This window comes from Granulosicoccus sp. 3-233 (genome assembly GCF_052681095.1).
On record NZ_JBQYLE010000007.1, the window covers coordinates 57,672 to 115,342 of the forward strand.

At 57.2% G+C, this 57,671-nt stretch carries 57 protein-coding genes (2 of these 57 cut by a window edge); 37 read left to right on the forward strand and 20 right to left on the reverse strand.

Annotated features, from left to right (window positions below; all coding sequences use genetic code 11):
* The 4 genes from rhmD to ACUNV4_RS18195 form a co-directional block, all read left to right on the forward strand.
* Positions 1-576, forward strand: the final stretch of a protein-coding gene (gene rhmD / locus ACUNV4_RS18180) for an L-rhamnonate dehydratase (protein ID WP_430880017.1). It extends 612 nt beyond the left edge of the window; 576 of the gene's 1,188 nt are visible here — the last part of the coding sequence; its start codon lies off the left edge, out of view; its stop codon occupies positions 574-576.
* 213 nt (positions 577-789) lie between these two features.
* Entirely contained in the window at positions 790-2,028 is a 1,239-nt protein-coding gene (locus tag ACUNV4_RS18185) for a threonine/serine exporter family protein (RefSeq protein WP_430880018.1), read from the forward strand.
* Between the two features lie 193 nt (positions 2,029-2,221).
* Complete coding sequence (locus tag ACUNV4_RS18190) at positions 2,222-2,845, forward strand: sulfotransferase family protein (protein WP_430880019.1); 624 nt, start codon at positions 2,222-2,224, stop codon at positions 2,843-2,845.
* A gap of 71 nt (positions 2,846-2,916) precedes the next feature.
* Positions 2,917-4,689: an adenylate/guanylate cyclase domain-containing protein gene (locus ACUNV4_RS18195; protein WP_430880020.1), complete on the forward strand. Its 1,773-nt coding sequence runs from the start codon at positions 2,917-2,919 to the stop codon at positions 4,687-4,689.
* A 41-nt stretch (positions 4,690-4,730) separates the two neighbouring features.
* Here ACUNV4_RS18195 and ACUNV4_RS18200 read toward each other — a convergent pair whose 3' ends face one another.
* Together ACUNV4_RS18200 and ACUNV4_RS18205 are read right to left on the reverse strand one after the other, a co-directional pair.
* Positions 4,731-5,075 (reverse strand): RidA family protein, encoded by a 345-nt coding sequence (locus tag ACUNV4_RS18200; protein WP_430880021.1) that lies wholly within the window; start codon positions 5,073-5,075, stop codon positions 4,731-4,733.
* A 101-nt stretch (positions 5,076-5,176) separates the two neighbouring features.
* Positions 5,177-5,743 (reverse strand): carboxymuconolactone decarboxylase family protein, encoded by a 567-nt coding sequence (locus ACUNV4_RS18205; protein ID WP_430880022.1) that lies wholly within the window; start codon positions 5,741-5,743, stop codon positions 5,177-5,179.
* A gap of 232 nt (positions 5,744-5,975) precedes the next feature.
* Between ACUNV4_RS18205 and ACUNV4_RS18210 the strand changes: the two genes are divergently transcribed.
* Positions 5,976-6,578, forward strand: coding sequence for a TetR/AcrR family transcriptional regulator (locus ACUNV4_RS18210; protein WP_430880023.1), 603 nt, complete (start codon positions 5,976-5,978; stop codon positions 6,576-6,578).
* A 146-nt stretch (positions 6,579-6,724) separates the two neighbouring features.
* On the opposite strand, the gene ACUNV4_RS18215 is transcribed toward ACUNV4_RS18210, so the two are convergent.
* Positions 6,725-7,213, reverse strand: coding sequence for a hypothetical protein (locus tag ACUNV4_RS18215; protein WP_430880024.1), 489 nt, complete (start codon positions 7,211-7,213; stop codon positions 6,725-6,727).
* A gap of 206 nt (positions 7,214-7,419) precedes the next feature.
* Positions 7,420-7,743, reverse strand: coding sequence for a YrhK family protein (locus ACUNV4_RS18220; protein ID WP_430880025.1), 324 nt, complete (start codon positions 7,741-7,743; stop codon positions 7,420-7,422).
* 174 nt (positions 7,744-7,917) lie between these two features.
* Here ACUNV4_RS18220 and ACUNV4_RS18225 point away from each other — a divergent pair, with 174 nt between their 5' ends.
* The 3 genes from ACUNV4_RS18225 (at position 7,918) to ACUNV4_RS18235 (ending at position 9,530) form a co-directional block, all read left to right on the forward strand.
* Positions 7,918-8,325 (forward strand): universal stress protein, encoded by a 408-nt coding sequence (locus tag ACUNV4_RS18225; protein WP_430880026.1) that lies wholly within the window; start codon positions 7,918-7,920, stop codon positions 8,323-8,325.
* Between the two features lie 93 nt (positions 8,326-8,418).
* On the forward strand, positions 8,419-9,072 hold the full coding sequence (locus ACUNV4_RS18230) for a DUF421 domain-containing protein (RefSeq protein WP_430880027.1): 654 nt from the start codon (positions 8,419-8,421) through the stop codon (positions 9,070-9,072).
* Positions 9,073-9,104: 32 nt separating this feature from the next.
* Positions 9,105-9,530, forward strand: a complete 426-nt coding sequence (locus ACUNV4_RS18235) for an MgtC/SapB family protein (RefSeq protein ID WP_430880028.1) — start codon at positions 9,105-9,107, stop codon at positions 9,528-9,530.
* A gap of 313 nt (positions 9,531-9,843) precedes the next feature.
* On the opposite strand, the gene ACUNV4_RS18240 is transcribed toward ACUNV4_RS18235, so the two are convergent.
* From ACUNV4_RS18240 to ACUNV4_RS18260, 5 genes are all read right to left on the reverse strand, one after another.
* Positions 9,844-10,830: a DNA topoisomerase IB gene (locus ACUNV4_RS18240; protein ID WP_430880029.1), complete on the reverse strand. Its 987-nt coding sequence runs from the start codon at positions 10,828-10,830 to the stop codon at positions 9,844-9,846.
* Positions 10,831-10,877: 47 nt separating this feature from the next.
* Positions 10,878-11,420, reverse strand: coding sequence for a metallophosphoesterase family protein (locus ACUNV4_RS18245; protein ID WP_430880030.1), 543 nt, complete (start codon positions 11,418-11,420; stop codon positions 10,878-10,880).
* 146 nt (positions 11,421-11,566) lie between these two features.
* Positions 11,567-12,376 (reverse strand): sulfotransferase family protein, encoded by an 810-nt coding sequence (locus ACUNV4_RS18250; protein ID WP_430880031.1) that lies wholly within the window; start codon positions 12,374-12,376, stop codon positions 11,567-11,569.
* A 180-nt stretch (positions 12,377-12,556) separates the two neighbouring features.
* Complete coding sequence (locus ACUNV4_RS18255) at positions 12,557-13,039, reverse strand: hypothetical protein (RefSeq protein WP_430880032.1); 483 nt, start codon at positions 13,037-13,039, stop codon at positions 12,557-12,559.
* A 186-nt stretch (positions 13,040-13,225) separates the two neighbouring features.
* On the reverse strand, positions 13,226-14,170 hold the full coding sequence (locus ACUNV4_RS18260; protein WP_430880033.1) for an L-lactate dehydrogenase: 945 nt from the start codon (positions 14,168-14,170) through the stop codon (positions 13,226-13,228).
* A gap of 107 nt (positions 14,171-14,277) precedes the next feature.
* Here ACUNV4_RS18260 and ACUNV4_RS18265 point away from each other — a divergent pair, with 107 nt between their 5' ends.
* Together ACUNV4_RS18265 and ACUNV4_RS18270 are read left to right on the forward strand one after the other, a co-directional pair.
* Positions 14,278-14,502: a hypothetical protein gene (locus ACUNV4_RS18265; RefSeq protein WP_430880034.1), complete on the forward strand. Its 225-nt coding sequence runs from the start codon at positions 14,278-14,280 to the stop codon at positions 14,500-14,502.
* 40 nt (positions 14,503-14,542) lie between these two features.
* The gene (locus ACUNV4_RS18270; RefSeq protein WP_430880035.1) at positions 14,543-15,541 is read left to right on the forward strand and encodes an extracellular catalytic domain type 1 short-chain-length polyhydroxyalkanoate depolymerase; all 999 of its coding nucleotides are present in this window, start codon (positions 14,543-14,545) and stop codon (positions 15,539-15,541) included.
* A gap of 28 nt (positions 15,542-15,569) precedes the next feature.
* Here ACUNV4_RS18270 and ACUNV4_RS18275 read toward each other — a convergent pair whose 3' ends face one another.
* Positions 15,570-16,718: a YHYH protein gene (locus tag ACUNV4_RS18275; RefSeq protein ID WP_430880036.1), complete on the reverse strand. Its 1,149-nt coding sequence runs from the start codon at positions 16,716-16,718 to the stop codon at positions 15,570-15,572.
* Positions 16,719-16,930: 212 nt separating this feature from the next.
* Here ACUNV4_RS18275 and ACUNV4_RS18280 point away from each other — a divergent pair, with 212 nt between their 5' ends.
* Both ACUNV4_RS18280 and ACUNV4_RS18285 read left to right on the forward strand, forming a co-directional pair.
* A complete protein-coding gene (locus ACUNV4_RS18280) occupies positions 16,931-18,514 on the forward strand; it encodes an SLC13 family permease (RefSeq protein ID WP_430880037.1) in 1,584 nt (527 codons plus the stop codon).
* Between the two features lie 331 nt (positions 18,515-18,845).
* On the forward strand, positions 18,846-20,225 hold the full coding sequence (locus ACUNV4_RS18285; RefSeq protein WP_430880038.1) for a hypothetical protein: 1,380 nt from the start codon (positions 18,846-18,848) through the stop codon (positions 20,223-20,225).
* Positions 20,226-20,436: 211 nt separating this feature from the next.
* Here ACUNV4_RS18285 and ACUNV4_RS18290 read toward each other — a convergent pair whose 3' ends face one another.
* Positions 20,437-21,111 (reverse strand): GntR family transcriptional regulator, encoded by a 675-nt coding sequence (locus tag ACUNV4_RS18290; protein WP_430880039.1) that lies wholly within the window; start codon positions 21,109-21,111, stop codon positions 20,437-20,439.
* 45 nt (positions 21,112-21,156) lie between these two features.
* Positions 21,157-24,129 (reverse strand): FAD-binding and (Fe-S)-binding domain-containing protein, encoded by a 2,973-nt coding sequence (locus ACUNV4_RS18295; protein ID WP_430880040.1) that lies wholly within the window; start codon positions 24,127-24,129, stop codon positions 21,157-21,159.
* A gap of 74 nt (positions 24,130-24,203) precedes the next feature.
* On the opposite strand from ACUNV4_RS18295, the gene ACUNV4_RS18300 reads away from it, so the two are divergent.
* The 22 genes from ACUNV4_RS18300 (at position 24,204) to ACUNV4_RS18405 (ending at position 46,027) form a co-directional block, all read left to right on the forward strand.
* Positions 24,204-25,370: a pyridoxal-phosphate-dependent aminotransferase family protein gene (locus ACUNV4_RS18300; RefSeq protein WP_430880041.1), complete on the forward strand. Its 1,167-nt coding sequence runs from the start codon at positions 24,204-24,206 to the stop codon at positions 25,368-25,370.
* Positions 25,371-25,452: 82 nt separating this feature from the next.
* Entirely contained in the window at positions 25,453-26,433 is a 981-nt protein-coding gene (locus ACUNV4_RS18305) for a TRAP transporter substrate-binding protein (protein ID WP_430880042.1), read from the forward strand.
* Between the two features lie 98 nt (positions 26,434-26,531).
* Positions 26,532-27,062: a TRAP transporter small permease gene (locus ACUNV4_RS18310; RefSeq protein ID WP_430880043.1), complete on the forward strand. Its 531-nt coding sequence runs from the start codon at positions 26,532-26,534 to the stop codon at positions 27,060-27,062.
* Positions 27,059-28,339 (forward strand): TRAP transporter large permease, encoded by a 1,281-nt coding sequence (locus ACUNV4_RS18315; protein WP_430880044.1) that lies wholly within the window; start codon positions 27,059-27,061, stop codon positions 28,337-28,339. Before ACUNV4_RS18310 ends, ACUNV4_RS18315 begins: the two co-directional genes overlap by 4 nt.
* A 67-nt stretch (positions 28,340-28,406) precedes the next feature.
* The gene (locus tag ACUNV4_RS18320) at positions 28,407-29,186 is read left to right on the forward strand and encodes an enoyl-CoA hydratase/isomerase family protein (RefSeq protein WP_430880045.1); all 780 of its coding nucleotides are present in this window, start codon (positions 28,407-28,409) and stop codon (positions 29,184-29,186) included.
* On the forward strand, positions 29,187-30,416 hold the full coding sequence (locus ACUNV4_RS18325) for a CaiB/BaiF CoA transferase family protein (RefSeq protein WP_430880046.1): 1,230 nt from the start codon (positions 29,187-29,189) through the stop codon (positions 30,414-30,416).
* A 351-nt stretch (positions 30,417-30,767) separates the two neighbouring features.
* Entirely contained in the window at positions 30,768-31,118 is a 351-nt protein-coding gene (locus tag ACUNV4_RS18330) for a phasin family protein (protein ID WP_430880047.1), read from the forward strand.
* Between the two features lie 271 nt (positions 31,119-31,389).
* Complete coding sequence (locus tag ACUNV4_RS18335) at positions 31,390-31,722, forward strand: ArsR/SmtB family transcription factor (protein WP_430880048.1); 333 nt, start codon at positions 31,390-31,392, stop codon at positions 31,720-31,722.
* Positions 31,723-31,742: 20 nt separating this feature from the next.
* Positions 31,743-32,453 carry an arsenical resistance protein ArsH gene (gene arsH, locus ACUNV4_RS18340; protein WP_430880049.1) on the forward strand — a complete coding sequence of 237 codons (711 nt, stop codon included), beginning with the start codon at positions 31,743-31,745 and terminating at the stop codon, positions 32,451-32,453.
* 21 nt (positions 32,454-32,474) lie between these two features.
* A complete protein-coding gene (gene arsB / locus ACUNV4_RS18345; protein ID WP_430880050.1) occupies positions 32,475-33,503 on the forward strand; it encodes an ACR3 family arsenite efflux transporter in 1,029 nt (342 codons plus the stop codon).
* Between the two features lie 435 nt (positions 33,504-33,938).
* Entirely contained in the window at positions 33,939-34,949 is a 1,011-nt protein-coding gene (locus ACUNV4_RS18350) for an extracellular catalytic domain type 1 short-chain-length polyhydroxyalkanoate depolymerase (protein ID WP_430880051.1), read from the forward strand.
* A gap of 137 nt (positions 34,950-35,086) precedes the next feature.
* Positions 35,087-35,224 carry a hypothetical protein gene (locus tag ACUNV4_RS18355; protein WP_430880052.1) on the forward strand — a complete coding sequence of 46 codons (138 nt, stop codon included), beginning with the start codon at positions 35,087-35,089 and terminating at the stop codon, positions 35,222-35,224.
* A 133-nt stretch (positions 35,225-35,357) separates the two neighbouring features.
* Positions 35,358-36,533 (forward strand): efflux RND transporter periplasmic adaptor subunit, encoded by a 1,176-nt coding sequence (locus ACUNV4_RS18360; protein ID WP_430880053.1) that lies wholly within the window; start codon positions 35,358-35,360, stop codon positions 36,531-36,533.
* 1 nt (position 36,534) lies between these two features.
* The gene (locus tag ACUNV4_RS18365; protein WP_430880054.1) at positions 36,535-38,571 is read left to right on the forward strand and encodes a MacB family efflux pump subunit; all 2,037 of its coding nucleotides are present in this window, start codon (positions 36,535-36,537) and stop codon (positions 38,569-38,571) included.
* Between the two features lie 291 nt (positions 38,572-38,862).
* Entirely contained in the window at positions 38,863-39,447 is a 585-nt protein-coding gene (locus ACUNV4_RS18370; RefSeq protein WP_430880055.1) for a YceI family protein, read from the forward strand.
* Between the two features lie 627 nt (positions 39,448-40,074).
* The gene (locus tag ACUNV4_RS18375; protein ID WP_430880056.1) at positions 40,075-40,248 is read left to right on the forward strand and encodes a ribbon-helix-helix protein, CopG family; all 174 of its coding nucleotides are present in this window, start codon (positions 40,075-40,077) and stop codon (positions 40,246-40,248) included.
* A complete protein-coding gene (locus ACUNV4_RS18380; protein ID WP_430880057.1) occupies positions 40,245-41,765 on the forward strand; it encodes a CHAD domain-containing protein in 1,521 nt (506 codons plus the stop codon). Before ACUNV4_RS18375 ends, ACUNV4_RS18380 begins: the two co-directional genes overlap by 4 nt.
* Positions 41,762-42,505 carry a ParA family protein gene (locus ACUNV4_RS18385; protein WP_430880058.1) on the forward strand — a complete coding sequence of 248 codons (744 nt, stop codon included), beginning with the start codon at positions 41,762-41,764 and terminating at the stop codon, positions 42,503-42,505. Before ACUNV4_RS18380 ends, ACUNV4_RS18385 begins: the two co-directional genes overlap by 4 nt.
* Positions 42,506-42,527: 22 nt before the next feature.
* The gene (locus ACUNV4_RS18390) at positions 42,528-43,001 is read left to right on the forward strand and encodes a CYTH domain-containing protein (protein ID WP_430880059.1); all 474 of its coding nucleotides are present in this window, start codon (positions 42,528-42,530) and stop codon (positions 42,999-43,001) included.
* Positions 42,994-43,425 carry a hypothetical protein gene (locus tag ACUNV4_RS18395; protein ID WP_430880060.1) on the forward strand — a complete coding sequence of 144 codons (432 nt, stop codon included), beginning with the start codon at positions 42,994-42,996 and terminating at the stop codon, positions 43,423-43,425. Before ACUNV4_RS18390 ends, ACUNV4_RS18395 begins: the two co-directional genes overlap by 8 nt.
* A 172-nt stretch (positions 43,426-43,597) precedes the next feature.
* On the forward strand, positions 43,598-45,628 hold the full coding sequence (locus ACUNV4_RS18400) for a putative bifunctional diguanylate cyclase/phosphodiesterase (RefSeq protein ID WP_430880061.1): 2,031 nt from the start codon (positions 43,598-43,600) through the stop codon (positions 45,626-45,628).
* 108 nt (positions 45,629-45,736) lie between these two features.
* Positions 45,737-46,027, forward strand: a complete 291-nt coding sequence (locus tag ACUNV4_RS18405) for a Dabb family protein (RefSeq protein ID WP_430880062.1) — start codon at positions 45,737-45,739, stop codon at positions 46,025-46,027.
* Positions 46,028-46,189: 162 nt separating this feature from the next.
* On the opposite strand, the gene ACUNV4_RS18410 is transcribed toward ACUNV4_RS18405, so the two are convergent.
* The 8 genes from ACUNV4_RS18410 to ACUNV4_RS18445 form a co-directional block, all read right to left on the reverse strand.
* Positions 46,190-47,758, reverse strand: coding sequence for a GMC family oxidoreductase (locus ACUNV4_RS18410; RefSeq protein WP_430880063.1), 1,569 nt, complete (start codon positions 47,756-47,758; stop codon positions 46,190-46,192).
* Between the two features lie 94 nt (positions 47,759-47,852).
* On the reverse strand, positions 47,853-48,431 hold the full coding sequence (locus ACUNV4_RS18415) for a hypothetical protein (RefSeq protein WP_430880064.1): 579 nt from the start codon (positions 48,429-48,431) through the stop codon (positions 47,853-47,855).
* A gap of 33 nt (positions 48,432-48,464) precedes the next feature.
* Positions 48,465-48,860 (reverse strand): VOC family protein, encoded by a 396-nt coding sequence (locus ACUNV4_RS18420; RefSeq protein ID WP_430880065.1) that lies wholly within the window; start codon positions 48,858-48,860, stop codon positions 48,465-48,467.
* Positions 48,861-48,955: 95 nt separating this feature from the next.
* Positions 48,956-50,593: a molecular chaperone GroEL gene (locus ACUNV4_RS18425; protein WP_430880066.1), complete on the reverse strand. Its 1,638-nt coding sequence runs from the start codon at positions 50,591-50,593 to the stop codon at positions 48,956-48,958.
* Between the two features lie 229 nt (positions 50,594-50,822).
* Entirely contained in the window at positions 50,823-51,194 is a 372-nt protein-coding gene (locus ACUNV4_RS18430) for an MmoB/DmpM family protein (protein ID WP_430880067.1), read from the reverse strand.
* A 17-nt stretch (positions 51,195-51,211) separates the two neighbouring features.
* Positions 51,212-52,276: an aromatic/alkene monooxygenase hydroxylase subunit beta gene (locus ACUNV4_RS18435; protein ID WP_430880068.1), complete on the reverse strand. Its 1,065-nt coding sequence runs from the start codon at positions 52,274-52,276 to the stop codon at positions 51,212-51,214.
* A 168-nt stretch (positions 52,277-52,444) separates the two neighbouring features.
* The gene (locus tag ACUNV4_RS18440) at positions 52,445-53,506 is read right to left on the reverse strand and encodes an NADH:ubiquinone reductase (Na(+)-transporting) subunit F (protein WP_430880069.1); all 1,062 of its coding nucleotides are present in this window, start codon (positions 53,504-53,506) and stop codon (positions 52,445-52,447) included.
* A 112-nt stretch (positions 53,507-53,618) separates the two neighbouring features.
* Positions 53,619-55,283 (reverse strand): aromatic/alkene/methane monooxygenase hydroxylase/oxygenase subunit alpha, encoded by a 1,665-nt coding sequence (locus ACUNV4_RS18445; RefSeq protein ID WP_430880070.1) that lies wholly within the window; start codon positions 55,281-55,283, stop codon positions 53,619-53,621.
* A gap of 918 nt (positions 55,284-56,201) precedes the next feature.
* Between ACUNV4_RS18445 and ACUNV4_RS18450 the strand changes: the two genes are divergently transcribed.
* The 3 genes in view from ACUNV4_RS18450 to ACUNV4_RS18460 are tightly spaced (at most 31 nt apart) and all read left to right on the forward strand, a layout consistent with a single transcriptional unit that may run on beyond the window.
* Positions 56,202-56,480, forward strand: a complete 279-nt coding sequence (locus tag ACUNV4_RS18450) for a hypothetical protein (RefSeq protein ID WP_430880071.1) — start codon at positions 56,202-56,204, stop codon at positions 56,478-56,480.
* 1 nt (position 56,481) lies between these two features.
* Complete coding sequence (locus ACUNV4_RS18455) at positions 56,482-57,612, forward strand: WD40 repeat domain-containing protein (RefSeq protein ID WP_430880072.1); 1,131 nt, start codon at positions 56,482-56,484, stop codon at positions 57,610-57,612.
* A 31-nt stretch (positions 57,613-57,643) separates the two neighbouring features.
* On the forward strand, positions 57,644-57,671 hold the 5' portion of the coding sequence (locus ACUNV4_RS18460; RefSeq protein WP_430880073.1) for a hypothetical protein. 167 nt of this gene lie beyond the right edge of the window; only the first 28 of its 195 coding nucleotides appear in the window; its start codon is at positions 57,644-57,646; the stop codon falls past the right edge of the window.

Genomic DNA, 57,671 nt, shown 5'->3' on the forward strand with positions numbered 1-57,671 from the left:
AAGCATCGCGATCGCGTGGGCCCGGGTTATCCGTTGATGGTCGACTGTTACATGTCCTTGACCGTCAGTTATGCCATCGAACTGGCTGAAGCCTGCAAGGCGCTGGACATCTACTGGTGGGAGGAGGTGCTCTCGCCAGAGGATGTCGAAGGTTATCGCCGCATCCGACAGGCACACCCTGCTGCCAAATGGACCACTGGAGAGCATGAATACACGCGCTACGGGTTCAGACCATTGATCGAGGAACGTCTGATCGATGTGCTTCAACCCGATGTCATGTGGGTAGGCGGGCTGACGGAAACCTTGCGTATAGCGGCCCATGCCAGCACGCTGGATATTCCGGTCATTCCACACGGCAGCGGACCTTATTCCTACCACTTCATTGCCAGCCAGACGGGCTCCGCCCTTTGCGAGTATGTGGCATCCAGTGCAGATGGACGCTCAATACAACCCGTGTTCGGCGACCTGTTCGACGGCGAGGACGTACCGCAGGATGGCAGACTGACGTTGTCCGCGGAACCCGGATTCGGCATGCAGCTGAACGATCGAAGCAAATTGACAGCTCTGCCTGAATAATCGCTTTCGTTTCACTCGGTGCCGCCATTTCACTGGCCCTGATACGCGCCGATCAAGCGGAGGCACTCCGCGCCGAGCAGCTCTCACTCGAGAAGAGAAAGCCGGATGAACGGATTCGTCTCCGGCCTCATCAGCTGAGCTCGCAGGTCGAGGTCGCGCCTTTGTTCGGTGCATCGAACGTCTACAATGGTCAAAACCTTCTGTAGATTGCCCGTGAACGCGATAGACGATTCCGACAAGCGAGACGACCATGATGCAACCGTGCGCATCCTGCTGGCTCAACTGGGCGCTGCGATGATCGCCACGAGCCAGGCGGTCCACGAGATAGAAGCAGAGCTCATCGAGGTCGCTGCGCAGCTGGGGTACCCGAACATTCAAGTGGCCGCCTCCCCGACCGGACTGATCCTGTCGCTGCGTAGTGGTGACCCTGCAACCTACGAATCGGTGAGCGCAGCGGTCCGGTTGGATCAGGCCAGTGAGGTACGCCGCATTCGCCACCAACTGCACAGGGGCGAACTGCAACCCGACATTGCCCTGGAACAATTGTCGACGTTGCGAGCCCGAGCTACCCGTTACCCCCAGTGGCTGGTCCGCCTGGCCTGGGTCATGATGTGTCTGGGGATCACGCTCATCCTGCAACCCGGCTGGGGCAACGCGGTCATCGTCGTGGTCTGTTCGGTCGTGGTCTATACCCTGATGGCCATCGCAAGGCGGGCCAGGGTTCTGTCGAACCTGCTGCCTGTCGTCGCCGCATTCGTGATCACCACCATCGTGTTCGGTGCGGCCGGCGCCGGCTGGATTGAAGGTCCACTGCGTACTCTGTTACCGCCACTGGCACCCCTGTTGCCGGGTGCATTGATCGTGACAGGCATGTCGGAACTCGCCGCTGGCCACATGCAGGCCGGCAGCTCACGCTTGAGCTACGGTTTCGTGCAACTGGGCCTGTTCGCTGTAGGACTGATCGCGGCGACCACTGTGTTGCATGTACCGGTAGACATGCTGAGCAACGTGCGAGTCGACACGATCGGCTGGTGGGCAGCACCGATTGGACTGTTGCTGATCGCGCTGGGCATCTGTCTGATGGAAAGTGTCGAGCTGTCTCTGGCGCCCTGGGTATTGCTGGTATTGCTGGCAGCCTTCGGAGCCCAGATGGGTGGACACGCACTGGGGTCCGCTGCCATTGGCGGTTTTTTCGGCGCTCTTGCAGCGAGCCTCAGCGCAGCCCTCGTCGAAAGGATACGTCCACAAACTGCAAGTCTTGTGCTGTTCCTGCCAGCGTTCTGGCTACTGGTTCCCGGAAGCCTCGGGCTCATCGGCGTCACCACCCTTGTCTCCGACCCCTCTCGCGCCATTGAAACCGGCCTTGAAGTCGCAACCGTGATCTGCACCATTGCTCTGGGATTGCTGGTTGGCTCGTCAGCAAGCCTTGCCTTGCGCGGTCGTCAGGGATGATCCTGTGTGTGGAGACACGTCAGACCTGCTTCCTGAACCAGGCATTGCCGGCCCTCCCCCTGGTGGAAGGTAATGTCCACATCTTTCGGATGATTGAAATCTTTGATTTGACACCATCGGTGTGCGTCTTATATATGTAGCGAAGAAGTCTGACGCCGTGGCACTGCTGCATGGCCAACAAGGGAGTTGGAACATGGCTTTGAAAGTCGTTGGAGCTGGTATTGGCCGGACAGGTACGATGTCGCTGAAGATTGCCCTGGAGCAATTGGGGTTCGGGCCTTGTTACCACATGATAGAAGTTCTGCAGAACATGCCCTCCCAATTGCCTCTATGGCAGGCAGCTGTCGCGGGACAACCCGACTGGGAAAAAATCTACGAGGGTTATCACAGCGCAGTTGACTGGCCTACGGCACGCTTCTACAGCGAACTGCATGCAACCTACCCGGAAGCCAGGTTCATTCTGGGTTATCGCAGTCCGGAGAGCTGGGCCGAGAGTTTTTCGAACACCATCTACATGGCTCTATCGGACATCAGCCAGGCTCCCGAAGAACAGCATGACTGGCTCAATATGGTGACAGAAGTCCTGGTTCAGAATGGCATACCACCGGGCCTGGACGTCGCGGAACTGGAGAAAGCGTTCGCCGCGCATGTGGACGCGGTGAAAGCGTCTATCCCCTCGGAACAACTTCTGGTGTTCGAAGCCCGGGACGGTTGGGAGCCATTGTGCCGATTTCTGGACGTGCCGATTCCTGATGGGCCATATCCCAGAACAAACGACCGGGCAGAGTTCTGGAAGATAATGAAAGGGGAGCAGTAGCAAGAACAGCTGCGTTCTGTGCAATTATCTGCCTGGATGATAGTCTCGTTTCGTCAACGAGCAGCCTGCAGATGACAGAGAACAGAAAACTGGCAGCCATACTGGTTGCCGATATCGTCGGCTTCAGCCGCCTCACGGGCGCTGACGAAGACGGCATGCTGGCGCGTTTGCGTAATCTGCGCAGCGACGTTATCGACCCGACCATTGCCATCAACAGTGGTCGGGTGGTGAAGTGGACTGGCGACGGGGCGCTGGTCGAATTTCGCAGCGTCGTTCTGGCCGTACGCTGCGCCATTGAAATTCAGGACATCATGGCTGAGCGCAATACCGGCGTGCCAGTCGAACAGCGTATCGAATTTCGCATCGGCATTCACCTTGGCGACGTGGTCGAAGAAGACGATGGCGACCTGATGGGCGATGGTGTCAACATTGCAGCACGTCTTGAAGGTATCGCCGAACCCGGCGCGATCTGCATCTCCGAGGACGCCTATCGGCAGGTTCGCTCGCGACTGGATCTGTCGGTCAGGGACATGGGTGAGCAGGCCTTGAAGAACATAGCCGAGCCTCTGAAAGTCTATGCGTTGAACGTTGGCTCTGTGGGCAGGCCACTCAGCCGCCAGCAGGGCGAGCCGGTAAAGCCTGCGTTACAGGATAAACCGTCCATCGCTGTTCTGCCCTTCACCAACATGTCGGGTGATGCCGAACAGGAATATTTTGTCGACGGCATGGCCGAGGACATCATCACTGCGCTATCGAGATTCGAACAGCTTTTCGTGATTGCCCGCAATTCCAGTTTCGTCTACAAGGACCGATCTGTCGATATAAAGCAGGTGGGGCGCGAACTTGGAGTGCGCTATGTGCTGGAAGGCAGTGTGCGCCGCTCGGGCGAACGGGTGCGCATCACTGGTCAGCTCATCAACTCGGAGACGGGCAACCACCTCTGGGCGGACAAGTTCGATGGCCGTCTCGAGGATGTCTTCGACCTTCAGGATCAGATCACTGCCAGCGTCGTTGCTGCCATCGAACCCACCTTGCGCAAGGCAGAGATTGAACGGGCCAGAAGCAAGCACCCCGAGAACATGGGCGCTTATGATCTGTTTCTTCAGGCGCTTCCACACCTCTATCTCGTTCATCCGGAGAACAACCTGAAGGCGCTCGATTTCCTCATGCGAGCGATCGAACTGGACCCGGAGTACGCACCAGCACTGGCGCATGCCGGTTGGGGGCTGGTTCAGCGGATAACCCGCCCGTGGGAAAGATACGGCGAGGACGATGCGGGAGTGGCTGTTTCGCTGGCTCGTCGTGCGCTGGCTGTCGGCAGCGATGATGCACAAGCCGTGGTGTTGGGTGGTTTCACGCTTGTCATGTTGCGTGAAGACTATCTGACCGGTCTGGACGCCGTCCGGCGCGCGGTGGATCTGAATGCCGGATCAGGGTTTGTCAATTCGATGGCAGGCAGCGCCCTGGTTTTCGGCGATGATGTATCGGCAGGACTGCAACTGCTGGACCAAGCCATGTTGCTTGGCCCCAAGGATCCCAGCTTTTTCAGTCACCTGCTGGTTGCAGCCTTCGGGCATCTGGCGTGCGCGCGACCGGAACAGAGCCTTGAACTGGCCTTGCGCTCGATTGCCCTGAATTCGAATTGGGATTCCTCCTACTTGCTGATCATCGCTGCCTACACCTCGCTTGATCGACCCGACGATGCTAGAGCCGCGGCCGAAAAACTGCTGGCAATTCATCCCGAAGCAAGCGCATCTCGGTATGACCGAGTCTTGCCCGTCCGGAACGACGCATTTCGCAACATGATCATTCAAAGCCTCAAGGACGCTGGCATTCCTGATTGACACGGCAAGCCGCCAGGAGAATGCCAACGAGGCTGGACTGACTAGTCGCAAGCGGCAGTCACGATGATCTCTACCTTGAGGATCTCCCTGGCAAGCTTCACTTCGCCACAGGCTCTGGCAGGCGCATGACCGGTAGGCACCCAGGCATTCCAGATTTCGTTGAATTCGGCAAAATACGCCATGTCGGATAGCCAGACGGTCGCCCGCAACATCTGCTCGCGGGACGAGCCGGCCTCCTTGAGCAAGGCATCAACACGTCCCAGACAGTCATGCGCCTGTTCGGCAAGTGTATCGCCGGCCCCTACCTGCCCCGTCAGATAGACCACACCATTGTGCTTGACGATCTTGCTGCTGCGTTCATCGGTATGCTGTCGGTCGATAGTCATGGTCTTCGATTCTCGTGGTGTCGGGTGGTCGCCGAGTCTACCGCAGCTCATCAGCCCGGGCACGATGCGGGGTGGAGAAATTCACCACCCCGCTTGCTCGATCACGCAGCCGCAGTCGACTTCTTCTCCCAGGCAAATTTCTCGAAAACCTGATCGACAGAAGTCTGCGCAAAGTGGTTGGTGTAGTTGGACATCAGCTTCTGAGCGGCACCCAGAATCACCTCCAGAATATTGGTGCGTGTGAATCCCGCATCCAGGAAGGCCTGCGTGTCGGCTTCTGACACGAAACCGCGGTCGCGAATGACCAGCAGCGTGAAATCTCGCAGGGCCTCCAGCTTTGCGCTCGGCAGAGGTGTTTCGTTGCGCAATGCATCGGTAATGGCATCGTCTACCTTCATCATCTTTGCGATACCGGTGTGCGCAGGCACGCAATAGTGGCAGTCCTGCTCGACATTCACGGTCTGCCAGACAACGGTTTTTTCCTCATCGCTCAGGCTGGTGGCCATGAATTGCTGATGAGCAAAGTTGTAGCTGGCCAGCAGACTCGGTGAGTCGGCCATGACAGCGTGCAGGCCGGGAATGCGGCCATTGTTCTTCAGTGACGTTTCCAGCAGTGGTTTGGATGCTTCCGGCGCTGATTCGATGGTATGTCTGACGAAGTCGGTCATGGGTATGTTTCCTTGAGTTTGTCGTTTGGAGTCGGTGAATGTCTTGTGTCATCGATACCGGGAAAACGGACAGCCATGAACTGGCCATCTGCCTCCCGGCAGCTTTTAATTGAACGATCATTCAATTATGGAGCGATCCTAATTGCATTCAAGGAGCGAGTCAAGCTAAAATTGAACGATCACTCAAAATATTTTTCACACGGTCTGACCGCCCTTCACCCGAGAACACACGATGGCCCGTACTGCTCGCTTTGATCGCCAGGTTGCTCTGGACAACGCCGTGGAGCTTTTCTGGACCAGAGGCTATTACGCATCTTCCATGAAGCAGATCGAAGGTGCTCTGGATATGCGCCCAGGCAGCCTGTACGCCACCTTTGGCAACAAAAGTGGTCTGTTTGCAGAAGCCCTGCAGGCCTATGCGGCGCGCTCAGGTGGTGACCTGCAGCAAATGATGGGTGGATCGCAAAGTCCGATCGAAGGCCTGAAAGGCTATCTGCGCTCCTTCGCCAGACCGTGTCACAAAGGCGCAGGGGTGCCATCGAAGGCCTGCATGCTGGTCAAGACCCTGCTGGAACTCAATGACGAGGACGCGGACTTGAGAACTCAGGTCGAAGCCCTGCTTGCTACCGTAGAGCAAGGTCTTTGCAGGATTCTCGAAAAAGGCAAGGACGCAGGAGAACTGCGAGCCGACGTCGATTGCGCGCGCCTGGCGCGCCTGCTGCAGACGCAGATCATCGGCCTGCGAGCCTTTGCCGCACGCAATGTGCCCGACGAGCAGATCGAAGCCCTTGCCGATGACATGATCAGCCTGCTCGACACCTACTGCACTGCCTGAGTTCGCTGAGTTCGCTGAGTTCGCTGAATTCGCTGAGCTGGCCGGCGCTCTTCCAATAGAATTCCTGTAGAACTCAGCGCCGTTCTTTCACGACAAGTCTGGCACCCGCAATCAGACTTGCCATGCAGTCTTTCTGCAATCGTTCGCTATTCGGACTGTTCGGGACCGAAGGTCTGCTGCCCCGGTGACTCCGCCTTGATGGTCTGGTATTCGTGAATGTACAGCTGCTCGATGGCCACGGCAATCCAGCCACTGATCAGCATGTCATACCATTGCTGTACGCCACTGCAGGCAACGACAATGTCCCCGTAGACGAACGAGCCGAAGAAGAGCAGATCATCCTCACGCAGCGAAGCCGGATGCAGAAGCTGGCCATTGATATTGGCTTTCTGACCTCGCCAGGCTTGCCGGGCCTTCTGCCTGGCCATCTGATCGAAAGGCAGGCTCCATTGGTCGGGCTGACCCAGCGACTCTTCATGCAGGACGGCATCCTCGAACTCCGCCTCCCAGGGCTTCAGACGCGGATTCATGACAACAATGTGGAGTTCCTGCCGATTCGTTCGCTGGAACAACAGCTCGATGGAAGGACGCACCAGGTTGATGGCATCGGTCACTATGTCTATCTGACTTCTCATGGATTCCACTCTCTCAGCCGTTCCGGGTGCCGATTCGTGCCAACCGGATTCTCAGGGTACTCTGGTAGCAGCCAGCAGGCATACACTACCATACCAGTTCGCCATGCTAGCACAATCACCGTGCCCACCCACGTCCAGCTGCCATGCAGTGGTCCGCAGGTGTGCCGATGGATCTTGCCGCCGCCATTCTGTCAGCCGCTATCGATTCAGGTGCGCTTGTCAGTGCCTGAACGAGCAGTCGTCCCCCACGCGACGGACGGCGGGTTTGCGGCATCTTCCAGATCTCCGATACGCAGATACGCGATTTCGCGAAACAGCTTTATCGTGGGCCGCATGCCGAAGAGAATGGAACCGATCAGAAACAGCCAGGTTCCGATCTCGGTCGTGCTCTGGCTGAAGAAGAGAATACTGCCAATCACGAACAGCAGTGCCGCCAGAAAATCCACGGTGGTATACGCCACCTCGGTGTAGGCATATATCCTCTTGTGTCGATCGCTGCGTTGATGATTGTCGGGATCAAACAAGGTCATGGTTTCTTTCCTGATCAGTGCAATGAAGATGGGAAAACATCCGGGAAGAAGGACATCTCAGGCCGACACCCAAGGCACGGAACCGACACTGCCGAATTCCGGTTCCCATTGACATACGTCAATCTGTTCAGGTGCTCTGGCGCTATTCTGTATGAACGAATACGGAGACATGTCATGTACAAGAATATCCTGATTCCCGTTGCACTTGATCATGAACACGATATTGGCAACGCCATCGATATCGCGCGGCGCCTGCAAGACAAGGACGGCAAGCTGACCGCCTTGCACGTCATCGAAGGCATACCGCAATTCGCAGCCGTTTACCTGCCTGAGGACTACAGGGAAAAGCAACATTCCGCAGCCCTGGCACTCATGAAAACAGAGCTGGGTGCCGCTGCCGATGTCTTCACGGATGTGGTGACCGGACACGCGGGCAGAAGCATTCACGAATACGCAGAGAAGCATGCTGCCGACTGCATCATCGTGGCCTCACACCGTCCTGGTTTCAAGGACCATTTTCTGGGCTCCACGGCCGCCTGGGTGGTTCGTCATTCCAGTTGTGCGGTTCACGTTCTCAAGTGAGAACACGTCACTCCTGACAGGCTTTACTGGTCGGCACCTGCAGCATGCGCGTAAGAATTGCAGCCGGCAAGAAGGGCAACATGGCACGGAGTATTGTCCCCCGATGAAAGAATCATCGAGAAACAAGCCCTTGCCATTGCTGTCCATGATGCAGATGATGCCCAGACATTGTCGCGTCAGCTCGGATGGCCATCGGTAATGGAATGGTTGACGACAAGCTGGAGCGACTTCTGGCACATCAGCCTCAGTGCTGCCGGCATTCTGGTGGCTGTCGTTCTGTTGATCCGAGCGAACGGATTGCGCAGCCTGTCCAAGATGTCGAGCTTCGACTTTGCCGTAACAGTGGCGGTCGGCAGCGTTGCCGCAACCACCCTTCTCTCGGATTCGGCATCATTGCTTGATGGTGCCATCGGCATAGCGGCTCTGCTCTTCAGTCAGCGCCTGATTTCCCATGCTCGCGTACATTTCAATGCCTCGGTGCTGGTGGACAATCAACCCGTTGTCTTGATGGTGGGCGACACCATGTTGACTGACGCCATGAGACGCACCCGTGTGACAGCTGACGACATTCGCGGAAAGCTGCGTGAAGCCAATGTAATAGAGTTGTCCGAGGTCCATGCGGTGGTGCTGGAGTCGACCGGCGATATTTCTGTTCTGCATGGCAGTCAGGACAAGCCGCTGGATGGACGCCTGCTGGAAGGCGTCATGAACAAGGAGCATGTCAGTGTTCGTGCGCCGAGCGACTGACTGATTCCACCAGTGCGAATGCCTGATTGAACATGGACGAAATTCACCCGACACTGATGATGATACTGCAACTGGTAGCGAGTGTTGTGCTCGTATTGCCAGTGGCCTGGGATAGAGAGCACGAAGGACCCAGCATGGGCTTGCGCACCTTCTCGCTCGTGTCTCTGGGCTCTTGCGCCTATGTTCTCATCGGACTTTCGCTGGTGAGCACCGAGGAGCATGAGGTGATGATTCGTCTCCTGCAAGGCCTGATGTCAGGTATCGGCTTTGTCGGTGGCGGCGCAATCATCAAGGACAGTGACCACGTGCGTGGCACCGCGTCGGCAGCATCGATCTGGGTCACCGGTGCTCTGGGCGCGGCGACTGGATTCCAGTTGTGGGGACTGGCCGTGGCACTCTCGATTGCAAACTTTGGCGTGATTGTGGTGATGACTCGAGTGAAGAGGGCAGTGAAGTAACACGGACTGTCTGCTCGACATTGTCGACCCAGGTCTCACGACTGTGAGTCATGTTAACTATTCTGACAAAACCGGCGCATTTCGTAGTATGTTCGGGTTCCCATCAGCGGAAACCGGAGGTGATCATGTCTAGAGTAATTACTCGGATGACAGTCGAGACAGTTGGTAACAGCAACTCCGATGGCAGCCCGGAAGAGTAGCGGTTACTGATTGGATTGAAGCCTAACCGGCTGACATCCGATGAACTCGAAGGGCCGCCCATGAGTGGGGGGTCCTTTTCCAGCGCCTGGCCATAGGCCAGATCTTCTCCAATTCAGCTCTTCTGCTTCAGTAGTCGCAAGAGCCGGCTCTCGGATCGGGACATCCCGCTCAAGGCGCGTCCGGACACCTTGATCGAACAGCAGGACCGGGCAGTTTCCAGCAACAGCGGGTGAATGTAGTACTGGCGTGACACCGTAACCGTATTCCCCAGAATATCGGCCACACGCTTGACCATGGCCGTTTCGCGCTGCTTGCCTTCAGCCTTCTCGACGGGGTTGTCAACAAGAAACTGGCAGGCTTCTGCGCTCGCGCCCCAGGTCCGGAAGTGCTTCGCCGTGAATGCTTCCCCGCAATGTTCCCGCAGGTAATCGTTGACATCGCTCGAGTCGACATCACAGCGTTCACCCTCTTCATCCAGGTACTGAAACAGTCGTTGACCGGGTAATTCCTGGCAGTAGGCAATACTTCGAGCCAGAGCCTCATCCTCCAGCACCAGATGATGTCGAATACCGGATTTGCCCTTGAAATTCAGTATCACCTGTTCATCGGAAACCGTCGCTGCGCCTGGCGTCAGCGTGGTCGCGCCGCGCGATCCGTTACTACGCACATACTGCTCGTTGCCCACCCGCACCAATGTCTTGTCGATGAGTCGCACAGTGGTTGCAATGACACGTTTCCGGGAGTATCTCGGCGCTTTCATGTCCTGCTCAAGCTGTTTGCGCAGTGCCGGCAGACACTTTCCGAACGACAGCAGATCATCGAATTTTCTGGCGCTGCGAATTCGTGACCATTCCGGATGGTAGAGGTACTGCTTCCGACCCGCTTCATCAAGACCGGTGCCAAGAACATGCGCGTTCTGAATCGGGGATATCCAGACCTCTTCCCAGGCCGGTGGAATGACCAGAGAGCGACAGTAATCGATCAGGGACTGGCGCTTCAGAGGCTTGCCGCTGAGACCGAGATAGGAGAACCCTCTGCCACGTCGAACACGGGTATAGCCCGGTTCATCGAGCCTGGCATAGACGAGTCCGTCTGCCATTGACGTTGACGTTGACGTTGACGTTGACGTTGCCAATGGTCCTTGCCTCAAACAGCCAGATGCAGAATCTCTGCATCCACGCCGGCGTCGCTGATGCACAGCACGGCACACGTCACCGGCAGGGAAAACCTGCGAGGACCTGCACTGCCCGGGTTCAGATACAGTACATCGGCCTTTCTTTCCATCGCCGGCTTGTGCGAGTGGCCATACACCACCACCTGAAACCCGGCAGCCGCCGGATCGATCTTCAGTTCGTCGAGAATGTGCAGGACATAGACATGATGCCCGGCGATGGGCAAAACGGCATCGTGGGGATACAGGGAGCGAATCTCGCCCTTGTCGATATTGCCATGCACCGCCGTTACCGGTGCAATCGCCGACAGAGCCTCGATGATGTCGCCCTTGCCGATATCACCGGCATGGATGATATGCTCAACACCTTGAAGTGCGTCCAGGGCTTCCGGTCGCAGAAGACCGTGCGTATCGGAAATGACGCCGACCCTGATCACCACTGCCGCCCCGTGCAGCAATACCGGGGCGGCACACAGTCTGTGGGCGGTAAGTGACAAACGCTCATTGGCTGATGACATCGCAGTGAATCGATGGATTCACGATACCAGCAAACCGGGCAGCGTCGTTATCCCTGAAAAACCGGGTATGCGCAGCGGCAGGTCAACCGGGCACCTGCCGTATTACCGGGCAAGCGAGTGCGGCGGTAGCCGGCTCTCGAGTCCTGTCAGGCAGCCCTGCGATCGGCCTCCTGCCGACCCTTGCCGATGGCCTGATGAAAGGCAGCGATATCGGCGTGCTCCTCGATGAATGCCATTGCTGCCTCATCCAGTTTGCGTTCCTTGGTCTTGATCTTGTTGCGGTACTTGACTCGGGCCGCGCTGAAATACTCCTGCATGACTGAATCGGCAGATACATCGAGAAATCGGCACAACTCATCCAGAGCGGCGTAGTCGGTGGGCTCGCCATCGAAGAAATCGCGGTAGCTCACCATATGAAAATCGTCTGGATACTTCTGCTGCAGGTCCAGGAAATAGCTGAGGCAGGCATTCCAGGGTTTCACGGCCACCGTTGCCGTACGTGTGGAAGGCCAATTGTCACTTTCGTCTTCCGCTCGCGCTTGCCAGGAGCAGGCCGTTTCGAAGATGTCTCGAATGATGAATATGCATTTGGTGTTCGGGAACTTCTGATGAATTTCCCTGGCAACACGAAAACCACCCGGCATCTTGTCACCGATATACTTCAGGTTCGCATAACGGCTCTGCAGGTCCGCGTAATAGCGCTTCATGCCGGCATTGCGTTCGGGCGTTCTATTGGTGTGCCCGTCCGAAAAGTCGAAGAACTTCTCCTCTTCGAACAGTTCGGGATTGAACTGATCGAAATGCTTGTGGTTCATGATGTACTTGAACCGCTCCGAACCAAGACCAATGCTGCGATGAGCATTGACGACATGCGCCAACGCGGTGGTTCCCGAGCGGGGAGGCCCGAAAAGAAACAAGTGCTGTTCGGGTTTTCTGGGCATATCGGCACTTGTCATAGGATGATCTTGGTGGGTAGCGGGCAACGGCACTGTTATTCCAGAACCATGCCAAACGCTTCCACCGGCTGACTACATCGGCAGTCGGTACAGGATCAACTGACAGCAACGAGGGGCAAACCCCCTCGCTGCTCTGGCAGCGCTCGACACTTCAACAAGCCGCCAGTTCGGTCAGTGACCTCAGAGGCTTGACGCCCAGTCGTTCACCTCGCTTTCAGCCGTCGCGCGATCAAGACCATACTTGTCCTGCACCAGAGTCACCAGGGCCTCTCGATCACCATTGACGCTCATCAACTCTTCCTCGGACAGATCTGCCCAACGATCCTTGATGCTGGCAATGGAATCCTGCCAGTTGTTCTGCAAGTCGTTCCAGCCTGAGCTGGCAGCGTCAGTGACCGTATCGGTCGCTGAATCAATGGCCGCTGCAGAAGAATCGGCTGCCTGTTCCAGAACGGAACCTGCCTCAGCGGCTGTCTCCTCGACGGCTTCCGTTGCATCAGCCGTAGAGGCTTCAACAACGTCTGACGCCTCTGTGGCAGATTCCTGCAGAGACACACTGGCCTCCGTGTCGGTAACCTCGGGCTCGGAAGTTGCGCCACCACAGCCGGCCAGGACCAGGCTGATGGCGCTTGCCAGAATGAGATTTTTCTTGATGACAGTCATTGCTCGTACCCTCGTATTGCGTCATGCAGAGTAGGCAGATCGGTATGATCCGCCCTTCCGTGGAAGGTTAGCGATATGTGAGATGGTTCACCCTTACAAGTTGGGAACGGTTACAACTGACAGACCCATGGCACGCATGGCGACTAGCGTTCAGTGACATGACATTCAGGTCAGGATTGACTGGGCTCATGTCGAGTATGTCTCTCCCAATGCGTCCGTGGTCTGCTTGATCAACTGCGCGGAAGCCGACAAGGCTTCAAGCTCGGCCCGCGTCATTCCCGGCATGAGCGTATCTTCCACGCCTCCTGCACCGATGATGCGTGGCAAGGACAGACAGACATTCCTGACACCCGCCACCTCCGTTGTCATGCAGGAGACCGTCAGCACCTCGTGCTGGTCCAGTGCGATGACACGAACGATCCGCGCCAGGCCGGCAGCGACGCCGAACCAGGTTGCGCCCTTGCCGGCAATGATACGTTGCGCCGCCTGCCGGACATTCTCGTCGACCTCTGACCGCAGCGTGTCCGTCAATGGGCAACCACGCTGCCGAGCAAAGCTGTCCAACGGCATCGCACCACACTCGGCCGATGACCAGACCAGAACCTCGCTGTCACCGTGCTCACCCAGTACATGTGCATGCACCGATTGCGGCGAGACGCCAAGGTGTCTGCCCAGATTCTTGCGAAAGCGCGCAGTATCCAGGATCGTACCTGTGCCAATGACCCTGGCTGGATCGATGCCTGACAGCTTCGTGCTTACCGCCGTCATGATGTCAACCGGGTTCGTTGCCACCAGCAGAATGGCATCGGGCGCAAACGCCAGCACTTCGGCGATGACATCGGCGAATATACCGGCGTTTCGACCCAACAGTTCCAGACGTGACTCCCCGGGACGCTGAGCCACACCCGCCGCGACCACCACGATGGCAGCTCCATTCAGATCGGCATAATCGCCATCCTGAACCGAAACAGCCCCGATGAAGGGTACCGCGTCAGCGATATCGGCGGCCTGCGCTCTGGCCAGCTCCGAGTCGTGATCGATCAATACCAGTGAAGACACCACACCCGAGGCGGCGATTGCATAGGCCGCTGTACTGCCGACCATACCGGTTCCCACCACGCCGACTTTCATGATCGACTCCAATTGAGACGAGATGGCTCGATTCGTGGTTTCCGCGTCGAGCAATCTGCTGACTCAAGGGTTACATCCTGTGGCAGCAAGGCTGCATACCCCGCTGGATGGACAAACAGTTCTTTCTTCAACATCGTTTTCTGCGTCTGCCGCTGGACTACCATGTCGCCTTCGCCTTTTTTGCCAGTACTGCTGATCCTGCCCTGCACTGGCTGCCGGATGATTGTCAACCAACGTACAGGAAAACCACTGACCAGTTTCAGGAGATCATCACGATGATGTTTCACAACGGTACGTTCGCAGTTGTACAGGCATTGCCCGGGGTTTGCTGATGCATACCTGCTACACGTCACGCAACGGTGAATTCCGTCAATGAGCCGTCGACGAGCCAAGGCAGATCCCGGCGCTGCCACGCTGCGCCTGATGAGGACGATGACGCAACTGTCCATGAAGGCCGGAACACAGGCGATCAAGCAGGCGAACAAGACCGCGGCGGCGAAATCGAAACCCCCGCCAGGTGCGGGAACCTGGATCAAGGGTCATGCCATCGGCGCCGGCGGCATGCGGCGTTACCATCTCTTTCGTCCCCATGGCGTCTCCATCGGCGAGCGATTGCCACTGCTGGTGATGTTGCACGGTTGCAGCCAGAACGCGCGCAATTTCGCCAGCAGTACACGCATGAATGCCGTTGCCGCGCGTGCGCGGGCACTCGTGCTTTATCCGGAACAGGATCTGCGCTTCAATCCACAAGGCTGCTGGAACTGGTACGACACCAAGAGCGGCCAGGCGAATGCCGAGGCATCGACGCTGATGGCCGCGATCAATCAGGTCTGCCTGTTCTATCCGGTTGATCGCAAGGCGGTGGCCGTTGCCGGATTTTCAGCAGGCGCCAGCATGGCGGCCCTGCTCGCCTCCCGACACCCTGATCGCTTTCAAGCGGTTGCCATGCACTCCGGTGTACCACCCGGCAGTGCACACTCGGCGGCCTCCGCCGTGGTGGCCATGGGTGGCCTGCCCCGTTCCTCCACCAGTGGTGGTCCGCAACAATGGCCACCGCTTCTGGTGATACATGGCAGGAAGGATCGAGTAGTCAACGTCAAGAACGCCCACAACGCAGCCAGCTTGTGGGCAAGTACTCTCGGTGCCAGAGAAGGCAAGCCTCGTACCGTGCAACGTGGCAAACGCTACGCCAGCACCATCACTGATTTTCGCGTTGGCAGGAAGGTCGTCGTCAGCCTGAACGAGATCAGCGAACTGGGCCACTGCTGGAGTGGTGGCGATGACAAGCAGCGATTCAGTGATGCCGCCGGCCCCGATACCTCACGAATGATCTGGCAATTCTTCAAACGCCAGCTGCCGTCGGTGAGCTGAGCACCGCGGCGACAATCGGCACGGCGACTCAGGGGCGCCCCATCGCTTCCTGCAATGCGTCGACGGTAACACCCAGTGTGCCGGCTGCCTGGTCGAAGTCCGGAGGTGGTGCACCCAGAGCACGCATGAGCTCGTCTTCACTGACACCCAGTCTCTGTGCAGCCGCTGCGAAATCCGGCCGACCATCACCGCCACCACCCGGCCGCCTGGATACGGACGCATCGCACTCCACGCCAGGTTCTTCGGACACGCAACCGTATTCGGCCTTGAGGCAACTCAGGATGGCATTCGAACCCTGCTCACCCGCGTGATAATGATAAGAGAGCTCATCCGTTTCATGCCCACCACACTGATCCAGATCTGCAGGCAATGATCCATCGTTCAACAAGCGCGCATGAATCAGGTAGCCATCCATCGCAACACCCACCACACTGCCGTGCTCTGTCTTGCTGGCCGTGTCATCCAGACAATCGGTGGCCGCGTGATAATGGTACCCGACATGCAGATTGACATGTCCGCCACAGTCATCGAACGGGGCCAGTGTGTAATTGCCCAGAATGTCGGCAACCGGTGCTGGCGCATCCAGACGAATACCATTGAATGCAAGCCCTGACCCGACATCGCGGGTATCCAGTGGTTGCTCAACAGCGACCGGTTCCAGAGGAATGGTGTAGGTGACAGTGGCGTCTTCATCCAGGTAGGCCATCTGGCACTCCACACACTGCTGCCGGAATTCAGGGTCCACCTCGGGCTGGGCAGCGCCGGCGCATTTCTCCAGCGTATCCGTGACGAAGACTGCGCCAGTGTCTTCATCGAACAGCTGCCAGTCGTTATCGGAGTAGAAGTTGGCCATGTCTTCGATGAACGCACCGGAGACATCGTGTACCTCGCCGTTTTCCAGCCAGATACCACCGTTCTCGGCAGAATCGGCAATGGTATCTGGACACCAGGGACCCGGCGTATAGGTGGCAGGGCTCGGTGTGACCGTTATTCGGAAGCAGCTGGTTCGACTACCACCGGACAAGGTGCATTCGACCAGCTCGGGACCGGCAACCACGTTGGCCTGCCTGAAATACTCAGTCAGTTCCTCGAATTGAGCGGCATTGACGGAAGCCGTCACTACAGCGGCACCCAGGCAGCACCCCATCAGGCAGAATACTTCGCTTCTCGTCTTCATCGATGTTCCCATTGCACTGTCTGCGTATCACTATAGGCTGACTGCGGTAGCGAAGACCCATCGTATTGCGGAAGTATCAAGGATATTCGACGGGTTGCCGGCATGACTTGATAACAATCGATTCAGGCTATCTGTCTTCTCATCATCCAGGACTTACTCTTGCGCAGCCATTTGCCCTACCATTCCGCTTTTCCAATGCAGAGCAATACACCATGGCAGGTAATCACGGTAACCAAGGGAATTCCGGGCCACAAGACGATGATCTGGATACACATCTGCGCTCCGCAGGGATGATCTGGGGTCTGCGAATCGGCGGCCTTCTCGCCGCGTTTTTCGTCTGGCTCATGCTCGGCAGTTCCGAAGCCCTGCCCTCTGATGCTCGCTGGGTTGCATCGATTGCCACCCTCATGGCCATCTGGTGGATGACCGAAGCAATTCCGCTGTCGGCAACCTCCCTGCTGCCTATCGTCCTGATTCCCATGTTGACAGATCGCAGCGTCAATGAAACGACGGCCCCTTATGCCAGCTCCATTGTCTTTCTCTTTCTCGGCGGCTTTCTGATAGCCATCGCCATGGAGAAATGGAATCTGCACCGACGAGTCGCGCTGCTTACCTTGCGCAAAGTCGGCATCGAACCCACGCGCATCGTATTGGGATTGATGCTCGCAACGGGTTTTCTGTCCATGTGGGTATCCAATACCGCTACCACGCTGATGATGTTGCCGATCGGCCTGTCAGTCCTGGCCCTGGTCTCCGAGCGTGCCGGAAACAGCGAAGCCGGACAGCCCCAGCACGCCCCCGGGCATGTCGCGGTTGTACACGATGACAATATCAGGCGTTTCGGTATCTGCCTGGTTTTGGCCATCGCCTGGTCGGCCTCCATGGGTGGGCTGGGTACTCTGCTCGGTAGTCCGCCGAATGCCATCGTGGCGGGCTATGCCGCTGATGAGCTTGGCCGCGATATCGGCTTCCTCGAATGGATGATGCTGGGCATGCCGCTGGCTCTGGTCTTCATACTCATCGGCTGGGTATTGATGACGCGAGTGCTCTACCCCTTCAAGCTGACCGAGATACCCGGTGGCCGCCAGATGATCGATGATGAAATCGACAAGCTCGGTTCTGTCAGCCAAGGTGAAAAGATGGTGATGTGCGTGTTCGGTTCAGCGGCATTCCTCTGGGTGGTGCCCGGCCTTCTGGTCAGCATCCCCGGTGTCAATCTTGGCTGGTTTGGCCAGATGAACGACACGGCCATCGCGATCTTCGCCGGTATCGCCATGTTCATTCTGCCAGGCCGGGGGCGCCGCGAAATGGTACTCAACTGGAAGGACGCCGAGGAAGGCCTGCCCTGGGGTGTTCTGCTGCTGTTCGGTGGTGGTCTCAGCCTGGCCAGTGCCGTGGCGGCCAGCGGACTGGACAGCTGGATCGGCTCTCAGGTCACGGGGCTCGGCGTATTACCGGCCGTCCTGCTGATTGCCTCCGTCGTCGGCATCATTCTCTTCCTGACAGAGGTGACCAGCAACACGGCCACGGCGGCGACCTTCATTCCCGTGCTGGGTGGTGTGGCTGTAGGCATCGGCGCAGACCCGATGAGTCTGCTCATTCCGGCCGCATTCGCAGCCACCTGTGCCTTCATGCTGCCGGTTGGAACACCACCCAATGCCATCGTGTTCGGCACGGGGGCAGTCACCATCGCCCAGATGGCTCGGGGCGGCCTGGTTCTCAACCTTGTCGGAATCGCTCTGATTACCGGCTTCTGCTATTTCCTGGGCGGCATTGCACTGGGCTTGCAGTATTGACAAGAACTCCCAGGGCATTACACGAGCCAGGACACTCGATTGCCCGATTGCCCGATTGCGCGATTGCGCGAATGGATCAATGAGCACTTGCGCAATCGGGCAGACAGCCAGATACGCGAACGGGAAACCTGACACGGATCTCACCTGGCTCCGGGCCAATGTCATTATCCTGGAGCTTGTGATAGCTTGAACTCAAATCGAGGAAAATGTCTACGGTTACAGATGAAGCCGACCAATGGATTGGTGGGTCTGTTCAGTGAAGCTGCCGAACGGCCAGGTGCAACCGGACGACAAACCAACGCTGCCACAGGATCAACGAGAGCCCAAGCCGATGCTGCAAACTGTCACCCGGTTCTTTCTGCAAGCCATGCTGACACTGTCGATCATGACCGGCAGCGCACAGATATCTGCCGCCGAGATGGACGCCAGGCTCAATATGGCAAACCGGCTCATCGCGGAGATCGATAGCGGTCTTTCGACCCTGCAAGACGGTGATGTGAGCCGTTACAACGCGCTCAGCAAGAAACTGACCCGGGCAGCTGAATTGCTCAAGGGCACGAGCTCCAGAGAGCATCCTGACTACGGCCCAGCCACGCAGAAATGGAATGAGCTGCGGCAACAGATGATCGCCACCGCGAAACAGTGGCAGGAAGCACAGCAACAGACACAGACACAGACACAGACACAGACACAGACACAGCCAACCACGCAGACTCAGACACAGGCTTCGAACGACGCAGCCCCAGACAGTCGAACCACCAACGGGGATGAGATCCTGGCGCGTTACCGGAGTGACGCTTTGCCGTCATTGCCTGCAGGGGCGACCAACGAACAGCTGATCGCCTGGGCGGCGACATTGCAGCAACTGCGTGGCGAACAGCTGCAGGCTGACCTTGCAACGCTGGATTCGGGATCCATCGACCCGCAGAACGCCGATCGAATCAGACGCTGGATCACCGGCAGTTTTCAACTGCAGATCAATGAACGGATAAGCCGTCAGATCGCCGTACGCGAAAGCAGTGTTCGGGATGCTCATATGCTGGCAGACAGTATTCTGGCCATTGCAGACGATGACAAGATGCGAATCTACAATTTCGCGCATGGCGAGAATGGTGACAACAACCAGAACCGGTTGGCCACGGGACTCAGCGCCAGTCAGCAGATGCTGCTTCTCGGCGACCATTTTCCGGACCTGATCGATATGGAGCTCACCAACTCGACGCCTAGCATCGAAGCGGCTGCATCACGCTTCCGCGACATGCGCGAGCAGGCTGAGCAGACGGCGCTCGAACTGGCCGCCCTGCCGAAGAAGGAACGGCAGAGGAGACCTGAATTCCTGCAGAGCATCGAACAGGAGCTCTACTACCGGGGCAGCTATATCGGTTCGATTTCTCGCAAGGGCACCGTCGTTGTCGACGGCACCGATATCGGATCGATCACGGCAGATGGCCGAGTCTGGGTGCGAGGCAACGACGCCGGATCCATCGAGGCCAACGGCGAAGTCTGGCTGCGGGGCAATCAACTGGGCAGCCTTGAGGATACGGGCGAAGTCTGGCGCAATGGCACCCGGGTGGGATTCGTCGAGATTGCCGAAGACGGCGACTTCTGGATCGACGGCAACCAGAATGGCCGCGTTGAGCCCTACTCCGGAGAATGGAAGCGTGCCGCCATCGTTTTCTATTTTCGAGACATGTTCAACGATCCGAACTGATCGACGCAACCGCGTCTGTCCATCAGACCACTCTCTGATCGACAGGAACTGGCAAACGGCAAACGGCAATCGGTAATCGGTAATCGGTAGTCGGTAGTCGGTAATCGGCATCATCGCACTGGATGCCCCCATCGGTCTGCCAGCAATCGCCCCAGTTCCTTTGTCGATTAGCGAACAGTTCTGCCAGCCAGGCAGGACGGGGAATCGACGTTCAGACCTGGTCTTCTATCCATTGCCTGACTGCAGCAAACTTGTTCTCGAGGTGCTTTTTCAGGATAGCTGCCAGACCTTCACCATCGCGTTCTTCCAGCGCCTGGATGATCCGCTCATGTTCATCCACGGCCTGTTGCCAGCGTTCGGCGCTCATGTTGGCCAGATACCTTGCCTGCCGCACTCGGACAGCCAGCGAGCTGTACAGATTGATCAGCGTGCGGTTACCGGCCGCCTCCATGATCAGTTCATGAATACGCTGGTTATGCTTGAAATAGCCGGGCATGTCCGATGCGTGATAACGACCCAGCATCTGCTCGTGCTCGTTCTTCAGCTCCCTGATCTGGGCATCACTGATATGAGCACACGCCAGTTCGCCAGCCAGAGCCTCGAATGCCCCCATCAGAGGGAACACTTCTTCCAGTTCCTCTACCGTGATGGCGCGAACTCGCGCACCCCGATTGGGTTCCAGAGTCAGCAGACCATCGGATGCCAGCACCTTGAGGGCTTCGCGCATGGGTGTTCGAGAGACGCCCAGTTTTTCGCAAAGCTCGCGTTCCGGAACCTTTTCGCCGGCCGTCAAGACACCCTCGACAATCATGCTTCGCAAGCGGTCGGTCAATTCCTCGTGCAGCGAACGCCGGCTGATGGAACCGACCTGATCCAGTGCACTCATGACAAACTCCTGACCAAGGTCCGCCCATTGTATCCCGAAAGCCGTTCAGACAGAGCCACCGGGACTCTCCGCAGGCCGCAAGGCCATGGCCAATACCTGCACAACGTGAATGGCGTCACGGCTTGCTCCCTCCGCGATCTGATGCCTGCACGACGTGCCATCCGCCACGACAAGCGTCTCCGTATCGGCCTGACGAACTGCCGGCAACAGACTCAGCTCCGCCATTTTCATGGACACATCGCAGGTATCCCGCCCGTAGCCGAAAGCGCCTGCCATCCCGCAGCAGCTGGAATCGATCACACTGACGGCCATCCCCGGGATCAGAGCCAGAGTCTTCTGCACGGCGCTGAACGCTCCCAGAGCCTTCTGGTGACAATGACCATGCACCAGCACCTGACTCACCGGGGCTGACAGGCTCCATTCCAGTGTACCGGCCTCATGATCCCTGATGATCAGCTCTTCCAGCAGCAGCGCATTCTCTGCCAGGCGGTCGGTATCCGCACCCGGCAACAGCGCCTTGTACTCATCACGCAGAGTCAGCAGGCAGCTGGGTTCCAGACCGACCACCGGTAGGCCTCTGTCAATCCAGGGCAACAGCGCGGCTACCATGCGTCCGGCCTCAAGCCTGGCCTGCTCGATCATACCGGTAGCCAGATAGGTCCTGCCACAGCACAGCTTGCGCTGACCAGGTGCCTGCGCCAGATGAACCCGGTAGCCGGCCGCCTGCAGAACCACTCTGGCGGCTCGCAGATTGTCAGGTTCGAACCAGGTGTTGAAGGTATCCGCCAGCAACACCACTTCCTTGCTGCCATCGCCCACCGTATCGGTCTCGACGAACGGTCGAGCCGCCCAGACCGGTAACCGGCGGCGCGCTGAAAACCCGGACAGTGACTCTGTCATGGCGGCAACTCCCGGCAATGTGTTGCGCAGATTCAGCAGTGTGCGAAAACGCGATGCAACGGCGGCATAACGTGGCAGATGAGCGACCAGCTTCTGGTGCAGGGTGTAACCATGTACTCTGGCTCGGGCAGCCATGACCTCCATCTTCATCTTCGCCATATCCACGCCGGTCGGACATTCACGCTGGCAGGCCTTGCAGGAGACGCACAGTTTCATCGTCTCCTGCATGGCATCGGAGCTCATGGCATCCTCGCCCAGTTGCCCGGACATGGCCAGACGCAGCGTGTTGGCCCGCCCCCGCGTCACATGCTGCTCATCACGCGTCACCCGATAGGAAGGGCACATCACCCCGCCCTGCATCTTGCGGCAGGCACCATTGTTGTTGCACATCTCGATCGCGCCCTGCAATCCACCGCTGGCACCTGGCCAGGCAGACCAGTCCAGCTGCTGCCTGATCTCGATCATGCGATAGCCGGGACGATAGCGAAACAGTTCCCGGTCATTCATGCGTGGTGCATTGACGATCTTGCCGGGGTTGAACAGATTGTGCGGATCGAAGCGATGCTTGATCTCGGCAAAGGCCTTGACCATCTGTTCACCGAACATCTTCGTGTGAAATTCGGAACGCGATATGCCGTCGCCATGCTCTCCCGAATGTGAGCCCTTGTATTTCAATACCAGGTCGAAAGCCTCCTCGGCAATCTCGCGCATCGTGTTGGCATCCTTCTCCAGCTTCATGTTGAGCACGGGCCGAACATGCAGACAGCCGACTGAGGCATGCGCATACCAGGTACCGGGCGTGCCATGCCTGTTGAAGACCTCGGTCAGTTCTGCCGTGTAATCCGCCAGATCCGGCAGATCCACGGCACAGTCCTCGACAAAGGACACCGGCTTGCCCTCTTCCTTCATCGACATCATGATGTTGAGCCCCGCCTTTCTGACCTCCCCGATACGAGCCTGCAGGGCAGGATCCACCGCCTCGACCACCCCGCCCCAGTTCTTGCCCTTGCCCTTCCAGGTAAAGCCCAGGTCCGCCATGCGCTCATGCAACAGCTTGAGATGCTGCAGGTTCTCGGCCTCGCTATCGAAGGCGAACTCGACTATCAGCAAGGCAGCCGGGTCGCCGCGCACGAACTCCGCCACGGAGTTGCGGTACAGCTCGATGTCACGCGCGAGCGCCACCATTGTATTGTCAACCAGTTCGATGGCGTGTGGCCCGAGCTCCACCAGATGCTGGGTGGCATCCATGGCCTCATGAAAACCGGGAAAATGACAGATACCCAGAACCCGTTGTTGCGGCAAGGGCCACAGCTTGAGTTCGATGGCCGTCGAATAGGCCAGCGTTCCTTCCGAACCGACCAGCAGGTCCGCCAGCCGGTAATGACTTCTGGCCTGCTGCTCCCCATCATCAACAGATTCGTATGGCATCAGAGCATCGATGTTGTAGCCTCCGACACGCCGCAATACCGTAGGGAAGCGTTTCTGGATATTGCCGGACTCGCGTGCACCCAGACTCAGCAGCCCCTCGATGAAGGTGCGCCTGCCTCCCGTCACGCCTTCCAGTGAGGCAGGCACTTCGTCGAAACGAAGCGGTTCGCCCGAGGGCAGAATGGCGTCCATGGCGTGCACATTGTGTCGCATCGTGCCGTAGTGAATGGAACGCTGACCACAGGAATTGTTGGCGGCCATGCCACCGATCGTGGCGCGTGAGGCCGTTGACACATCCACCGGAAACCAGAGCCCGTGTGGTTTCAGCAATCGGTTGAGTTCATCGAGCACGATACCGGGCTGCACCACGCAACGCTGCCGCTCGACATCCAGTTCCAACAATGCATTCAGGTGCGGTGAATTATCGAGTACAAGGCCGTGGTTGACGGTCTGGCCACACTGCGAGGTCCCACCGCCGCGCGGGGTCACGGGCAGCTCAAACTCGCGCGCCAGCGCCAGTGCCGTGCGCACATCCTCGACATCCCGTGGAATGGCCACCGCCGCAGGCATCATCTGATAGATGGAGGCATCAGTGGCATAACGCCCCCGGGTGAAGACATCACCGTGCACGGCACCAGCCATTTCGGCCTTCAGCCGCCGCAGAAATTCCGGATGAGCAGAAGAATTCATTGCATTGCGCTTGGAAATAAATTAATAATGAATGCAAAATTCAAATTAAGCAACTGCTTGTGGAGCCCTACCGTATGCGTCAAGCTGGCCGTCACTTCCTCCAGATCCCCGGCCCCAGCGCCGTTCCGGACCGCATCCTGCAGGCCATTGCCATGCCGGTCATCGATCACCGGGGACCGGGCTTTGCCGATCTGGGCAACCGGGTTCTGAGTGGTATCAAGACCATCTTCAAGACCGAGCAGCCGGTGGTCATCTATCCGGCGTCCGGCACCGGAGCCTGGGAGGCTGCGCTGGTCAACACACTCAGCCCCGGAGACAAGGTGTTGATGGTGGAGACCGGTCACTTTGCCTATCTGTGGCAGCAACTTGCCCTGAAACTCGGCCTGCAACCGCAACTGATCGAGACCGATTGGCGGCGTGCTGCCGACCCGGCGCTGATCGAAGAAGCCCTGCGCGAAGACTCCGATCACGACATCAAGGCCGTGTGCGTCGTCCATAACGAGACCTCGACGGGCTGCACCTCGCAGATCTCGAAAATCCGTGCCGCCATCGATGCTGCCGGACATTCTGCACTGTTGATGGTGGATACGATCTCCGGTCTGGGTTCAGCCGACTTCCGCTTTGATGAGTGGGGTGTCGATGTCGCAGTATCAGGCTCTCAAAAGGGCCTGATGCTGCCGCCGGGCCTGTCATTCAATGCCGTCAGCGAAAAGGCCCTGGCGGCGAATGCCGGGGCGGGCCTGCCCAATGCCTATTGGCAGTGGCGCGACATGATCGAGGCCAACCAACGGGGCTACTTCCCCTATACCCCGGCAACCAATCTGCTGTTCGGGCTCGCCGAAGCCATTGACATGCTGCATGAGGAAGGCCTCGACAACATCTTTGCCAGGCACAAGCGACACGCAGCCGCTACCCGGGCAGCCGTGCAAGCCTGGGGACTGGAAGTGCAATGCACCGTCGAGGAGGAATACTCTCCCGTGCTGACGGCCGTCCGTGTACCCGATGGCACCGATGCCGATGCATTGCGCTCGGTCATTCTCGAACACTGCAACACCTCGCTGGGCAATGGCCTGTCCAAGGTTCAGGGCAAGGTCTTTCGCATTGGCCATCTGGGTGACTTCAATGACGTCATGCTGCTGGGCACCTTGGCCGGCATCGAAATGGGCCTGCACCTGGCGCAGGCCCCTCATCAGGGCGGCGGTACACAGGCCGCGCTCGATTATCTGAAATCAAACAGCTAGACCCTGCACAAGGCGGCGACAGTTCGCCAGCAGGTCGGCTTTTCGTCGCACTCGCGACTGAATCATCGAGGAGTAAGTCACCATGAAAAGAAAGGTAACCGCCGTATTGCTCGGTGCTGCCCTGACCCTGGCAGCAGGGCAGGCAAGCGCCGAGAAGCTGATCCTGAAATTCGGCCATGTCGGTAATCCCGGCTCGCTATTCGAGGCCTCTGTCGACGAATTCGTCAAGAACGCCAATGCCAGGCTGGGTGATCGTGCCGAGGTTCAGGCATTCGGCTCCTCACAGCTTGGCAAGGACAAGGAGCTTCTGCAGAAGCTCAAACTGGGGCAGATCATGTTCGCCCTGCCCTCCTCCATCATGTCATCGGTGGCCGATGAATTCGGTGTGTTCGAAATGCCCTATATCGTGCAGTCGCGTGAACACATGAAAGCCATACAGGCTGACATGGGAGATAGTGTCTTCGGTGCTGCGGCTGAGGAGAAGGGTTACAGGATTCTGGGCTACTTCGAAAACGGCTTTCGCCACATCACCAACAATACAAGGCCGATTGTGGTGCCGGAAGATCTCAAGGGGATCAAGCTGCGCACACCCAACGGGGAATGGCGCGTGAAGATGTTTCAGCTGTACGGCGCCAATCCCACGCCCATGGCCTTGTCCGAAGTCTTTACCGCCCTGAAGACCGGCGTCATCGACGGGCAGGAGAACCCCTACGCGCAGATCTGGTCATCCAAGTTCCAGGAAGTACAGACCTATCTGTCCATCACCGGTCATGTGTATACCCCGGCCTATGTACTCACCTCGGCCAAGGGCTTTGCCAAGCTGCCGGAAGACATCCAGAGCGATCTGCTTGCCGCGGCACAGGAGTCACAGGATGCGGTATACGCCATGGCAGCGCAGCTGGAAACGGATCTGCTGCAGAACCTGAAAGATGCCAACGTGGAAGTCAACGAAGCCGACACGCAGGCCTTCATCGATTCATCCGGACCGATCTACGAGGAATTCGCCAATTCGGTTGACGGAGGTGCCGAGCTGATCAGTGCGGTACAGGCCCTGGCCAGATAGTCCTGACACAAGCTGAGTCCGATATGGACGCAGAGCACACAACGTAGCCGTGCCACGCCATGGGCACGGCTACCAGTCGCCCCTTGAGAGGATTTCCAGTGAATCGAATCGCCCATGTACTCGAGCGCCTGCTCGAATGGTTCCTCATGCTGCTGATGGTAGGACTGACCACCATCGTCATCATTTCCGTCATCTACCGCAAGTTCGATGCGTCCCTGTCCTGGTACGACGAAGTCGCCAGCATCGCTCTGGCATGGATTACCTACTACGGCGGTGCACTGGCAGTGCTGAAGCGCAAGCACATCGGCTTTGACAGCGTCCTGCTCGCCATTCCCATGCCAGTTCGGATGTACACGGCCGTTTTTGCCGAAGTGGTCTTTCTGGCTTTCTTCATTCTACTGGCCTGGGCTGGCTGGCAGGTACTCCTGGTTCTCGAGGGTGACACACTGGTCAGCCTGCGCTGGGTGCCGGTACAGCTCACGCAGTCGGTCATCCCCGTGGGAGCTGCGCTGTTCATCATCTGCGAGCTGTTGAGCGCCCCGGACTATCTGCGCATGGTCGGCTCGGGCGTGTCGGCCGAACATGCCGAAATCGAGGCGGAGATCGAAGCGGAGATGCAACGCACATGATTGTTCTCGGTATCTTCATCGTTCTGGTGCTGCTGATCTGCATCAACGTCCCCATTGCCGTGGCGCTGGCGGTTGCGGCCATTTTCGGTCTGGTGATGACCGAAGGTGCCAGCTCACTGGTCACCGTTGCGCTGGACATGTATGACGGTTCCACCAAGTTCTCTCTGATTGCCATCCCCATGTTCGTTCTGGCAGGCGCAATCATGAATGCCGGTGGCATCACCGACAAGCTGATCAATTTCGTGGCGGCCCTGATCGGCTTTGTCCGTGGTGGCCTGGGAATGGTCAACATCGGGGTATCCCTGTTCTTCGCGGAAATCTCCGGTTCGGCGGTGGCCGATGTAGCCGCACTGGGCTCGGTGATGATTCCGCAAATGAAGAAGCGCGGTTATTCCGGCCCTCTGGCGGCAGCCATCACGTCATCCTCCGCCTCACTGGCCATCATCATTCCGCCGTCCATTCCGATGATCGTCTATGGCGTGTCGGCCAATGCCAGCATCGAGCAACTGTTCGTGGCAGGAGTGGTGCCGGGACTGCTGGGTGCCGCAGGCCTCATGGGTGTCGCCTACGGGTTTGCACGCAAATACAATCTGCCGACGGAAGACGCCTTCAATACCCGTCGAGTCAAGGAGACCTTCAAGGAAGCTCTGCCAACCTTTCTGTTGCCTGTCATCATTCTGGGCGGCATTTTCGGGGGCTATGTCACGGCAACCGAGGCGGCAGGACTTGCCGTACTGGTCTCCATGGGGCTGGGCCTCTATTACCGGGAAGTGAATCTGAAGCGACTGCGTCAGGCCATGATCGAAGGCGGCATTCAGACGGCCGTGGTCATGTTGCTGGTCGCAGCCTCGGTGCTGATGGGTGGCTTCCTGACCCGAGCACAAGTGCCCCAGGAACTGGCGCAGACCATGATGGACATGACCGGCAACAAGTACGTCATCCTGTTCATTCTGAACATCTTCTTTCTGATCATCGGCTTTTTCCTGCACTCGGTGGCCGCCATCATTCTGGTGGTACCCATCGTCGTGCCACTGATCGAGCTGGCGGGCATCGACCCCGTGCACTTCGGTCTGATCGTGACCCTGAACCTTGCCATCGGACAACAGACTCCCCCGGTCGCCTCGGTACTGATCACGTCATGCTCCATCGCCAAGGCCAACATATGGGATGTCTCCAAGGTCAACGTCTATTTCGTGGCGGTACTTCTGCTGGTGCTGTTCATGTGCACCTACATACCTGCAATTCCGATGTTCCTCGTCGAATACTTCTACCGATGAGGCCTTTCGATTTTCCCTGATACCACATGTCCGACCCCATTGACGAATCACCCCCCCCGGACACCCCATGAATGACAACGACGAACTACTGCTGGACGTACACGACGGCATCGGGACGGTCACGTTCAACCGACCGGCTGCTCGCAATGCACTGACCTTCGGCATGTACGAGGCTCTGGCCTCGGTATGCGAGCGCATTCTGGACAAGTCTCTCGACATCAGAGTCCTGATCATCACGGGTGCAGGTGACAGGGCGTTTGCCGCTGGAACGGATATCACGCAATTTCGCGACTTCGAGACACCGGAAGATGCCTTGAACTACGAGCGAGAAATGGACCGGGTACTGAGCAAGCTCGAGGCTCTGCCTGTTCCGAGCATCGCGGCCATTCGCGGCGCCTGTACCGGCGGTGGCGCGGCCATTGCCGCCTGCTGTGATCTGCGCATTGCCAGTGAGGACATCCGGTTCGGATTTCCCATCGCACGTACACTGGGCAACTGCCTGTCACTGAGCAGCCTGTCCAGACTGGTTGCACTGCTGGGCGCACCCAGAACACGGGACATACTGTTGACGGCCAGGCTCATCGGCAAGGAGGAGGCATTGGCTTGTCTGTTGATCAATGAATGTGTCGCCGACCCCATGAGTCGGGCCAGGGAACTCGCCACGACACTGCAACAGCATGCACCGCTGACGATGGCAGCCTCCAAGGAGGGGCTTCGACGCCTGAGAGAACACACCGCCGACATCAATGGAGATGACCTGATCGTACAGTGTTATACCAGTGACGATTTTCGTGAAGGCATGGACGCGTTTCTTGCCAAGCGACAACCACGGTGGCGAGGTCGATAGATGCACACTGACAGGGACAAGCCAACAAAGAACTCGGGGCCCTTGAGCGGCATGAAGGTGGTGGAGTTGGCACATATCATGGCAGGACCAGCCTGCGGCCTGCTACTGGCAGACATGGGTGCCGATGTCATCAAGGTGGAAAAAACCGGCAGCGGGGATGACAGCCGGCGATTCCTGCCACCCGACATCCAGGGTGAGTCCGCCGCCTACATGATGATGAATCGCAACAAGCGGGGCATCGCGCTGGATTTGAAGCAGACGGATGGCAAGCGAGTACTGAAGAAGCTGCTGGAAAACGCCGATGTGGTGATCGAGAACTATCGCCACGACACCATGGCTCGACTCGGCCTGGATTACGACACGCTTCGAACACTGAACCCGGGATTGATCTACTGCGAGATTTCCGGCTTTGGCCGCACCGGTCCTTACCGGGAAAGAGGCGGATTCGACCTGATTGCGCAGGGCATGTCCGGACTGATGTCCGTCACCGGAGAAGGCCCTGACCGCCCACCCGTCAAGGCCGGACCACCGATCACCGATATCACGGCAGGGATTCTTGCCGCCATGGGTGTCAGTGCCGCCTACGCCTCGAAACTGCAGACCGGTCTGGGACAGCGTGTCGACACCTCCCTGTTCGAAGCCGGAATCACTCATACGTTCTGGCAATCAGCCATCGGCTTTGCCACCGGTGTAGCGCCCCAGCCCCTGGGCTCCGCCCACCCCTTGAATGCCCCCTATCAGGCCATTGCCACACTGGATGGCTGGGTGAACCTGGGCGCTGCCAACCAGGCAAACTGGGAGCGAATGCTGAAAGTCATTGACGCTACCCATCTGAATGAGGATGAGCGCTTTGCCAGCAACGCGGCGAGAATGCAGCACAGAAGCGAGCTGGTGGCAGAGCTGGAGACCCGCTTCCGACAACGCAAGACGGAACAATGGGTCAGCCTGCTGAACCAGGCCGGTATTCCGGCAGGACCGATACTCGATATCCTGCAGATGCATCAGGACCCGCAGACCATTGCACGGGAGATGGTCGTGGACGTGGAACACCCGCGTGCCGGCACCGTGAAATCCCTGGGCACTCCGGTGAAGTTTCACGGCACACCCGGCTGCATCCATCGTGCAGCACCGCTACTGGGACAGCACAGTCGGGAAGTGCTGCTAGAAGCAGGCTTTACCGACGAGGACATCGAAGGTTTCGTGGCGGGCGGCGCGGTGCAGACAGCCTGAGCGCTGCTCGGCCAGCCTTGCCGTGATGACAGGATTTCCATGCCGCGAGCAATTCGTTCAAGCAGCCTTGCTTTGATGGCAAGGTCCTGGAGCTGCGAGCAGTTTGTTCATCCAGATGCCCGAACTCTAACGCAGTGCGTTAAAAATTCACTAAAAAAGGAATTTTTCATCATTTTCCGGAAATTCACATGCATTGTGAACATTGCAAGCAATTGAATTAACAGCCAAAATAAAATATCACCCGGTAAAATCGGAATTTTCACTATTTCATGTTGCACTGCAAAACTTCCATCCCTATAATCCTTCCATCGCGACAGACAACTGTCTTCATATCACCAAAGGGATAAAACCATGACAAACGTTGCAGAAAACATGAACGAACAATTCAAGCAGATGATGGACATGCAGGCACGTGCTGTCGAGCCAATGCGCGCCTTCGCAGTCGTTGCTGCTGATGCCGTCGAGCAACTGGCTCGCAAGAACTACGCTGTTGCCGGCGATGTACTCGAGTCCACTACCAAGCAGGTACACCTGACCGCTTCCGGCAAGGACCTGACTGAAGTTGCAGCTGCTCAAGCCGCTGAAGCCAAGGCACTGGTAGAACTGATGAACACTCGCGCTTCAGAATACGCTGAACTGGCCAAGCAAGTTTCCAGCAAAGTGAAAGAAGCTACTGAAAGCGCTGCTGCCTCTTTCAAGTAAGTTCTCTGATGAGCTGATTTGCCATCAGGCAAACAGCACGCAGTTCCGAATCCCGGGAATCTGATGATGGTGAATCATCAGGTTCACGGGATTTTCTGTTTCTACAAGGCCCACTTCATTTCTGTGGCTCCCTGCACAGTGACCGGTGCGCCACTCAGCACATCATGCTGCCACCCACCTCTCACATCATGCTGCCACCCACCTCTCGCTCTGGTTGACAGACTAGTCATCAGGCATTGATTTATCCTGATATATCCATTATTCTCGATATATGGATAAAAAGGAAACTCTCGAGGCGCTGGCGGCACTCGGTCAGGAAACACGACTGGATGTCTTTCGCCTGCTGGTAAAAGCCGGCGAGGAAGGCATGCTGGCTGGCGAGATTGCGCAAACGCTGGATGTACGCCAGAACACGATGTCCGCCAACCTGTCAATCCTGTTGCAGGCTGGCCTGATCCGCAAGCAGCGCGAAGGTCGCACCATTCGCTACCTTGCCGACATGGAAGGTCTGCGCGGTTTTCTGGCCTTCCTCATGGAAGATTGCTGTGGCGGGCGCCCGGAACTCTGTCAGCCTGTCATCGATGACATAGCCTGCCTCTGTTGAACATGAACCAGGAAACGAAGGTGTCAGACACCCCACAGATTGACGACGAACACTTTCGCGCAACCGATCGTAGCCGACTGTTCCCGACCGAACAGAGCACTCACCCGGCGAGGATATTGCTGCTTCATGGATCGCTGCGCGAGAGAAGCTATTCCGAGCTCATGACCGGAGAAGCCGCCCGGGTGCTCGAGCGACTGGGCGCCGAAACACGACGCTTCGACCCTCGCGATCTACCGCTGCCCGATAGTGAGGACGCATCACACCCGAAGGTGGCAGAGTTGCGCGAGCTGGTGAGCTGGAGCGAAGGCATGGTGTGGTGCTCACCGGAACGACACGGTGCCATGGCTGCAGTCATGAAAAGTCAGATCGACTGGATCCCGCTGTCCCTGGGCGGCGTACGCCCCACACAGGGAAAGACTCTGGCAGTCATGCAAGTCTGCGGTGGCAGTCAGAGTTTCAACACCGTGAATCAGCTCCGCATTCTGGGACGCTGGATGCGGTTGCTCACCATCCCCAATCAGTCCTCGGTTCCCAAAGCGTATAACGAATTCGATGAAGCAGGTCGCATGCTGCCCTCGCCATTCTACGACCGCATGGTTGATGTCATGGAGGAACTGCTGCGATTCACGCTGTTGACACGAGACATCAAGGATCATCTCGTGGATCGTTATTCGGAACGCAAGGAAAGCCACGCGCAGTTGTCAGCACGTGTCAGTCAGAAAAACATCTAGTTCAGGAAAATCACGGAAAAAATGGGTATTTTCGAACGCTATCTCTCCGTCTGGGTAGGTCTGTGCATTATCGCAGGCATCGTCCTCGGGCAACTCGTACCGGGCGTTTTCCAGGCGGTCGCCGCTCTGGAATATGCTCACGTCAACCTGGTTATCGCCGTCTTCATCTGGGTCATGATCTACCCCATGATGGTGCAGATCGATTTCACCGCCATCAAGGATGTCGGCAAGAAACCCAAGGGATTGGCATTGACCCTGGTGGTGAACTGGCTCATCAAGCCCTTTTCCATGGCAGCGCTGGGCTGGTTGTTCTTCAAGGTCTTCTTCGCTGCCTGGGTCGATCCGCAATCGGCCAACGAATACATTGCCGGCATGATTCTCCTGGGTGTGGCGCCCTGCACCGCCATGGTCTTTGTCTGGAGCCAACTGGTCAAGGGTGACCCCAACTACACCCTGGTTCAGGTATCCGTCAATGACATCATCATGATCTTTGCCTTTGCACCGATCGCCGCAGTCCTGCTGGGCGTCAGTGATATCGTGGTTCCCTGGGAAACCCTGCTGCTATCGGTCGTGCTGTATGTTTTGCTGCCGTTGCTGGCGGGTGTACTGACACGCCATCAGCTGCAGTCACGCAATGACCAGGACGCGCTGGGCAAGTTGGTCGCCACCTTGAAACCCTGGTCGGTCATCGGCCTGCTGGCAACCGTGGTGCTGTTGTTCGGCTTTCAGGCGGACAAGATTCTCGGTCAACCGGTCACGATCGTCCTGATTGCCATTCCACTGATACTGCAGGCTTACGGCATCTTTGCCATCACCTATGCGGCAGCGAGGACGCTGCGACTGCCTCATAACGTGGCGGGCCCGGCCAGCCTGATAGGCACATCGAATTTCTTCGAGCTCGCCGTGGCGGTGGCCATCTCACTCTTCGGCCTGAATTCCGGTGCCGCCCTGGCGACGGTTGTCGGGGTGCTGGTAGAGATTCCTGTCATGCTATCGCTCGTCGCAATCGTCAATCGCACCCCGCAATTGTTTGCACCCCAAGAGGCCTGACAGAAGACACGATCCGCACAGGGTACTGATCGGCCCACCTTTGTGATTCAGGCAATGAGATGCCCCATTCGGGGCAATCCCGGGCTGCCGACTCCCGCGAGAAAAGGACCCTAGCGGCCCCGTTCAATCTCACCGACAAGTCATGCAGCCGTCACGACTTGTATGCATTGCAATATGTACAAGGATTCTCAGCGCTTGTTAACAATTGCTCACAATGAAATGTTACATCCAGCAAATTCAGCAACATAGGTAATCACTTCACCCCTCTCACTGCTTGCCATGCAACACTTTTGATGCGCTGCAACAGTTGCATTTGAGCGAAATAGTACCTAGGCTCCAAGCTGCTTGAATGCAGTCTGTTATCGAGAATCTGTCGCAAGGAAGCGAATCTGCAAAAGGCCAGAATCCCATCGATCGCAGAAGTGAGAGAAAGCCATGAACCCAACCCCAACAGCCACCGAGTTGTCCAGCCTGCTGGACAGCCAGCTGACCAGTCCGCCAAAAGGCATCAGCCTGGATTCGACTCTGCCTGCGGGACTGCATCCACACTCACGCGAGCGCATCTACCGCTTGTATGTCCCGGCAGGCTTTGACACGGGCAAGCCCAGTGCCCTGCTGGTGGTTCTGCACGGCTGCCACCAGACCCATGAAGACATACAGCGAATTTCCGGTTTCGACACACTGGCAGACAAACAGCAGTTTCTCGTGCTCTACCCCTACGTCACCAGTTACTCAGGGTATCGTGCACGCGAATGCTGGGGCTGGTGGATAAAGGCGCACCGCACTCGGGGCCGAGGGGAAGTACAGGACATCTGGCGTATTGTCGAACAGGTTCAGCGAGACTATGCAATAGACGCGTCTCGACTCTATGTCTGCGGCTTGTCTTCGGGTGGCGCAATGGCAGTGAACTGCCTCATTGCCCATCCCGACAGATTCTCCGGCGGCGCCAGCGTTGCCGGGCTGGCCTATGGCGAAAGCCCCTCCGCCGTGAAGATATCGGCCTTTTCCATCCCGCGCTACCACTCGCTGCAACGGCTGCACTCCTCCGCCCTCAGGAATCTGGCTGGGGCAGCACCACCCAATTTGCTGATCATTCACTCGGATGGCGATCAGGTCGTGCCCGAGAAGGCAACGGACAGCCTGGAACTGAGCTGGAAACAGTTGGCCAACCTCGATGCCGCGGCGAATGAATGGAAGATTGCCGGAGAGGCCGACGATGTGCCATGGACGCTGACGGGCCATACCTGTGGTAATCAGCCTCGCCTGCTCAGACTGGACACGCCCGGCTTCCCGCATGGCTGGCTGGGCGGACAGGAAGGTCAACACAGCAGCCCCGAAGCACCTTGTGTGTCAGCGCTGATCTGCTGGCATATGGTGGCATCCGCGAGCAGAAAGCGTAGCCGCGTGAATTCAGCCCACAGCGAACTGCTGCTGCAGGCCAGCTGAGACGGTCGGTGGCATCGGGCGTTGCTGTCACCGGAAACAAGGAAAAAACAAGACAACGATGAGCTGGCTGCTGGTTGCGTCGTTACCGCCCATAAGATAGGTCGAGTCAGAAACCAGCGCTTCTTCAGGAGACCACCATGCGCAATTCGACCATCAGGCGCAGCAGCAAGGTACTCGTGACTCTACTGATCATCAGCCAGCTGACGGCCTGCCCTCTGATTCCACCTCGCGCCCCGGGAGGACCTACTCCGGCGGGCGCTCACCATCCCCGGTAGCGGGCAGCGACCAGACTCCGGATGACATCAGCACACATGCACAGTGTGTCGAACAACGTCTTCCCGGACAACCTCATTCAACAACACGCCATGTGCGCCTCTGTTGCGCAATAACGGCAAGAAAGACAGACCGATGCATAGACCCCGATTGTTCTACTACCTGATCTCTGCAGTTCTGATCATTGCCGCACTGTGGGTCTGGAAGTCATACTCCAGCGCACAGGATCTTCCGGCACCGGCAACAGCCAGTGTAGTGCGAGGCACCGTGCAGGACACCGTGCTGGCCACGGGCATCATCGAAGCGAACCAATTGGTCAGCGTCGGTGCCCGCGTTTCCGGGCAGATTGAAACGATGGCCGTGAAACTGGGACAGACTGTGGCCGAAGGTGATCTGATCGCCCGGATCGATTCCCAGGATCAACAGAACGCCGTTCTGCAAGCCAAGGCTGAACTGGCCATCATCGACGCGCAGATTGCAGCAACCCGGGCACGTCTGTCGCAATCCCGACATGATCTGGAACGTGAAGAGCAGCTGCTGAGCAGCAATTTCACGTCCACTGAAAACGTGGAAACGGCGCGCCTGAACGTGCAAGTGTACGAGGCCGAACTCGAGGCCCTGCAAGCGCAGCTATCCAGCGCTGAAGTCAACGTCTCGAACATGCAGATAGCATTGCAACGCACCAGTATCCATGCGCCGATCTCCGGGACGGTGGTTGCCATTGTGGTCGACGAGGGGCAGACCGTGAATGCATCGCAGAGCACTCCGACCATCGTCAAGATCGCCGAACTGGACACCATGCTGGTGAAGGCCGAGATATCCGAAGCAGATATCGTTCAGGTTCAGCCCGGACAGGCTGTCACTTTCACGATTCTGGGCGAGCACGACCGGGAGTTTCCAGCCGAGGTGCGCGAGGTGGAGCCAGCACCCTCGGAAATCGAAACCAGCGATACCATTTCCTCCGATGAGGCGGTCTATTACAACGCGCTACTGGAGGTCGACAATACACAACACTTGCTGCGTATCGGCATGACCACGCAGGTGTCCATCATTCTGGACAGCGCGAACAACGTACTGCGAATTCCAGCGGCAGCCTTGCAAGCTGGCCCTCAGGGCCGTTTCGACGTTCAGGTGTTCGATCCCGCCACTGAAGCAAGGACCGTGAAAGCGGTGGATGTCGGTCTGAACAACGATATCGACGCCGTGATCCTTTCCGGGTTGAGCGAAGGTGAGCAAGTGATCATCGGTTCGACCATGGCAAGACCCGCCTCCGATGAGCCACGGATGCGCATGCCGCCGATGGGGCTTTGACATGGCCACAGCTCTGATCCAGGCACGCGGACTCAGCCGCAGCTTTCAGGCAGGCGATGAGAAGATCACGGTACTGAATGACGTGGATGTCGATATCTGGCCTGGCGAGCTGGTAGCCATCATCGGCGCCTCGGGCTCCGGCAAATCGACGCTCATGAACATTCTGGGCTGCCTCGATCGACCCAGTGCCGGGCGGTATCACTTTGCCGGACAGGATACCGGCGACCTGGATCCGACGGCACTGGCCAGATTGCGTCGCGAGCACTTCGGCTTCATATTCCAGCGCTATCAGTTGCTGCCTGATCTTGATGCTATCGGCAATGTCGAAGTGCCTGCCATCTACTCGGGCATCAATCGCTCGGAACGGCAGGCTCGGGCCGCCGAGCTGCTGACACAACTGGGCATGGCCGATCGACTGGACCATCGCCCGTCAGAACTCTCTGGCGGACAGCAGCAACGTGTCTCGGTGGCACGCGCATTGATGAATGGTGGCGAGGTGATTCTTGCAGACGAGCCTACAGGCGCTCTGGACAGCAAGAGCAGTACCGAGATGATCGAACTGCTACTGGAACTCAATCGACTTGGACACACCATCGTCATGGTCACGCATGACCCGAAGGTAGCCAGCCACGCACATCGCACCATCGAGATCAGCGACGGTCGTATCGTCTCGGATACCCGACACAAGATTGACACTGAAGCTGGAGCTGGAGCTGGAGCTGGAGCTGGAGCTGGAGCTGGAGCAGGAGCAGGAGCAGGAATCGATGATGAAGCCGGGAAAGACCCGATAGTCGATGCCAACCCTCCGTTGCCGCAGCGTTCTTCGGCAGGTGAGGATAGCCAGCTGTCCAGACTCAGAGAAGCCTTGTCCATGTCGGTCAAGGCGCTGACCGCCCACCGAGTGCGCTCGCTGCTGACCATGCTGGGCATCATCATCGGCATCGCTTCTGTGGTGCTGGTAGTCGCGCTGGGTACCGGCAGCCAGGAAACGGTTCTGCAGAACATCAGCTCACTGGGCACCAACACCATCACGGCACGCCCGGGAAGCGGCTTTGGACGACGCGATGCGCAGCGCATCGAGACACTGGTATCGGCCGATACCGAAGTGCTGGCTCGTCAGGAATTTGCCGACAGCGTGTCACCGGCGGTTTCCAATCCGGCCTCGGTGATCTATCGCAATGTGGAGGCTACCGCGCAGATCAATGGCGTCAGTGGCGACTACTTTCAGGTTCACAACTACCAGACGGTTGCCGGTACCGTCTTCGGTCCACGCCATGTCGATGCGCTGGAACAGGTCGCAGTCATCGATGAAGACACCCGCGATACATTCTTCACCGAAGGCGACGACCCAATTGGCGAAGTGCTGCTTCTGGGAAGAGTCCCGGTGCGCGTCATCGGTGTTGCAAGCTCTTCAGGTGCTGCCTTCGGACCCTCTTCACTCAATGTGTGGATTCCCTACACCACTGCCATGGCCAGAGTATCGGGGCAGAGCTTTCTGGACAGTATCGAGGTTCGTGTCGCCGATGGTTACGACACCACCACCGCACAGAATGAGATCACGGCACTACTGACTGCTCAGCATGGCAGCAAGGATTTCTTCCTGGTCAACAGCGACACGATTCGCTCCACCATCACCTCTACCACGCAGACGTTGACTTTGCTGGTGGCCGCCATTGCCGTGATTTCACTGTTGGTCGGTGGCATTGGCGTCATGAACATCATGCTGGTGTCCGTCACCGAGCGAACCCGGGAAATCGGCGTGCGCATGGCCATTGGCGCTCGCCGCACAGACATCATTGCGCAGTTTCTGATTGAAGCCGTTCTGGTCTGTCTGATTGGCGGTGTGCTTGGCGTCCTGCTGGCACTCTCGACAGGCTATGCAGTATCGATACTGAACGAGAAGGCCAATCTGGTGTTTTCCAATACGGCCATCGCGGTAGCGTTTCTGTCGGCCACGATGATCGGCATCACCTTCGGGTATCTGCCGGCCAGAGCAGCTTCGCGACTGGATCCGCTGGACGCCCTGAACAGGGAATAGAGTCACAAGGCCCTGCCTGAGCTCATCAACCGACGGCATGACCGCACCCTTGCAGGCAGACTGAATGCGCCTGCCCGGAGTCTCCGGCCCCGCCGGTGAGACCCCCCCCCCCCGCCACAGGGAGAAGAACAGATTCCAACAACAATCAGGGGCTGACGACGATGCCGCGATTACTCGCTCTGTGGCGCGGCAAGGCGATGTAAAAGCAGGGAACCGAATACATGCCACCTTGTCCGATGCCATGATAGGTTCGCGGCAAATTCACCAACACCACTCAGGGAGAAACATCGCATGCACATCAGTCATTTCATTGCACCCGCATTGGCAATCGCATTGATCGGCAGTGCGACGGACGCCTTGGCTCTCGACATCGACAGCGGCAACTCGAAGGTCAATGTCGTCTCCACCAAGGTTCTGGCAGACGGGACATCAAGCGTTGCCGAGATCTTCACGTTCAATTCATTGGAAGGCAGCGTAGACGACAGTGGCGAAGCCACCGTCACGATAGACCTTGGCGCCATAGAGACAGGTATCGACATACGCAATGAACGCATGGGCGAGTACCTGTTCGAAACGGATCGCTACCCGACGGCCACGATAACCGCACAGGTACCTGAAACTGCGCTGGCTCCCGGTCAACAGACGCTTGATCTGGAAATCGGTCTGGATATGCATGGCAAGCAGGCGACGTACACGCTTCCCGTGCTGGTTGCAAGTGATGCTGCGCAGGTGACGGTCACCGCGGAGCAACCCCTCCTGCTCGATGTAACTGCGTTCGACCTCCAGGGCGGACTTGGCAAACTGGGTGAACTGGCTGGTCTGCTGCACATACCGGCTACCGTTCCCGTCACCTTCAGTCTGACATTCAATCGTTGATCGGTCGTGCCCCTGCGAGCGGCTGAACACACTCGCCAGACAGTTCGTCGCAGGGGCTCGTCGACATCGGCGACATCCACGATATCGGCGTTTACTGCAAGCAGCCACGGCTCGTGACCACACCGAGCCGGATCGTGCAGCACTGACAGTTCACCCCCCCCTTCGCCAATCACGCCACGCAAGTCAGCTCGAACGCCATTACGCACTGACCCTGACATCGACAGACCACTCCTAGAAGCTCTCATGGGATTCCCGAGATATTCGGGGCTTCCTGCCTCTATTGTCCGTGCTTGTGTTCGTACCCCTGCTTGTGCTCGTACTCCTGCTCGTACTCCTGCTCGTACTCCTGCTCGTACTTCTGCTCGTACTTCCGCTTGTGCACCTGCTCTTTATCGTACTTGCACTCTCACATGTACCCGCCATTGTATTGTCTTGCGACACTGTCGGCCAGGCACGAGCAAGTGTCCGAGGCTCTGCAAACAGCGCAGTCGGTGGCAACTCGCCCCAGTCGGAACATGGCAGAGTCGCCTTGAGCTTCGATACATTTTGCTTGCCTTACTGTTGACGTCTTGACGTCATGCATTCAATGCGTCAGGATAGTGTCTGGTATCGACGAAGACCAGCCTCGTGAGTAAGGATCAACCCAGCAAGAAAAACACGTCCTTGCGCCTGGAAAGCAGCATGCTCAAGGCTTTGAAAATCAGGGCCATCGAGGAAGACAGCAGTGTGCAGGTCATCCTTGAACGGCTCGTTGAAGAATATCTGAACACCCCCAGAAAACAAAAAAAATCCAAGAAATGAATCCAGCATTGGAAAAGACCTGGCTACTGAAAAACACCGTTGATGACAGCGAACTCACATCAATTCTGGCAGCCGAATTTCAAGTGGAAATCGAACAGGCCCTGACATCAGAGCTGATTGTCCACGACGACTTCGATGCCGATCTGTGGAATACCGATCTGATGCTCTGTCGGGTTGACAAGAACCGGTTTCAACTCATCAAGGGGACAGAACTTGTCGGCGAGGTACGCGCATCGGCAAAAGCGCGGTTCTGGTGGGACTTCCCCGACAGCGATCTGAAAAGCCTGTTGAAAAAGAAGATCGGCCTGCGCGCGGCCATGCCCATTGCCTCACTGCAACTGGTCAGCACTCGTTTTTCCCTGCGAAACAGTGATGACAAGATCGTGGTCAGAGGCCAGCTCTCGCAATCCAGGGTGGATGATGACGGCCAGCACTATCTCACCCTGCAGCAGATGCGCGGCTATGCCAAGGCTGCCCGGCAAGCTGAAAAGCTGTTGAAACCTCTGTTGGGACAGGCAGTGGCAGACTTCGGCTTGAAATCGATGTTCGCGGCGCAGCATCCCGGAACGGTCGAGAGCAATACGCCTGCAGAACTGCACCTGACGGCAGACATGCCAACGGAAGTGGCGGTGCGCGCCATGGGTACCGACATGATCGATCAGGCGACATCACACGTCGATGGTGTGGTGGCAGACATTGATACGGTCTTTCTGCATCAGTTTCGCGTCAGCGTCCGCAAGCTGCGCTCCCTGATCAGTCTGCTGAAACGATCATTGCCCGCCGAGACGGTGGAAATCCTGGCGCCGCAGCTGTCCGGTATTGCCAGCAAGACCAGCAGGCTGCGCGACCTGGACGTCTTCCTGCTGGACAGGAACCACTATCGTGACATGCTGCCTGAGAGCCACACTGCCGGACTTGAAGCCTTGTATGTGCAGGTTGAAAAACAGCGGCAGCTGGAAAAGAACCGCCTTGCACGCTATTTCTCCTCGAAGCAGTTCCAGCACGACATCGACGCTTGCAGAACAGCGCTGTCAGCCCCCCCGGCATTCCTGAACCCCATCTCCAGGAAACCCGTGCAGACAGTCGCCAGATCCCTGCTCATCAAGCGTTTCAGGAAGATTCAGGCAATGAGTGCGCAGCTGCACGCAGACTCTGATGACGAGCATGTGCACGACATTCGCAAGGAATTCAAGAAAATGCGCTATCTGATCGAGTTCTTCATCGAGCTACTGCCGAAGAAGCGCACCGCTGCCCTGCTGAAGGACTTGAAGAAACTGCAGGTGACCCTCGGCGACTTCAATGACTATTGTGTGCAGATGGAGTTTCTGAGCAGCTTCGAAGACGAGCGACAGATAGAGATGACGAAGGCATTGAGCGGGCTCATTGCCGTACTGCATCACCGGCAGATGGAAACACGCAAGCAGGTGGAGGCGGCACTGGCGCTCTTTTTTACCGACGACATGACCATGCAGATCGAATTGGCCTTTGGCTCGAAGACCCGCGGAGAATCCAGATGAAAGTTATCGCCTGCTACAGCATGAAAGGCGGTGTGGGAAAAACCGCGACCGCCGTCAATCTGGCCTATTTCGCGGCAAAATCCGGCAAGAGAACGCTGTTGATCGACCTCGATCCGCAGGGCGCTTCCTCTTTCTACTTTCGCGTCAAACCTTCATCGAAGAAATGGGGAGAGCGGTTTTTCAAGGCGTACCGAACGCTGGTGAAGAACATCAAGGCCAGTGATTTCGAGCATCTGGATGTCATTCCGGCGCACTTGAGCTTTCGCAACTTCGATTCGATGCTGAGCGATCTGAAGAAGCGCGAAAATCGATTGAAGCGTCTGCTGAAAGGTTTCCGGAAGGAATATGATCTGGTAATACTCGACTGTCCGCCGTCCATCAGCTTTCTGTCGGAGTCGATATTCACCGCCTCGGATATCGTTCTGGTTCCTGTCATCCCGACCACGCTGTCGGAGCGCACCTTCGAGCAGCTGTTGCAGTTTTTCCAGGAAAACAAGTATCCACAAAAGAAGATCGTGCCGTTCTTCTCGATGGTCCAGTCTCAGAAGTCTCTGCACAAGTCCACCATGGAAGCCATGTCCACGCGTCGCAAGGTGTTTCTGAAGTCCACCATTCCCTATTCTTCCGACATAGAGAAAATGGGACAGCACAAGGCCCCAGTGGATCTGTTTGCCAGATCAACGTCGGCCAACGCTGCCTACATGAAACTGTGGGCCGAAATCTCCGAACAACATCTCTAGTTTTCGACCCGGGAGGAATACCGTGGCAATTGAAATCGAACGCAAGTTCCTGGTGACTCGACGACCGGAGGCCGAGCTGCAACAGGCACTGGTCGAACAGATTCAACAGGGTTATCTCATTCGGGAAGCGGAACGGGAAGTCAGAATCAGACGCAAGGGAGACCTGTTCTACCTGACTGAAAAGAAGGGATCGGGCATGAGTCGGGACGAGCACGAGATTCTCATCACCGAACAGATGTTCGACGCCCTGTGGCCCCTGACCAGAGGCATGCAGCTTGCCAAGGCTCGCAGTACCTTCATCCTGGATGAGCATCGACTGGAACTCGACATCTATCAAGGTGAACTCGAACCCCTGATGATTCTCGAAACCGAGTTCACCTCGGAGGAACAGGCTCTGGCCTGGTCTCCTCCCTGGTTTGCCGGCCCGGAAGTCACCGGAGACAAGCGTTACAAGAACGCTCAACTGGCTACGGAAGGGAAACCGGACAATGGGTAAGAAACATCAGAAGCTGAAAAAGAGAGTCGCCGTACTCCCAGTTCTGATGAAGAAATGCAGGAAAAACAAGAAGCGGAAGAAGAAGTGCAAGATCTACCTGATTACCAGTCGAGCGCACTCGCATTGGATCATCCCGACCGGAAAACTGGAAAAGAATCTGAGTAACCGACGAGTCGCCTTGCTCGAGGCCTTTGAAGAGGCCGGCGTCCTCGGCAAACTGGATGAACAGTTCAGGATCCAGGTTCTGCTGCGGCGCCCTCACTGCAAGAAGAAACGCAAGACCATCGTATTTCTGCTCTACGTCAATCGTATATTGAACCACTGGCCGGAGGAGCGTGAACGCAAACGCAAGGCGGTCAGCATCCAGAGTTACATCAAGACAGTGTCGGACAAGAAACTGAAGAAAAAGCTGCTGACCCTATGAGATCTGCGTCGGGTTGTGGCCCACCGGAAACGGCATGATCTCCTGTCGGGTTTCGGCAAGGTTCCATCGCTCAGGATAACTCGATCAAGGTTCCGGCACTACAACCAGTTCTTCCTGTTACACAGCGGGAACCGCTCCTAAAGCACCCTGAGCAGACTGCCGTTAGGCCACAATGAGCAACGGAATCCGACTGGCGCTTGCGAGCTTGTACGGCGTCAGCAAATCATTCAAGGCCAATACCCAGCCCCGATCGCTCTGGTGGTCGGTGCCGGGGTGGGCGTGCGCTTGTGCATTGCTGCTGTTCGTGGCCACCCATGCCATGCAACTGTCGGAAGAGCGCCTTCTGACGCAGGACGCCGAACACACGGCTCTGCAATACGCCGATTTCATCGCGCAGATCGTGCCTGATCTGGACCGTCTGTTCGCTCATGGGGAATTGAGCGCACAGGCGCAGGAAGTGTTGCAACGCAATACGCGACTGGGTGACGTGTTTCGCTACAAACTGTTCGATTCCAATGGCCAGCTGTTGCTGACATCCGATGAGATCGACTCGCTGAAGCCGCTCACGGCAACGTCCACGGTACAGCTCGTGACCCAGCCTCATGACACCGGCAACCCCTACGTCAGTGATATCGTGCTGGGTGGCAAGAACCATATCGAGCTGGCCGATGGCCGTGCAAAACCTGACAGACCCGATCTCTATTCCGAAGCCTACGTGCCGCTTGCAGGCCCTGATGGCATTCTTGGCGTTATCGAAGTCTATGTCGACCAGAGCGCCCGGCAACTGCGTATTGCATCAGCATTCACCAGAATCGTCACCACGGTCATCGGCCTGTTTCTGCTGGGCGTGCTGGGTCTGGCCTGGCAGATCTGGCAACGCCAGTCAGACCGCCGACGCGATGAGGAAAAAATCCGCTATCTGGCCGAGCATGATGTCCTGTCCGGAGCGCTGAACCGAGCCAGTTTCGAAAGTGTGCTTGTCGCCACTGCGCGGGCCGCAGAGGTATCAGGGGAAGGCTTTGCCATCCACTGCATCGATCTCGATCGATTCAAGGAGATCAACGATACGCTGGGGCATTCGGCTGGCGACGAAGTATTGCGCGGTGTGGCATCCAGGCTGACCGCCCTGCACCGACCGGGGGATGTCCTGGCAAGGCTCGGCGGTGACGAATTCGCCATCCTGCAGGCCGCTCTGAACAGCCCTCGAGATGTAGAAGCCCACGGACGTCGCATTGTCAAGGCGCTGTCCCGCCCCATGGATGTCGCAGGCAACAGAGTTCCCTGCGGTGCCAGTGTCGGTGCCGCCTGTTTCGGTATCGACGCCACTGAAATCAGCGACCTGTTGCACAAGGCCGATCTGGCGATGTATCGGTCCAAGACATCCGGGCGCGGGCGCTTCAGCTTCTATGACGAAACACTGGATCAGGAGCTCGAGGAACGTCGCCTGCTGAGCATCGACCTCCGCACTGCGCTTGCCGATGAAGCACTCAGCTTGCATTACCAACCATTGTTCGATGCATCCGGCAGTGATCGGGCTGTTGGTTACGAGGCCCTGATGCGCTGGCATCACCCGGTTCGTGGCAACGTCCCGCCATCGGTGTTCATCCCTCTGGCAGAAGAGTGTGGAGAAATCGTCGCGCTGGGCACCTGGGCCATCAAGCAGGCCTGCCGTGATGCGGCCCAGTGGAACGATCATGCCCGCGTTGCAGTCAACCTCTCCGCTGCACAGTTCCACGCAGACACCGCGGATGTCGTTGGTATCGTGGAAAATGCCCTTTCATCGACGGGTCTGGCCCCGCAACGACTCGAACTGGAAATCACTGAATCACTGCTGATCAGTGACCCGGAGAAGGTGCTCGACAGCCTCAACCGGCTGTCCGGACTGGGCGTACGGATTGCCATGGACGATTTCGGTACGGGTTACTCCAGCCTTTCCTATCTGTGGCGATTTCCGTTCAACAAGGTCAAGATCGACAGAGCCTTCGTCAACGAATTGGAAAGCGAAGGCAAGGTCTCACTGGTCGTCGCATCAATCATCACGCTGGCTCACTCGCTGGGCATGCGAGTCAATGCGGAAGGCGTGGAAACAGAACAGCAACGAAACGCGCTGCGTGAACTCGGCTGCGATGAGTTGCAGGGATTTCTGCTGGGACGACCAGAACCACTGGACAACGATAGCGAAAACGAGCAAAAGGCCGCCTGAGTCGAATCGCGGGAATCCTCAATTGCAGGCAAGCCACTGGTAAACTGCGCGCAGTCAGGATCCTCTCCTGAGCAGCAGGCTTTCACCGTGGTACCAAAGGCAAACTCCATGATCAGGCATATCGTTTTCTTCACCGCCAAACGCAAGGAAGACTTGCAGGCAATATACGACGGACTTTCACTGCTGAAGGAAATTCCCGATTGCCTGCATTTCGAAGTCGGCGTGAATACACGAGAGGATCCGATTTCCCAGAGCAAACCGGATTTCGTGGTGTATGGCGAATTCGAATCGGATGCGCAGCTGACAGCGTTCAAGCAACACGTCAATTACCAACGTTCGATAGAGCTTGTCAGACCGCTCAGAGACATGCGTATCGCGGCCGACTTCGATGCGGCCTGAAAGAGGCAGAACACTCGTCGAGCACAGCGCAGTCACATCATGACCGCTGATCGGCATCACACCGACACGACATCGGCACGCTGGTAGCACGACTTCCTTCGCCCCACCGGCAAACGGCACATGGCCGCTGCCGGCAGGTTTCTGCGGTATCTCGTCAGCGCATCAGATCGATTTTGACTTCATCGCTTCGGCAATGTAATCCGCCTGCCGAATCGCCAGGCTGACGATCGTCAGTGTCGGATTTTCCGCAGCCCCTGTGGTGAACTGACTGCCATCTGACACAAACAGATTATCGATGTCGTGTGACTGACCGAACTTGTTGACCACACCAAGGGCAGGATCGGCGCTCATGCGGTTGGTCCCGAGATTATGCGTGGATGGATACGGAGGTGTGGGGTAGGTTTGCGTGGCGCCGACGGAATCGTACAGTTCCATCCCCTTCCTGTAGGCATAGTCACGCATCGCAATATCGTTCGGATGGTCGTCGAAATTGACATTGGCCACCGGCATGCCGAACTGATCCTTGGTATCCGACAGGGTCACCGCATTGCTCTCCTGCGGCATGTCTTCACCAACCAGCCACATGCCCGCCATGTTCTCGTAACTATCCATGGCGGCGGTGAATTCCCGTCCCCAGGCACCCGGATTCAGGAAGGCGGCCATGAACGGCACACCCAGAGAGAGCGTTTCCATCTCGAAACCGCCGACAAACCCGCGGCTGGGATCAAGTCGAGCCTCGTCGGAGATGATCCCTGCCATGGTGGTTCCACGATACATGTGGACGGGTTTGTCGAACACGGCATAGACCGAACCTGTCATGTGACGCATGTAGTTCTTGCCGACCTGACCAGAGGAATTCGCCAGGCCATCCGGAAACATGGATGATGCGGAATTGAGCAGCAATCTCGGGCTTTCTATCGAATTGCCCGCCACACAGACGACCCTTGCCTTCTGCAATTGCTGATTACCATCGGCATCCTGGTACAGCACACCACTGACCTTGCCGTTGTCATCGTGTTCGATTTTCAGGACATGCGCCTGCTCTCGCACTTCCAGTTTGCCCGTTGCTTCCCCCTTGGGAATCTCGGTGTAGGCGGTTGACCACTTGGCTCCCATCTTGCAGCCCTGGAAGCAGAATCCCAACTGGCGGCAGGCGGCACGATCATCGCGCGGCTCGGAATTGATGGCCATGCGCCCTGAGTGACATTCCTTGTAGCCCAGTTTGTCCGCACCGGCTTTCATCACCTTGAAATTGTTGTTGCCGGGCAACCCGGGAATATCGTTGGTTCGCGTCACCCCCATCTTGTCTTCGGCCTTGGCATAGTAGGGCTCGAGCTCTTGCAGGGTGACCGGCCAGTCAAGCAGATTGGCGCCAGCGACATCACCGTATTCCGTTTTCGCTCTGAATTCGTGATCCTGAATGCGCAGGGACGCGCCTGCCCAGTGCACGGTGGAGCCGCCCACCGCCTTCACGATCCAGGCCGGCAGATTGGCAAAATCCCTGGAGACTCGCCAACTTCCGGAGGTAGTGCGCATATCGGTCCAGGCCAGTTGCCCGAAGCTTGCCCACTCATCGTTGATGTAATCTGCCGGCAGGTGTCGTGCCCCGGCCTCCAGGGCAACAACATCGATTCCTTTCTGTGCCAGTTCGTTTGCCAGGGTACCGCCACCGGCACCCGTACCAATAATGACGACAACACTGTCATCATCTAGATCATATGGAGCTGTCATGTTCTGTGTTCTCTAGGTCAGGTTGGAGTATCGGGTTGCGTTTCGCTGGACCCGTTGCATGTCAGTGAAAAGTTCTGTCCGGCGTCCGCCGCCTTCACAGCCAGTTCACATCATCAAAGCCACGCGCCAGATAACCTCCCTTTTCAAACGAAGATCCTTCATAGCCCAGAATCGACCAGACTTCCGGCTGGTTGTACAGACTCACTACAAGTCCGCCCCGGATATTCTGAAAGAAGGCCTCTCCCTCCATGGCTTCCAGAATGGCTACTCGGTCCTTTTCCCAACCAACGCCCACATACGATTCATGTCCACCGGATCTGGCCATTTCATTCAGTCCGGCGATTCCGGATTCGATCAAGGCCTTGTAGTCTGCATCTTCCGCCGCCCTGGCATCATGCCCCTTCACCGCGACCGCGTAGAGCTCGTCGCCGAACCGGTCGTGCGGATAGATATCTCTTGCCATCTGCACCAACGTTGCCATCACCTCGGGTGACAAGGCCTTGGTTTCCAGCGCCCAGGCCGCATTACTGGCGGCAAGAAAACCATTACCCAGCATCAGGCTGCCGCTGATGCCCAATCCTCTCTTCAGCAGCTGTCGGCGTGTCATCTTTCCGGCCGTTGGGGCGTTTACACGGACAAACTGCATGGTCTGACTATCAGGTATACCCACCATCTTCACTCCTCCTGTTGTTATCGGTATTGCGCTCTACTTGAAACGACCATGACGCTGCAGGACTTCGATGTCATAGCCATCGGGATCCTTGATGAAGAAGAACCGGGCCAATAGTGCACCTTCATGATCGAAGTCAACGATGTCCCGAGGCGTCATGTCCAGGCTCTTCAGGCGCGCGTGCTCGGCATCCAGATCATCCACGCTGACAGCCAGATGACCATAACCATTGCCCAATTCATATGGCACTTTCTGCCCCTTGTTCACGGTCAGTTCGAGTTCGAAATCGGTCTCCTCACTTCTCAGATATACCAATGTGAAGGTGTCAAAGTCCAGCCTGTCGAAAACCGTCAGACCGAATGCCTGCGAATAGAAGTCCAGTGATCGCTGCTCATCCAGCACGCGAATCATGGAATGAATTGCCTTTGCCATGAATAGTCTCTGTTGAACGGACAGTCTCCCGTCCGCACTTGCATTCTGCGCAGTACCGACTGGCCTGCGCGCCTGATGGAGTCAGCCAGCCCTACTCAGGGACGGCCCAGCAACTCCGCTCCGCCACCCAGCGCTGGCCCCGCCGTGGGATCGGCCTCACCTTCCTCAAGATCAGCAATCAGTGTCTCGGTGGTCAGTATCAGAGTGGCTACCGAGGCCGCATTGAGAAGAGCGCTGCTGGTCACTCTGACCGGGTCGATGATGCCGGCAGCAAACATATCGACGAATTCACCTGTGCTTGCATCGTATCCCTGCCCCGATGCTGCGTTTGCCACTTCGGCCATCACCGATTCAGAATCGGCTCCGGCATTGAAGGCAATTCTTTCGAGTGGACGCGTCAGGACGGAATGCAACAGATCGATGCCGGTTCGTACATCACCCGTATGGCTCGACAGAGCATCTTTCAGCACGCCACCAATCTGTGCCAGAGCCGTTCCACCTCCTGCCACCACACCATCCTCGGCAGCGGCCTGAACCGCGCATAGCGAATCCTCGATCAGTTGGATCTTGCGCTTCTGTTCTACCGGTGTGAATCCGCCAACGCTGATGACGGCCATGCCACCTGACAACCTGGACAACCGCTCGCGCAACTTGTCCTGATCGATATTCGGTGGTGCTGCATCGTGCTGGCGCTGGACCTGCGCACGCCGTGCCTTGATGCTCGAGGCATCACCATTGCCTCTGACAATGCTGGTAAACGAGGAACTTGCGATAACTCGGTCCGCGCCACCGAGTTGCGCCAGTGTGACATCGCCGACCTTCCTGCCGAGGTCTCTGGCGATGACCTCGCCACCCGTCAGTATCGCAAGGTCATCCATCATGGCAGTACGCCAGTGGCCGTATTCCGGCGGATGAATGACCAGGTATTTTCCTGCACCGCCATTGTCCATCAGGGAGACGATCACCGAGGGCGCTATCTCCTCGGCGATGATCAGCAGCGGCCGACCTTCCTGGTGAGCGATTTCCCTGGCCCTGTACAGATCATCGGGATCCAGTATCTTGTGATTGGTCATGAGAATCAGGGGGTTCTCCAGCACCGCTTCCATCTTCTCTTCATCCGTCACCATGTGATGAGACAGATAGCCCCGGTCAAAGGACATCCCTTCAACCACATCCAGTGTGGTATCCACCGTCACGGAGTAATCGGCACTGATGACCCCCTCCCGGCCCACCTGTCGATAGGCCTCGGCAACCAGAGCACCCAGATCCGGATCGGTTGCCGCGACCCTTGCCACCGCACTCAGGTAGTCCGGGTTGTCGTCACAGGCTCGAGCGGTTCCCGCCAGTTCGCCAACGACCAGCTTGACCGCAATATCGATACCTTTGCACAGATCCACCGGTCTGACGCTGCCGTCGGCAACAAGCACACCTTTCTGTATCAGTGCATTGGCCAGAACCATGGCCGTGGTCGTGCCATCGCCAGCCACTTCATTGGTCTGCATGGAGACCTCTCTGACGACCTGTGCCCCCATGTTCTCGAACCTGTCAGACAGTTCGATTTCTGCAGCGATGGAGACGCCGTCACGGGTGATCACGGGTGTCCCTATGGGACGATCCACCATGGCATTGAGCCCCTTGGGCCCCAGTGTCGGCTCGACTGACGCTGCCAGTTGCGCTACCCCTTTTGCAAGTGCACGCCGTGCGTCGGAGCCGTGAAGAAGTAACTTTGCCATACAATTCTATAATCCTTGAAGGTTCTGGAACGATCGGGCAATTTCCGGGTGAGTGGTCGGCACCGACCCGGACGCCCTCGAAGTCTGCGGGCAGTACGGACCTTCCGCCCGGCGGGATTCGGAATCTTCCCCGCCGGGGAAGTATTCCGGACTTGCCTTATGCACGAAAGGTCCGACTCCTGTCTTCAACCCTGTGGGTTGTGTCCTCGACTCGGTGCAGCACTGAGAGTCATTCGATGTACTCGAACATGTCCTCCATGTTGCCGTAGAGAATGATGGTGTTCTCATCCACTCTCACCATGCGCCCATAATGCGTGGAGGTGTTGACTTCGAAGGTTTCTGCGGTCATCTCCCGACCGAGGAATTCGCTGATCTCATCCATCTTGAACACCAGCTTGCCCTCTCCATCAACACGAATCGTCGCCGGGTTATGGGTGATGGTGACATTCGGATCTTCATCCATGAATTCGGCAATGGCACGAGCCTCCACCGAGTCATTCATGGTCACACCGCATTGATGCGAAATCGTCTGATCAAACTTGATGTCCTTCATCGACTTGAAGACATTCTGGTTTGTCGAATTACGCGCTGTCTCTGACATGGGAATACTCCGTGGATTTAGCGGCTGAGGCCGAGTTCGTTCAGAATCTGATCGAGGCGTTCATGCGAGATGGCCTTGACGTCCTGGAATGAAACAGGTTTGGAATGTGCCTGAGACCAGATCGGTTGCAGATTGTCCGCAGCCTTCTCTGCCAGCGCAGAATGCTTGTCGACCCAGGATTGAAAGACTGCCTTGTTGTGCTCGGCATGCTTTTCATCGTTGATCAGTACGAACATGAGATCGATGGTATTGGCCAGATTGCGCTCGTAATCCGCCTCGGCGGCCGAGATGACTGCCGGTGTCAGAAAATCATTGTTTGCCGCAGCGGCCTGCATCAGGAAGCCGGATCTGAACAGCTCCCCCACCAGTGGTTCGAAGATGATGTTGATGGCAAAGTACTGCTCCAGGTAGTCCTCCGCCCCCATGATGGATTCGACGGCCTCTCGAGTGCCCTGCCAGATAGGATCTTCAAGCCAACTCTTCTTGCCCAGTTCATCATCCCAGCCTTCGATATCCATGCCGATTTCCGCCAGGTACAGGGTGATGTCCTGCGACAGGCGCAATTTGTACGATGAATTGGTCAGAGTGGCATTGTTGATCATCTGCGTGTAGCCGTAACGCTGCGCCTGCATCAGAGAAGTACCCAGCCCGAACTCGGCATGTTTCCAGGCCCCCATATGCACTTGCAGAATCTTGTTCCAGCTCCTGTCAAAGGCCTTGTGGGCACCGGCCTTTCGGGCATTGCTGACCACTCCCTGCACCATCGTCTCGATCTTCGCCTGACGCTGGTAATGGGTTCGTTCCCATTCCTGATCGGGAGCGCGATATTCATGCCAGTTGGAACTTCTGGCTGCCGTATCCTCCTTGCGGTAGGCACCACCACCCTTTCCGCCTTCGAACTCGATGATCCAGTTCTGGATCAGATAGCGGTCCGGGTCAGGTTGAACATCCACCGTCACATCTTCGTAGTGTGTCGCGCGCTTTCCCCTTGGTTCGAAGTAGTTGTATTTGCGGCTGCCCGAACCGACAAACTTCGCGGCACCGGCGGCTCCCGAACCGACTGAACTGGATGTAGCTACCATGATTTTCTCCACTGGGTATTGTTTAAGGTGACCAACCTGAGCCGTATGCAGATCGACGCTTCATCAGCAGGCTCTCCACGAACGCAATTCCACAGCAGGGGCGGTCTTGCGCTGCCGAGGATCCGGCGTCCTGCCAGATGACCCAGGTCAGGAACAAACACGTGTTTTCTAGTGAACCGACGAGGAACCCGATGTCGGTGTGAACTTGTCAAAGAAGATTCGATCGGTTTCGAAATCGTTCATGAACAGCACTGGTGTCAGCGCTTCGATCATGGGTGGTGGTCCGCAGGCATAGACATCCCCTTCTCCCTGCACATTCAGCTCTTCCAGGCGGCGGGCCACGCACTCATGAACAAAGCCGCGTTCACCGTCCCAGGCCGAACCTTCATCCGCGTGACTGAGTACCGGAATGAATTCAACCAGTGGGTATTCATCGGTAATACGCTTGATCTCGTCGAGCATGATGAGATCATCTTCGGTACGAGCTCCATAGAAGAACAGAATCCTGCGCTCTTCACCGCTACCGAGCTGGTCGTTGAGAATGGACCAGACCGGTGACATCCCGGACCCGGCACCAACCAGAATCACCGGCCCCTCACGCTCCTCTCGCCTGAAGCACATGCCGAATGGTCCGGATATGCTGACCGAGGCACCGACACTGATACCGCCTTCATCCAGCTCATTGGAGAAGCGCCCGTCCGGATACTTCTTGATGATGAATGACAGCTTCTGTCCCTCACTGGGAGAATTGGCCATCGAGAAGGAGCGCGTGATCGTGTCTCCGTCGGCGGTCGAGACGGTAATGTCGACGTACTGTCCGGCCCAGAATTTCATCGGTGCGTCGATCTCTATCTCGACACCTCGAATATCATGCGACAGTGATCTGAAATCGACAATCCGGCCTTCGTACTGCTTGACCGGGATCGACTTCGACAAGGCCTCTTCATCGAAGTTGAGCAGTTCGATTTCAACATCGCTGTAGGCCTTGGCACAACACATCAGGATGTGGCCACTCTCTCGCTCGAAATCATTCAGTGCGAAGGTGGAGTACTTGAGAAGCTCCGTCTCGCCGTCCAGCTGTATGCATTTGCAGGCAGAGCATTGCCCTTCCTTGCAGCCGTGAGGCAGGGCTATGCCCTGACGAAAGGCGGCATCGAGTATCGTTTCATCTTCCTTAACCTCGAACTCCAGGCCGACTGGCTCCAACCTGACGTTATAGACTTCACTCATGTGTAGAAACTCCTGAAAACAAGGACTCTGCGGTGGCTGTCGACAGCGATGGGGCTGCGCAATGAACAGAGGTCACGAACACCTCTGCTCATTGCCTGCAGGCAACGCCGTGTCAGTGACAGGGGTTGATCGTGAACCCGGCGCGATAATTCTCGATATGAGCAGCACGATCCTCCTCGCTCATGGCTCGCAGCGCCTTCAGCGGTGACGCCATCGTATGACCTCTGACGTGATCCAGAGTCCACATGTCCTTGTCATCAAAGCGCAGATGCGGCTGCGGAACCAGCGTCTTGCCATCTTCACGAACGAAGTTGAGATCCTTGATGGTGTCTGCCAGATCCCAGCCGTCGTAGAGTGTTTCCCATTCTCGCTTGCCGGAGAACTTGCCCATGGCAGGCGTCGGCCGGCCCTGGTACTCGTCAGCGAATGCCTCTACGGCTGTCCAGCGATCCAGTTCGTGAGCGAAGGTATGCAATTCACCGTCAATCGTATCAACCACCATGTCTTCCCGAATCAGACAGGGCACCAGACATGACCAGCAACGGTGCGGATACTCATAGCCGACCTCCTCATTGAAGATCAGAATCTTCTCGCCAGGCACACTCAGTTTCTCGTACCACTTCCAGTACTCTCCGAACTCCGCATACCAACCCGGGTACTTGTGCTCGAACCATTCGAAGTCCTTGTCGGTCTGGGCTTCGATTCTCCAGAAATTCACCGGCCAACCCACCGAGAAGAACTGTGCCACCTTGTGCACATAGCGCTTCTCGACAATTCGCTTCCAGGCTTCCTGGACATCATCGTGGTGTACCTTCACCCCGTATTTCTCGAGTGGCAGCATGTACGTGCGGTAGTAGTCTTCGAATATCCATCGATGCCACATCTCGGCATAGGATTCCTTGTTCTTGTCACGATTGGTCGTGCCGTACTCGATGAAGGTACCCACCGCTGCATCGACAATGGCGTGGTTCTGCCAGAAGGCATAACGTAGATCACGCTCGAGCAGCAGGTGGTTGTCGGGCTCTTTCAATGCAGCCATCAGCAGTGAGTGACCGTTGCCGATATGGCGACTCTCGTCTGACTGTACCGACAGGAATACCGTCGGCAGTGCATAGTCACCATTACGCGCAGCTTCCGATGGCATGGCCACAAACAAGGTATTGGTAAACGCGGTTTCTGCCACCACGGTCAGATACATGCAGGCTGCCGTCATGGTGTCACCCGTGATGAAGCCTTCTCCGAACTGCCGACCGATGGTTGTGGCGTAGCACTTGCCGAACGCCTCTTCGGTGATATCGAATCCGGCCGGGTCAATGTAGTTCTCCATGTACCACTTCTTCAGATTCATCTGAATGGTGGAGTGGCGAAACTCATCCACCATCTGCATGGTGAAACCGGTACGCAACTCTTCTCCGGGGGCCAGACGTGCCACCATTGCCATGGAGCGGGCAGCCGAGATTTCCGGAAAGGGGATGATCGCCAGAAACAACTTCATCCACTCGATCCAGCGTGGCTCCACGTTGCGGAACATGTCGCCTCGCAGCGCTGCATCCAGGGCACCATAGACCCGGTTGTCCTTCTCCTCTTCCATCGGGAAATAGGAACGGAGGACCTGCTTCATCGGATCACGCGGTGCCTTCGTGATCTTGTAATCGGTCGGGTAGGTACTGGCTTCCTGGACGTAGGTCGGATTCCAACCCAGATCTGCAATTTTCCTGGTCGCCTCGCCAACGGATATACCCCGTTGGGACGTAATCTTGTTTAGCGTGATCGCCATAAGGCATCTCTCTCCTTCTGCTGAGTCCGTTAAAGCAGGGTTGATGGAAGCAGCGTTTGCTGCCGTGTCATGCGACCTGAAGTACGCGCTGTTCATCGACATAAGCAGGGGGCGATGATCTTGTCGCTCAGTTCACGACACTCACAATATTGGGGAAACAGTCATTGCGCAACGAGCATTCCCGGGGCAGATCAGCCGGCCTGACGGAGCCATTTCCGTACGCTGTAAGACGTGTGTAGCAGCATGTGTAACGAAACGTTACAGCGTGATTCTTTCTGAAACAGTTTTCAGATGGAGCGATTCACCGTGTAACACATTTCAGGTGCCATAGATGCATTATAAACGCTTCAGCATCGAACACGGAAAAACATTACAGAATGTCAATGTATGAACAAAACCACGAAACCCGCGTATTTTCACGACTCGAATGCCTTCTGGCAGCATTTCCTCGCCTGCCAGACACTCCTTTTCACAAGCCTGTCCCTTTCATTGCGACATGCATGTCGCCGCTACCCACCCACAGGTCCGTTCATGACATGGTTGCATTGCTGGCAGAGCATCCGGATTTCGGAAAATCTGCATTTGCCACTTCACGAACGATTCGGATTCGTATAGTCTCTGGCAAAAGCCATCACAGGACTTGTCCGCCAGGCTCCGGAAAAACAGCACGTCATGCATCGTGCCCAGAACGTTCCGACATGAACGAAGCCGTCTCACGGCAGGCTTCTACTGGCAGGCAGCCCACCATGATCTGACGAGCGCCAGCAACAGTCTTCGTGCTTCCTGGCGATAGCTCATTTACGGGGTTGGCAGCACCATGGTGGAATGGCAGCTGACAGACCGATCGCCCACTCGGTGGTCATTCTGCATCGAACGACAATCCGCAAGGGTGTCGGAATACAGCGGGGAATTGAAGCCATGTCTGATAGACCGGATGATTTGAAGAATCTGCTCATGCAGCGAATCGAACTGGTAAGCAGCCTGTCCGAGGCGACCGCCAATCATATGCGCCTGTTGCAGAAGAGCAGCGGTATCGATGTGCTGCTTCTGAAGCGAGACAGCTCAGCAGGGTCACAGCTCGCCCGGCAAGAGGCAGACGACAACATGGCCAGCAGTCAGGCAGCCATCGACTCTCTCGAAGCCAGACTTGCGGTAATAGACAGACAAATCGAATCAAACAACAACAAGGAGGCATGAGATGGCAGGCAACCGATCCCCTGGAACGTCACTATTCGAACTTCTCGCAAGAGCCTGGACCCTGGGAGAAGACGTCGCTCAGACCGCATTCAACCAGTCAGGCACCGCTGTCATCTACCGATTGCACTCGGGCAGACTGGCATTGGCCAGCAACAAGGACTCGGAGAGCCCCAGAAGCAGAACCCGCATCGAGGCCGACACCGGGCGCACAACCATTCGCCCCCGCAAGAATCCGGTGCCGGAAGCCAGAACGCTTCCTGTGAAAGCAAACCCGGCCCTGCCGGTCGTGCGATTCACTGAACAGGGTTTTCTGGCTGTCGACATCAATGGCACAGCTCACCGGGTTACTGCACAGGGTCAATGCATCGAACAAGCCCTGCAAACCGTTGGGGCGATCTGCTCGCTATGCAGTAGCCTGTCTGGCGATCTGCTGGCGATTGCCGGCACGTCAGCTATCAGTATCTACAGGACCAGCAACATGGAAGTTCTGGCTGAAATCGACCTTGATCGACATATCAGCTGCATGGCCTTCAGCAACACCGGCAACTGGCTGGCTGCCTGGGGAGAGGACACTCTGGCACTGATCGACGTGAACAATTCCAGTGTTCCCATGCGCCAGATCACGGGGATCGACTCAGCGACGCAGATCACCTGGGACAAGTCGGACAGCCATCTGGCGTGCACCGCCAGCAAGCACGCTTTCTGGATCGTCGATGTCGATACCGGCAATGTCCAGCAGGTAGACGGCTATCCGGGCGAGGTCCGAGTCGCCGCTTTCAATGATGCAGCAGGCGCGCTGGTCACCTCTGGTGCTTTTCGTGTAGCCGGGTGGTCAACGGACGATCTGCCTCATGACGATCAGCCTGGTACACCGCTGAGTACCGGCAAACCGGGCATGGTGGTCATCAATACGGTTGCAAGCCACCCTCTTCGCAGTCTCGTGGCCGTCGGTTATCCCGATGGCCTCGTCACCATTACCAGCATCGGCAGTACTCAGGAAATGATGGTGCACAAGGAAGCAGGCACTGCAGTCAGCCAGCTGGCCTGGTCCGATACCGGTGAGCATCTGAGTATCGGATTCCAGTCAGGAAAAGCCGCGGTCGTGACCTTTCCCGACAAACTGTTCAAGTAGACCAGACTTCACCACCACACAGGAGAGAACAATGAGCAACACACTATCCGAGGAAGAAA

Coding starts and splice junctions, on each gene's coding strand:
- ACUNV4_RS18190 (WP_430880019.1), top strand. CDS start 2,222: ATGGCTTTGAAAGTCGTTGGAGCTGGTATTGGCCGGACAGGTACGATG.
- ACUNV4_RS18195 (WP_430880020.1), top strand. CDS start 2,917: ATGACAGAGAACAGAAAACTGGCAGCCATACTGGTTGCCGATATCGTC.
- ACUNV4_RS18200 (WP_430880021.1), bottom strand. CDS start 5,075: ATGACTATCGACCGACAGCATACCGATGAACGCAGCAGCAAGATCGTC.
- ACUNV4_RS18205 (WP_430880022.1), bottom strand. CDS start 5,743: ATGACCGACTTCGTCAGACATACCATCGAATCAGCGCCGGAAGCATCC.
- ACUNV4_RS18210 (WP_430880023.1), top strand. CDS start 5,976: ATGGCCCGTACTGCTCGCTTTGATCGCCAGGTTGCTCTGGACAACGCC.
- ACUNV4_RS18215 (WP_430880024.1), bottom strand. CDS start 7,213: ATGAGAAGTCAGATAGACATAGTGACCGATGCCATCAACCTGGTGCGT.
- ACUNV4_RS18220 (WP_430880025.1), bottom strand. CDS start 7,743: ATGACCTTGTTTGATCCCGACAATCATCAACGCAGCGATCGACACAAG.
- ACUNV4_RS18225 (WP_430880026.1), top strand. CDS start 7,918: ATGTACAAGAATATCCTGATTCCCGTTGCACTTGATCATGAACACGAT.
- ACUNV4_RS18235 (WP_430880028.1), top strand. CDS start 9,105: ATGGACGAAATTCACCCGACACTGATGATGATACTGCAACTGGTAGCG.
- ACUNV4_RS18240 (WP_430880029.1), bottom strand. CDS start 10,830: ATGGCAGACGGACTCGTCTATGCCAGGCTCGATGAACCGGGCTATACC.
- ACUNV4_RS18245 (WP_430880030.1), bottom strand. CDS start 11,420: ATGTCATCAGCCAATGAGCGTTTGTCACTTACCGCCCACAGACTGTGT.
- ACUNV4_RS18250 (WP_430880031.1), bottom strand. CDS start 12,376: ATGACAAGTGCCGATATGCCCAGAAAACCCGAACAGCACTTGTTTCTT.
- ACUNV4_RS18255 (WP_430880032.1), bottom strand. CDS start 13,039: ATGACTGTCATCAAGAAAAATCTCATTCTGGCAAGCGCCATCAGCCTG.
- ACUNV4_RS18260 (WP_430880033.1), bottom strand. CDS start 14,170: ATGAAAGTCGGCGTGGTGGGAACCGGTATGGTCGGCAGTACAGCGGCC.
- ACUNV4_RS18265 (WP_430880034.1), top strand. CDS start 14,278: ATGGACAAACAGTTCTTTCTTCAACATCGTTTTCTGCGTCTGCCGCTG.
- ACUNV4_RS18270 (WP_430880035.1), top strand. CDS start 14,543: ATGAGCCGTCGACGAGCCAAGGCAGATCCCGGCGCTGCCACGCTGCGC.
- ACUNV4_RS18275 (WP_430880036.1), bottom strand. CDS start 16,718: ATGAAGACGAGAAGCGAAGTATTCTGCCTGATGGGGTGCTGCCTGGGT.
- ACUNV4_RS18280 (WP_430880037.1), top strand. CDS start 16,931: ATGGCAGGTAATCACGGTAACCAAGGGAATTCCGGGCCACAAGACGAT.
- ACUNV4_RS18285 (WP_430880038.1), top strand. CDS start 18,846: ATGCTGCAAACTGTCACCCGGTTCTTTCTGCAAGCCATGCTGACACTG.
- ACUNV4_RS18290 (WP_430880039.1), bottom strand. CDS start 21,111: ATGAGTGCACTGGATCAGGTCGGTTCCATCAGCCGGCGTTCGCTGCAC.
- ACUNV4_RS18295 (WP_430880040.1), bottom strand. CDS start 24,129: ATGAATTCTTCTGCTCATCCGGAATTTCTGCGGCGGCTGAAGGCCGAA.
- ACUNV4_RS18300 (WP_430880041.1), top strand. CDS start 24,204: ATGCGTCAAGCTGGCCGTCACTTCCTCCAGATCCCCGGCCCCAGCGCC.
- ACUNV4_RS18305 (WP_430880042.1), top strand. CDS start 25,453: ATGAAAAGAAAGGTAACCGCCGTATTGCTCGGTGCTGCCCTGACCCTG.
- ACUNV4_RS18315 (WP_430880044.1), top strand. CDS start 27,059: ATGATTGTTCTCGGTATCTTCATCGTTCTGGTGCTGCTGATCTGCATC.
- ACUNV4_RS18320 (WP_430880045.1), top strand. CDS start 28,407: ATGAATGACAACGACGAACTACTGCTGGACGTACACGACGGCATCGGG.
- ACUNV4_RS18325 (WP_430880046.1), top strand. CDS start 29,187: ATGCACACTGACAGGGACAAGCCAACAAAGAACTCGGGGCCCTTGAGC.
- ACUNV4_RS18330 (WP_430880047.1), top strand. CDS start 30,768: ATGACAAACGTTGCAGAAAACATGAACGAACAATTCAAGCAGATGATG.
- ACUNV4_RS18335 (WP_430880048.1), top strand. CDS start 31,390: ATGGATAAAAAGGAAACTCTCGAGGCGCTGGCGGCACTCGGTCAGGAA.
- arsB (WP_430880050.1), top strand. CDS start 32,475: ATGGGTATTTTCGAACGCTATCTCTCCGTCTGGGTAGGTCTGTGCATT.
- ACUNV4_RS18350 (WP_430880051.1), top strand. CDS start 33,939: ATGAACCCAACCCCAACAGCCACCGAGTTGTCCAGCCTGCTGGACAGC.
- ACUNV4_RS18355 (WP_430880052.1), top strand. CDS start 35,087: ATGCGCAATTCGACCATCAGGCGCAGCAGCAAGGTACTCGTGACTCTA.
- ACUNV4_RS18360 (WP_430880053.1), top strand. CDS start 35,358: ATGCATAGACCCCGATTGTTCTACTACCTGATCTCTGCAGTTCTGATC.
- ACUNV4_RS18365 (WP_430880054.1), top strand. CDS start 36,535: ATGGCCACAGCTCTGATCCAGGCACGCGGACTCAGCCGCAGCTTTCAG.
- ACUNV4_RS18370 (WP_430880055.1), top strand. CDS start 38,863: ATGCACATCAGTCATTTCATTGCACCCGCATTGGCAATCGCATTGATC.
- ACUNV4_RS18380 (WP_430880057.1), top strand. CDS start 40,245: ATGAATCCAGCATTGGAAAAGACCTGGCTACTGAAAAACACCGTTGAT.
- ACUNV4_RS18385 (WP_430880058.1), top strand. CDS start 41,762: ATGAAAGTTATCGCCTGCTACAGCATGAAAGGCGGTGTGGGAAAAACC.
- ACUNV4_RS18395 (WP_430880060.1), top strand. CDS start 42,994: ATGGGTAAGAAACATCAGAAGCTGAAAAAGAGAGTCGCCGTACTCCCA.
- ACUNV4_RS18400 (WP_430880061.1), top strand. CDS start 43,598: ATGAGCAACGGAATCCGACTGGCGCTTGCGAGCTTGTACGGCGTCAGC.
- ACUNV4_RS18405 (WP_430880062.1), top strand. CDS start 45,737: ATGATCAGGCATATCGTTTTCTTCACCGCCAAACGCAAGGAAGACTTG.
- ACUNV4_RS18410 (WP_430880063.1), bottom strand. CDS start 47,758: ATGACAGCTCCATATGATCTAGATGATGACAGTGTTGTCGTCATTATT.
- ACUNV4_RS18415 (WP_430880064.1), bottom strand. CDS start 48,431: ATGGTGGGTATACCTGATAGTCAGACCATGCAGTTTGTCCGTGTAAAC.
- ACUNV4_RS18420 (WP_430880065.1), bottom strand. CDS start 48,860: ATGGCAAAGGCAATTCATTCCATGATTCGCGTGCTGGATGAGCAGCGA.
- ACUNV4_RS18425 (WP_430880066.1), bottom strand. CDS start 50,593: ATGGCAAAGTTACTTCTTCACGGCTCCGACGCACGGCGTGCACTTGCA.
- ACUNV4_RS18430 (WP_430880067.1), bottom strand. CDS start 51,194: ATGTCAGAGACAGCGCGTAATTCGACAAACCAGAATGTCTTCAAGTCG.
- ACUNV4_RS18435 (WP_430880068.1), bottom strand. CDS start 52,276: ATGGTAGCTACATCCAGTTCAGTCGGTTCGGGAGCCGCCGGTGCCGCG.
- ACUNV4_RS18440 (WP_430880069.1), bottom strand. CDS start 53,506: ATGAGTGAAGTCTATAACGTCAGGTTGGAGCCAGTCGGCCTGGAGTTC.
- ACUNV4_RS18445 (WP_430880070.1), bottom strand. CDS start 55,283: ATGGCGATCACGCTAAACAAGATTACGTCCCAACGGGGTATATCCGTT.
- ACUNV4_RS18450 (WP_430880071.1), top strand. CDS start 56,202: ATGTCTGATAGACCGGATGATTTGAAGAATCTGCTCATGCAGCGAATC.
- ACUNV4_RS18455 (WP_430880072.1), top strand. CDS start 56,482: ATGGCAGGCAACCGATCCCCTGGAACGTCACTATTCGAACTTCTCGCA.